The following is a 56,597-nucleotide window of genomic DNA, read 5'->3' on the forward strand; positions in this document are numbered from 1 at the left end:
ACGGCCGTTCGTGACGACGCTCGCGGGTGTAGCTCAGTAGTAGAGCGCCCTCTTTCCAAGGGGGAGGCGCAGTGTGCGATTCCTGTCACCCGCTCTGATCGTTCCGACGGTCGTCCCACTTCCGTGGACCGGCCGTTCGTGACGACGCTCGCGGGTGTAGCTCAGTAGTAGAGCGCCCTCTTTCCAAGGGGGAGGCGCAGTGTGCGATTCCTGTCACCCGCTCTCATCACGTACCGACCACTCCTGTGGTTCCGGTACAGTGGTGTTCGCACCGCCCGGTGAGAGCCGGTCGGCAGCATGCGGACGTAGCTCAGTTGGTAGAGCACCACCTTGCCAAGGTGGATGTCGCGAGTTCGAGTCTCGTCGTCCGCTCAGCGAACGAAGGCCCTGGTTATGACAACCAGGGCCTTCGTCGTATCCATGCGCTCGCGCCTTGCGGTGTCCGTCGCGCACGTGGTGCCGCGGGGCCACGATTCCATCGAGCTCGTCGTCGACGAGCGCTTGCCCCGCGCGCATGGTGTCGCGTCTGCGGGCACCCCACGTGTCCGCGCCCGCGCGCATGCGCCCCGCGGGCTGCCGATGACATTCGTCATCCGAGGTCATGACAGCTCGCACTGCCTCCGGTCCGGATCCGGGGGGAGCCTTGAGACATGGACATCGGGGACAGTGTGATCGAGGTCACGGGGCTGCGGCGGCGCTACGGCCCGGTCGGTGACAAGGGATTCGAGGCGGTGCGGGGGGTTTCCTTCACCGTGGGGCGGGGCGAGTTGTTCGCGCTGCTCGGCACCAACGGCGCGGGCAAGACCTCCACGGTCGAGCTCCTGGAGGGGCTGGCCCGGCCGAGCGGCGGGCAGGTGCGGGTGCTGGGCCACGATCCGTACGAGGAGCGTGGCGCGGTCCGGCCGCGGGTCGGGGTGATGCTCCAGGAGGGCGGCTTCCCCTCCGACCTGACGGTGACGGAGACCGTGCGGATGTGGGCGGGCTGCACCAGCGGGGCGCGGCCGGTCAGGGAGGCGCTCGGCCTGGTCGGGCTGGTGGAGCGCGGCGGCGTGCGGATCAAGCAGCTGTCCGGCGGCGAGCGGCGGCGGCTCGATCTCGCGCTGGCCCTGCTCGGCCGCCCCGAGGTCCTCTTCCTCGACGAGCCGACCACCGGTCTGGACCCCGAGGCCCGGCACACCACCTGGGAGTTGGTGCGCCGGCTGCGCGAGGAGGGCACGACCGTGCTGCTGACCACCCACTATCTGGAGGAGGCCGAGGCGCTGGCGGACCGGCTCGCGATCATGCGGGAGGGCCGGATCGTGGCGTCCGGGGCGCCCGGTGAGGTCATCGGCGCCTATCCGTCCCGGATTCGCTTCGCGATGCCGGTGGGCTGGTTCGTCGGCGATCTGCCGCCCCTGGCCGAGCTGGGTGTGACGCGGCACGAGGAGGCCGCGGGGCGGATAGAGCTCCAGACACGGGAGTTGCAGCGCACCCTGACCGGGCTGCTGGTCTGGGCGCGCGAGAAGGACATAGAGCTGGAAGGGCTGGACGCCCGGACGGCCTCGCTGGAAGAGGCGTTCCTGGCGATAGCGGGCAGGGGCTCGGCCGACGCGGGGGCCGAGGCGGAGTCGGGCACGGTCATCGGTGCGGGCGCCGGTGCGGGGAGGGGCGAGTGATGGCGGCATCGACAGCGACATCCACAGCGGCATCAAGGGCGGCGACCACGCCGGTTTCACGGGTGCTGGCGCTGGGCCGGGCGGAGCTGACCCTGCTCGGGCGGAGCAAGACCGCGCTGTACATGGGCCTGCTGATGCCCGCCGTCATGGTCTACGCGATGCACAACGCGATCGCGGGTGTCGATCTCGGCAAGACGGGCATGTCGGTCGCCGCGGTGTCGGTCACCGGGGGCTTCGGCTTCGTCCTGATCTTCGCCGTCTATCAGAACCTGGTCACCGCCTATGTCTCACGGCGTGAGGAACTGGTGCTCAAGCGGCTCCGTACGGGCGAGGCGAGTGACATGGAGATCCTCACGGGCACCGCGATACCGGCGGTGGTCATCGCGCTGGCCCAGTGCGTGCTGCTGGTGGTGGCCGGCGTCGCCTGGCTGAAGCTGGGCGCTGTTGCCAGGCCCGAACTGCTCCTGGCCGGGCTGGTGTCGGGCATCGCCCTGTGCATCACACTGGCGGCGGCCACGGCGGCCTGGGCCAAGTCAGTCGAGGGGGCGCAGTTCGTGACCACGCCCATGTTCCTGATCTCGATGGCGGGTTCGGGGCTGGTCTTCCCCTTGGAGACGATGCCGGACGCGATGGCGCAGGTATGCCGGCTGCTGCCGCTGACCCCGGCGATGGAGCTGATACGCGGCGGCTGGCTGGGCGGGCTGGACGCGGGCGGGGTGCTGCGGGCCCTGGTCACGGCTTTGGTCTGGATCGCGCTGGCCGTGTTTGCTGTACGGCGGTGGTTCCGGTGGGAGCCCCGGCGGTGAGCGGGCCGCGAAGGCGGGTCCCGCAGGAGTAGGAGGGGGACGGGCGCATGGGCATCTGGGCACGGGCGCGAGGCTGGCGGGGGCGTACCAGGGTCGCCAAGGTCGACAGCTTCACACGGTGGTTGCTGTACGTCCTGATATGCGCCTACCCCTTGTGCAACGGCGCGAAGGCGCTGTTCGGGAGCGAGCCGGTCCCGGCGCGGGTGCTGGGTGTCCTGAGCGTCGTCCAGGTGCTGCTGGGGGTCCGTGTCCTCCAGCGCTCGTTCGACCACTATCTGTGGAAGAAGGACGCACCTTGGTGGCCGCTGGCCGGGCAAGTGGCGCTGCTCCTCGGCACGCTGGGCGCCATCGTGGCCGCCATCCGGGCCGACAGCACGCCCCATCCCATGGTGTACGGCCTGCTGCTGATGCACGGCTGGCTGGCGACCTTCGGGCCGTACAGCCTGCTGGTCCGGTTCCGGCGCTATTCGGCGGTCTGCGGTGGTTGCGCGGTGCTGCCGGCGGCCGTGCTCGGTGCTCTCGGTGCGCCGTGGGGCGCGATGGCGGTGCTGGCCGCGTCGGTGTTCGGCCTGGGCATGTGGGTCGCCCTGTGCGTGCGGGCCTCCGGCTGGATGCTCTCGGTCATGTGGGAGCTGGACGAGGCGAAGAAGGCCCAGGCACAGCTGGCCGTCGCGGAGGAGCGGCTGCGGTTCGGGCGGGATCTGCACGACGTCCTGGGGCGCAATCTCGCGGTGATCGCGCTCAAGAGTGAACTCGCCGTGCAGCTGGCGCAGCGGGGTTCGCCGGCGGCGCTGGAGCAGATGACGGAGGTCCAGCGGCTGGCGCGGGATTCGCAGCGGGAGGTCCGCGAGGTGGTCCGTGGCTACCGCGAAGCGGATCTGCGCACGGAACTGGTGGGCGCCCGGGGCGTGTTGTCCGCCGCTGGCATCGACTGCCGCTTCGACGACGCGCCGGGCCGCGAGCTGCCGCCGCCGGTGCAGTCGGCCCTGGCCTGGGTGGTCCGGGAGGCCACGACGAATGTGCTGCGGCACGCGGACGCGGGGCGGTGCGCGGTACGGATGCGGATCGTCGACGACGCGGCGGTGCTCGTCATGGAGAACGACGGGGTGCGGGAGGAGGGCCCGGGGGCGGGCACCGGCCGGGGTTCGGGGCTGGCGGGGCTGCGGGAGCGGCTGGCCGCCCTGGGCGGCACGATCACCGCGGAGCGCCCGGGGGTGAGGATGTTCCGTGTGACGGCGGAGGTGCCGCTGACCGGCGGGGGGATGCCCGGGGGTGGCGACATGACGGGTGAGGGTGCGCCGGGAGCCGGCTCGTCCCCGGTGCCTGGTGAGCCGGGCCCCTCCGTCCCGTCGGAGGGCGGTCACATCTCGGAAGGCGGCGGTGGCTTCGCTTCGCGGGACGGGGGCGGGGACGGGGACGGCAGCGGTGGGCGGCCGGCGGTGGGCGCCGGTTCGCGGCTCGGAGGGGAAGCGTGACGGGCGGCATGGGGGCGAGTGCGATGGGCGGTGGGCCCGGAGTGAGGGACGTCAACGACGGGCCGCGCCCCGTACGGGTGATGCTGGCGGACGACGAGCATCTGATCCGGGGGGCGCTGGCGGCGCTGCTGGGGCTGGAGGACGATCTCCAGGTGGTCGCGGAGGCGGCTTCGGGGCCGGAGGCGTTGGCCATGGCCCGGACGCACCGGCCGGACGTGGCCGTACTGGATCTCCAAATGCCAGGGGCAGATGGTGTGATGGTGGCCACATCCCTGCGGGCCGAGCTGCCCGCTTGCCGCACCATGATCGTGACCGGTCACGGGCGCCCGGGGCATCTGAAGCGGGCGCTGGAGGCGGGGGTGCGGGGGTTCGTGCCGAAGACCGTCTCGGCGCGGCGGCTCGCCGAGATCATCCGGTCCGTGCACGGCGGAAGCCGTTATGTGGACCCGGAGTTGGCGGCGGACGCGATAAGCGCCGGCGACTCCCCGCTGACCGCGCGGGAGGCGGAACTGCTGGAGCTGGCCGAGGACGGGGCACCCGTCGCCGAGATCGCGGAGCGCGCCTCGCTGACGCCCGGGACGGTCCGGAACTACCTCTCGTCGGCCGTCGCGAAGCTCGGCGTCGAGAACCGTCACGCGGCCGCGCGCGTCGCACGTGCTCAGGGTTGGCTATAGTGGTGCACGCACCGCACGAGAGCGCGGCGCGAATGCGGACGTAGCTCAGTTGGTAGAGCACCACCTTGCCAAGGTGGATGTCGCGAGTTCGAGTCTCGTCGTCCGCTCAGCGAACGAAGGCCCCGGTCATGGCGACCGGGGCCTTCGTCGTATGCGCCCCGTCAGGACTGCGGTTGCGGCCCGCCCGTCCGGCCCGGTCATCCGGCCCCGTCATCCGGCGGGGAAGCGCAGGCGGAAGCGGGCGCCGCCCGTCTCCGCTCGTTCCGCCGTCAGCTCGGCGCCGTGCGCGCGGGCGATCTGACGGGCCATGGCGAGCCCGAGGCCGGAGCCGGGGAGGGCGCGGGCCTGCCGGGAGCGGTAGAAGCGGTCGAAGACGTAGGGCAGGTCCTCGGCGGCGATGCCGGGCCCGTGGTCGCGGACCGTGAGGTCGAGACCATGGGCCGTGCGCTCCAGCCGCACCTCGACCATCGCGCCGGCCGGGCTGAACTTGGCGGCGTTGTCGAGCAGGTTGGACAGCAGCCGCGCGAGGCGGGTCGGGATGCCGGGGACGGTCACGGCGCCGGCCGCGTCCAGGTCGGCGCTGAAGGGCGTGCCGGGCCAGTGGCCGCGCGCGGCAGCCACGCAGCGCGCGGCCAGCAGGTCCAGCCGGACCTGTTCGACGAGTTGCTGCGGCTCCTCGTCGCGGGCGAGCTCGATGAGGTCGTTGACCATGCCGGTGACCTCGCGGAGCTGGCGGCCCAGCGCCGCGGCGGCCCGGTCGCGCTGGGCGGGCGAGAGCCGGTCGGCGCGGGCGAGGAGCTCGGCGTTGGTGCGCAGCGCGGTCAGCGGGGTGCGCAGTTCGTGGGAGGCGTCGGCGACGAGGCGGCGCTGGGCGGCGACGGCCTCCTCCAGTTCGCCCAGCATGGTGTTGAAGCTGGTCGCCAGGCGGGTGATCTCGTCCTGGCGGCGCGCCTCGTAGGACGGCAGGACGATGCGGTGGGCGGGGTCGCGGGTGGCGGCGATGCGTTCGGCGGTGGCCGTGAGCCGGGTCACGGGCCGCAGGGACGTACGGGACGCGAAGTAGCCCAGCGCCGCGGCGAGCAGCACCCCGGCGCCGCCGACACCGGCGAGAAGCAGCCCCGCCTGCCGTACGCCCTGGTCGACGGTGTCGGAGCGGACCGCGACCTGGAGGGCCCGGTCGTCCTTGAGGTGCGTGGTGAACATCCGCATGTCGCGGCCGCCGAGGCTGATGTTGCTGTAGAACTCCCCGAGCCTGCCGGCCGCGACGCGGCGCGTGGCCCCCGTGACCGGCAGCACGAGGCCGCCCTGGCCCGGCGCGGCCGGGTCGGAGCGGACGATCTGGGCGCAGGCGGGGGCGGCGAGCCAGTCGCACTCGCCGAAGAGGACTCCGGTGCTCTCCCGGTTCTGCTGGTTCATGATCCCGGCCTGCTGCTTCAGCTGGAGGTCGAGCTGGCGCACGAGCTCGTAGCGGATCACGACATACGCGGCGGCGAGCACGCCGAGCGCGACGACCGCGACGGCAGCGGAGGTCACGAGCGCCAGCCGGGCGCGCAGGGGCCTGCGGCCGAGGAGCCGCGCGCGCAGCGCTCTCACCGCTCCGCCAGCCGGTAGCCGATGCCGTGCACCGTGTGGACGAGGCGGCAGGCGCCGCCCTCCTCCAGTTTCCGCCGGAGATAACCGACGTAGACGGCGAGGGAATTGGAATCCGGGCCGAAATCGGTGCCCCAGACCCTTTCCTGGATGACCTCACGGGGCAGCACCTGGCCCGGGTGCCGCATCAGCACTTCGAGGAGGGCGAATTCGGTGCGGGTGAATTCGAGCGGGATTCCGCCGCGCCTGCCGGTGCGGGTCTGCGGATCCACGACGAGGTCGGCGAACGTCAACTCACCGCTCTCCTCAGCGGGTTCGAGGGGAGCCGCGCGGCGGAGCAGGGCCCGGAGCCGGGCGAGGAGCTCGTCCAGGGCGAAGGGCTTGACGAGATAGTCGTCGGCCCCCGCGTCCAGGCCCGCGACCCGGTCGGAGACGGCGTCGCGCGCGGTGAGGACGAGCACGGGCGTACGGTCGCCGACACCGCGCAGCCTGCGGCACACCGCGAGGCCGTCGAGCACGGGCATGGCGAGGTCGAGGACGATGGCGGCGGGCGGTTCGGCGGCGATGGCGGACAGGGCCTCCAGGCCGTCCGCGGCGGAGCGCACCGTGTAGCCCTCCACGGTGAGGCCGTCCACGACGGCCGCTCTCACTTCGGGGTCGTCGTCGACGACGAGGACGCTCGTCTCGGCCATTTCGCCTCCGGCGGGGTGCGCGCGTATCGATCACCTACCTTGTCAGAGGGTGTCTGAGAGGGCTCTTAGGACAGCTCCGTCCGCGCCGCGAACGCGGGATGCGGCGGCCGGACTTACTGATGGTTTCAGAATGAGGTTCGGAGTCGTCTCAAGCAGATGATGTTGCAGGCGAGTTGGAGCATTCCGAGGTGGAGGTCGGCTCGTGTCTCGTAGCGGATGCGGAGTCGTTTGAACTGGTGGAGCCAGGCGAAGGTGCGCTCGACGACCCAGCGGGTCCTGCCCAGGCCGGAGCCGTGTGGGGTGCCGCGGTGAGCGATCCTCGGTGTGATCCCGCGGGCCCGGACGAGGCGCCGGTACTTGTCGAAGTCGTAGCCGCGGTCGGCGAACAGCTGCCGTGGCCGGTGGCGGGGCCGGCCGCGGAGGCCGCGGATGTGGGGTATGGCGGCCAGTAGAGGGATGAGCTGAGTGACATCGTGGCGGTTTCCGCCAGTCAGCGAGACGGCCAGTGGGGTGCCGTGCCGGTCGACGATCAGGTGGTGTTTGCTCCCGGGCCGGGCCCGGTCGACCGGCGAAGGTCCGGTGTGATCCCCCCTTTGAGGGCTCTGATGTGCGAGCTGTCGATGGCGGCGTCGTCCATGTCCAGCAGCCCGGCAGCCCGCAGCTCGGCCAGGAGAACATCGTGCAGCCGGGGCCACACACCTGCCTCGGTCCAGTACCGCAGACGCCGCCAGGCCGTCACCCCACTGCACCCAACCTGTTCCGAGGGAACATCTCTCCAGCTCACGCCCTTGCGCAGGACGTAGACGATGCCCCGCAGAGCGGCGCGGTCATCGACCGGCAGGCGGCCGGGATACCGATACCGCCGGGCCGGACGCGGAGGCAGCAACGGAGCTACCCGTTCCCACAGGTCATCAGGCACGAGATCAGCAGACACCCAACAGAGCCTGCCGAAACAACACCCAACCGCCAAGCCCCTACACCGAACTCATTCTGAAACGATCAGTTAAAAGCCTCTTAGAGCGCGTCCGCACGCTGCCGGTCATGGCAAACGCATGCGACACCCTTTCCGTCGTCGTCGGTGCCGGTGGGACCGGGGGCCACATCTATCCGGGGCTCGCCGTCGCGGACGCGATCAAGCGGGCCGTGCCGGACGCGGTCATCAGCTTTGTCGGGACCGAGCGAGGGCTGGAGACCCGGCTGATCCCCCGGGCCGGCTATCGGCTGCACACGGTCGACATGATCCCCTTCGACCGCTCGCTCGGCTCACGCCGCTTCCTGCTGCCCGCCGATCTGCTGCGCTCGGGCATGCAGGCGCGGCGCGTGATCGAGGAGCAGGGCGCGCATGTCGTCGTCGGCATGGGCGGCTATCCCAGCGCCCCCGCCGTGCTGGGCGCGCGGCTGGCGGGACGGCCCGCGCTCGTCCACGAGTCCAACGCGGTGCCGGGCCGCGCGAACCGGTTCGCCACCGCCCTGACACCGCATGTGGCCCTCGCCTTCGACCGGACCCGCGACCACCTCGCGGCCCGCGCGGGCACCCGTGCCGAGACGGTGGGCATGCCGCTGGTCGGCGCCCTCGCCGGGCTGGACCGTGCGGCGCTGCGCGAGCAGGCCCGGCGGGTCTTCGGAGTGCCCGCCGGGGCGCGGATGGTGCTGTTCAACGGCGGCAGCCTGGGCGCCGCGCGGCTGACCGAGGCAGCGGTGCGGCTGGCCGCGCGGTGGCGCGGACGGCCCGGCGTCCACCTCGTGATCAAGACCGGCCCGCAGGCCCTGGAGGCGACCCGGGCCCGGCTGGCCGCCGACGGCGGCGACCGCGTCGCCCTCGCCGTCGGCTACCTCGACCGGATGGACCTCGCCTATGCCGCCGCCGACCTCGTGGTGTGCCGCGCGGGTTCCGCGACCGTCGCGGAGCTCGCGACCGTACGGGTGCCCGCGGTGCTGGTCCCGTATCCCCACGCGCCCCACGACCACCAGACCCACAACGCCCGCGTGCTGTCCGACGCCGGGGCCGGGCTGCTGCTCCCGGACGCCGAGACGGACGGCGACCGGCTCGCGGAGCTGATCGAGCCGCTGCTCACGGACCCATCGCGGCTGGCCGCGATGAGCGCGGCGGCCGACCCGGGGACGCACGCCGTCGCCGCGGACCTGATGGCGGCCTGGGTGCTGCGTCTCGCCGGGCGCGCCCCCGCACCGCCCGCCGCCGGGGGCCATGCGGTCTTCCGGGCGGCGTGAAACCACGTGAATCCGTTTCCACGAAAGGAATTCCCCATGACCACGACCCTCGACGCGCAGAGCTGGCACGGCCGTACCGTCCTCGTCACCGGGGCCGAGGGGTTCATCGGTTCCACGCTCGTCGACCTGCTGGTGGAGCGCGGCGCGCGGGTCCGCGTGCTCGTGCACTACAAGCCGTACGCCGAGCGCGGCCACCTCGCCCGCTACCTCGGGCCCGGCTCCCCCGTGGAGACGCTGGCCGGTGACGTCCGCGACGCCGGGCGCGTCATGGACGCCGTCGCCGGGTGCGACACGGTCTTCCACCTGGCGGCGCTGATCGGCATCCCGTACAGCTACGCGTCCCCGGAGGCGTACGTCCAGACCAATGTGGCCGGTACGGAGAACGTCGCCGCCGCCTGCCGCCGGCATGGTGTGCGGCGGATGGTGCACACATCCACCAGTGAGGTGTACGGGACGGCGCTGACCGCCCCCATCAGCGAGGACCACCCGCTTCAGCCGCAGTCCCCGTACTCCGCGTCGAAGATCGGCGCGGACATGCTCGCGCTGTCCTACGCGCACTCCTTCGAGCTGCCGGTCACCGTCGTGCGGCCGTTCAACACGTACGGGCCCCGGCAGTCCGCGCGGGCCGTCATCCCCACGATCCTCGCGCAGCTGCACTCCGGTGCCGACGAGATCCGGCTCGGATCGACGTCCCCGACGCGGGACTTCACCTATGTGACGGACACGGCGGAGGGTTTCCTGGCCCTGGCCGACTGCGACCGCGCGATCGGGCACGCGGTCAACCTCGGGACGGGGCGCGAGATCTCCATCGGCGATCTCGCGGAGTCCTTGATCCGGGCGTCGGGACGCGACGCGAAGGTTGTCGTCGACGAGGCGCGGCTGCGGCCTTCGGGGAGCGAGGTGGAGCGGTTGCTGTCGGACAACTCCCGGGCGCGGGAGTGGGCGGGCTGGGTTCCTTCGGTGGACCTCGAGGAGGGGCTGGCCCGTACGTCGGACTGGGTCCGGGCCAATCTGCGGCTCTTCGCGGCGGATCGCTACCAGGTCTGAGGGCGGGGGATTTTCCCCCGCCCCGCCCCTACACCCAGTTCAGCCCCGTCAACCGCTCGTACGCCTCCACATACTTCGCCCGCGTCCGCTCCACGACCTCGGAAGGCAGCGGAGGCGGCGGCAGCTCGCCGTGGCGGTCCCAGCCCGACGCGTCGGACGTCAGCCAGTCGCGGACGAACTGCTTGTCGAAGGACGGCTGGGCGCGGCCGGGCTGCCATTCGTCGGCGGGCCAGAAGCGGGAGGAGTCGGGGGTGAGGACCTCGTCGGCGAGGACCAGTTCGCCGTTGTCGAAACCGAATTCGAACTTCGTGTCGGCGAGGATGATGCCGCGGTCCCGGGCGATGTCGCGGGCGCGGCCGTAGACGGCGAGCGTCGTCTGGCGCAGCTGCGCGGCGGTCTCCGCGCCGACCTGCCGGGCGACCTCCTCGTAGGAGACGTTCTCGTCGTGCTCGCCGACCTCCGCCTTCGTCGCGGGAGTGAAGATCGGGGACGGCAGCTCGGAGCCGTCGGTGAGCCCCTCGGGAAGGGCGAGCCCGCAGACGGTGCGGGTCTGCCGGTACTCGGTGAGGCCGGAGCCCGTCAGATAGCCGCGGGCCACGCACTCGACGGGGACCATGTCCAGGGACCGGCAGATCAGCGTCCGGCCCTCCCAGTCGGCGGGGGCGCCGGCGGGCAGCTCGGTGGACAGGACGTGGTGGGGCACGAGGTCGGTGAGCCGGTCGAACCACCACAGGGACAGCTGGGTGAGCACCCGGCCCTTGTCGGGGATCTCGGTGGGCAGCACCCAGTCGTAGGCCGACTGCCGGTCGGAGGCGACCATGACCAGCCGGCCGGCCCCGTCACGGTAGAGGTCGCGGACCTTGCCCGTGTGCAGGTGCACAAGGCCGGGCACCTCGACCGGTTCGGGCTTCTCTACGAATCCGGACACGCGTCCTCCTGGGGGTTTGTCCAAGCACCACGATTCTGCCGTACGGCCGGACGCGCGGTCCGACGAGGGTCAGCAGCGCTTGCAGATGCGATCGAGGAGGTTGGCCGTGGCCCGCTGGACGCGGGCGTCCACATGGCCGGGCCGGTCCAGCGCCGGGGACCAGGCGAAGGTGCCGGAGGCGAAGACCAGCGCGCCGCTGGGGGCGCGGTAGAGCGAGGTCTCCTGGTGCCGCACGGCGCCCTCGGCGTCCTCGTACGGCGAGTGGGCCAGCAGGATGCGGCGGGTGTGCTGCGGCAGGGCCGTACGGGGGAAATAGCGGTCGGCCTCGCCCGCGACCAGGCCCGGCAGCTCGTCGCCCTCGCCGGCGCCGGTGGCGTCCCACAGCCAGTGACCGGCGTTGCGGACGACCATGGGGGACGGCTCGGGCACCCGGCCTCCGTACTGGATGCCCAGCAGCTGCTGTTCGGCGGGCGAGGCGTCGCGCCAGAGGGCGGAGCGGCCGGGCCCGCGACGTTTTCGGCAGGTGAGGAGGCGGTCGGGGCCGGCCGGCGAGGGGGCCAGCTCGCACTGCCAGTACATGGTGTTCGCGGACAGGAACACCAGTGAGGTGCCGGAGTCGCGGGCCAGTTCGGCGGCGCGGCGCATGGCGGGCGACCAGTATTCGTCGTGGCCGGGGAAGACCAGGCCGCGGTAGCGGGAGGGGTCGACGCGGCCCGCGTGCAGATCGCGGGTGTCGGCGTAGGCGAGGTCGTAGCCGTAGCGCTCGGCCCAGCGGATGAAGTCGTAGGCGTGCCCCACGTGGAGCGGCAGGCCGGCGCCCGCGAAGGGGCGGTCGAAGGAGACCGTGGTGGCCGCCTCGTCCTCGCCGAGCAGCCGCCCCTCCTCGTCCCACGCGTGGTAGAGGCTCGCGCCCGTGCGGCCGTCCTCGGGGTAGAGGTTGTACGCCTGCCAGGTGATGTCGGGCAGCACGAGCAGCAGGTCGGCGGGGCGGCTGTCGCGGACCAGGAAGGGGATGTGGCTGCGGTGCCCGTCGGCGGTGGTCAGGACGGCCACATAGGCGCCGAGGCTCCAGTAGCCGGGGATCTGGAGCCGCCAGGACAGCCACCAGTGGTGGCAGGAGACCGTGCGGTCGACGGTGAGCGGCGGGGGCTGGACGATGCCCGACAGCCGGGGGCTGGTGGTGATCTTCGCGGCGCCGTCGCCCGCGTAGTGGCCAACGCGGTAGACGTCCACACTGAACGGCTGCGGCGGGTCCACCGTGATCCGGAAGTCCATGGCCTCGCCGGGGGCGACGGCACTGTTGGACGCGAAGCCCTTGATCTGCCGGCGCACGTCGTCGGCGGTGCGCGGCACGGGGACGCGCGAGGCGCGCCGCTGGTCGGGGACGTGGCTCTCGGCGTACCAGGCGAGCATCCGGCCCGACTCGTCGACGTAGGTCTCGCTGTCGCGCAGCCAGGGCAGCGGGCCCTGGCCGAAGGGGTCCGCGACGGCGTGTGCGAGCGCCCCCGACTCCCAGCGGCGGATCCGGTCCGTCCCCATCGCGCTCCCTCCCCGCGCTTCCGACGCGTGCGCGTTTCCGTCATCCGGCCCGGTGTGCCCCGGTGCGGCCGCACCCTTCCACCCCCAGCACACCACATGGCGCACCCGCCCCGTCACGGTCTGTCGCACTTTTCCGGCCGGGCGGCCCGGAGCGCGGGGATCCGGTCGCACCGGCGGGCGGGGGCGGCACGGGCCCTCACACCAGGCGGACCGGTTTCTCGGGTCGCACGCCGACCTCGCCCAGCCAGGCGCGCAGCGGTTCGGCGTCGCCGTCCTCGATCAGGCTCAGGACCGTGCGCGCCAGGTCGGCGCGGCGGGCGCCGCCGACGAGCAGGGCCGGGCCGTCCAGCCAGTCCAGGCCGGGGCGGGCCCCGGCGGTGTCGACGGCGGCACAGCACACCATGGCCGTCACATGGTCGGTGAGCAGCTCCCGGCCGCTGCGGGGCGGCTGGAGCGGGAACAGCGGGGTGAGGCCGTCGAGCCAGGGCTCGGCCGCCGAGCCGAACGCGGCGCGGTCCACGGAGCGCTCCTCCAGGGCGGCCTCCCGGGCCACCTCGGTGCTGAGCCGTGCCTCCAGCTCCTCCGCGACCCCGGTGGTCGCCGCTCCGGTGAGCCGCTCCAGGACCCGGGCCACGGTGGGCGCGGCGGCGGGGGCGAGATCCCGGCCGGGCAGAGCGGCCGGCCCGGCGGCACGGGCGGGCACGGCGTCCGGGACAGCCGGCCCGGTCACGGGATCCGGATACGGGACGGGGAGGTCGTCCAGGACGCGGTGCAGGCGGGCCGCCTCCAGCCGCCACTTACGGTCCACGACCTCCTCCGGATACTGGCTCCAGGCGACCGGGGACCAGTGGGGCCCCGCCATGGCGGGGCCGCCGTGGAAGAGGCGGGCGGCCAGCAGGGAGGCCGCCTCGTCCATCACGCCGGGCTCCTCCAGCAGATCGCACGCGGGGCGCTCGCCCAGCCGGGAGGTGAAGCCCTCGGCGAGGCGGTCGCGGCGGGAGAGCTCGGTGAGGGCGGAGACGACGCCGGCGTCGAGCCGGGAGGGCCAGCGGCCCATGCGCCAGGCGGGGAGCGCGACGCGGTTCAGCAGCCGGTCCCAGCCGGCGTAGGCGAGGCCCACCTGCTCCTGGGCGACGACCCGCAGGCCGTAGTCGACGGCCTGGGCGCGCTCCGAGGCGGCCGCCGCCACCCCGCGCTCCATCTCCGCGGCGTGGTTACGGCAGGAGCGCAGCAGCAGCCGGGCGACACCCCCGACGAAGGCGAGGGCCGGGCGCCCCGCGGCGACGGCCACGGCGGCGTCCAGGCCCCGGACGAAGCGGCGGGCCGCGGCTATGTCGGGGTGCGCGGACGGGCCGGTGCCCGCGACGACCGGGGCCAGCAGGGCGCGCAGCTCGGCGACGCGCATCCACCACAGGAAGGGCGAGCCGATCACCAGCACCGGGGCGGCACCCGTGCGCCGCGAGACGCGCGGGAGGCCGTGCGGGGGCCCGTGCGCGGGGTGCGTACGGTCCTCCAGCCAGCTGTCGCAGTCCGGGGTGAGGGCCATGGCGGAGGGCGCCGGGACATCCAGCCGCTCGGCGAGGTCGCGGACCATCCGATAGAGGTCGGGGGCCGTCTCCTCGGGGATCGGGACGGTGGGGCTCAGCGCGGGCCTGGCCCGGACGACCACGGTGCCGACGACGGCCGCCAGCACCAGGACCAGGACGGCCGTGCCGACGACGGCCCAGCGGGCCGTGCTCCAGCCGCCGCCGGCCGGGATGCGGCCCATGGCGACGCCCGCCAGCAGCACGACGGCCGCGGCGGCCGGCAGGAGGGCGACGGCCAGCGCCGTGCTGCGGATGCGCAGCACCGCCAGGGCTCGGGCGCGTGCGACCAGCACGCCTGCTTCCGGACCTGCCACGAGACCGATCACCCCCTGTTGCCTTGTCCGGGCTCCGCCGAGGAGTGCGACAGCGGACGCAACGCGGAGCGCGTTGCCTATCCCCCCACTGTGGCACCGGCCACTGACACCGCAATGCCGGTGGGCCAGTTGCCGGATGCACTTGGCTTGCGCCGCACCCTAGTTGGGGGCGCTGCGCGCGTCAGCCAGTTGGACAACTGGTCACCCGATGGAATGGCTTTGGTCAAAGCGGTGGCCGGGGGCGGACGGTGTGTGAACCCGGTGGCCCGCCCTTACCGCTCGGATGACCGCTCGGACACCCGCTTCGCGATGTCCGTGCGGTGGTGGGAGCCCGCCAGGCGGATCAGGCCGACGCCCTCGTAGGCGGCGGAGCGCGCCGCGGCCAGGTCCGGGCCCGTCGCCGTCACGGACAGGACGCGGCCGCCCGCGCTGACCACCGATCCGTCGGCGTCATGGGCCGTGCCCGCGTGGAGCACGTACGCGTTCTCCAGCGCCGCGACCTCCGGCAGCCCCTCGATCACATCGCCGGTGCGCGGGGTACCGGGGTAGTTGTGCGAAGCGACGACCACCGTGACGGCGGCGCCGTCGCTCCAGCGCAGCGGCGGCAGGGTCGCGAGGGCGCCGGTCGCGGCGGCGTGCAGCAGCCCGGCGAGCGGGGTCTTGAGGCGGGCGAGCACGACCTGTGTCTCGGGGTCGCCGAAGCGCGCGTTGAACTCGATCACGCGGACACCGCGCGAGGTGATCGCCAGCCCCGCGTAGAGCAGGCCCGAGAAGGGCGTACCCCGGCGGCGCAGCTCGTCGACGGTGGGCTGGAGGACGCTCTCCATGACCTCGTCGACCAGCTTGGGGTCGGCCCACGGGAGCGGGGAGTAGGCGCCCATGCCGCCGGTGTTCGGGCCCTCGTCGCCGTCGAGGGCGCGCTTGAAGTCCTGGGCGGGCTGGAGCGGAATGACAGTCTCGCCGTCGGTGACGGCGAAGAGGGAGACCTCGGGGCCGTCGAGGAACTCCTCGATGACCACCCGGCCGCAGGCGAGCGCGTGCTCACGGGCGGCGGCCAGGTCGGAGGTGACGACCACGCCCTTGCCCGCGGCCAGCCCGTCGTCCTTGACGACATAGGGCGCGCCGAAGGCGTCGAGGGCCGCGTCGATCTCGGCGGGGCTGGTGCAGACGTAGGCGCGGGCGGTCGGGACGTTCGCGGCGGCCATGACGTCCTTGGCGAACGCCTTGGACCCTTCCAGCCGCGCCGCTTCGGCCGACGGCCCGAAGACGGGGATGCCGCGCTCGCGGACGGCGTCGGCGACGCCCGCGACGAGCGGGGCCTCCGGGCCGACGACCACGAGCTCCGCCTCCAGGGAGGCGGCGAGGCCGGCGACGGCCGTGCCGTCGAGAGCGTCGACCGCGTGCACCTCGGCGACCTCGGCGATCCCGGCGTTGCCGGGGGCACAGTGCAGCGCGGTGACGTCGGGATCGATGGAGAGTGAGCGGCACAGGGCGTGTTCGCGGGCGCCGCCGCCGATGACGAGGACCTTCACACCGGTCACCCTATTGCCTCGTCGACTGATCGACTCCCGGGGCCGGTGCGTGACCGTACAGAAACGTCACTTCTCCGGCACGGCGGGGCGGCGCGACGACGGAGGTCCGACGACCCTGTCCTGTCCACCCACTCTTTCGGGTGAGTGTGTTTGGCGCCTATACCGGATTCCTCAGCAATTACGGACGGAAAAGCATGGATCTTGTGTCCAAGACCGTCCGTTCGGCGGTAGGAAGGTGGCTCGCGATCCGTAGCGGCAGAGGGAGTGCACGGGTGAGCCAGCCGGAGATGCAGCCCGAGGGGCTCCCCCGCGAGCAGGGTGGGAGGCAGCGGGGCGACCTGCGTGGCCGCGCCTTCCCACTCGGTGACTGGGGGGAGCCCGCGGAGCGTCTCGATGAGCTGTACCGATGGGTGGAGAACGGCGCGCTGTATCTGGTCGACTGGTATCTCGCGGACCGTGCCTGGAAACGCCGCTGGGCACGGGCGCTGCGCATCTGCGCCGCGGTCTGCGCGACGGTGGGCGGGGCGCTTCCGCTGCTCCAATTGACGAACGTGGTCCGCACCGGCGCCGCTTGGGGATTCCTCGCGCTGCTCGGTGCGGTGGCCTGTGTGGCCGGTGACCGGTATTTCGGTCTGACGTCGGGCTGGATGCGGGCCGTGGCGACGGCGCAGGCCGTGCAACGGCGGCTGGAGGCCCTGCAGTTCGACTGGGCCTCCGAGTGCGTACGCGAGGTGCTCGGCCCGACCGAGGGGACGGCCAGTGAGGCGGCGGAGCGCTGTCTTACGGTGCTGAGGCGCTTCTCGGAGGACGTCTCGGAGCTCGTACGGGCGGAGACGGCCGACTGGATGGTGGAGTTCCGGGCGGGCCCGACGCCGCTGGTGACGCAGTCACTGGTGTCGTGGGGGCCGCGCGGTGAGGGCGGCGGTCCGCTGCCGCGCTTCCCCCTGCCACCGGGCACCCGGCCGAACATGCCGAGGCAACGGCCGCCGGAATCACCACGCTGACCTGATACGGAAGAGCCCCGCGGCCGACCGCCGCGGGGCTCTTCATTTGCTTCCACCACTAACTGAAGACGATCATCGAGCCCTGGCCCAGGCTGCGGGTGGCCGCCGCGTGCAGCCCCAGCCAGACGTGGCGTTCCCGCGCGAACGGGCTGTCGTCCTGCGGGCCCGGCGCGGCCGGCTCCTCCAGCCCCGTCGGCCGCTCCGGCGCGGCGGGCGCGGCCGGGGGATTGGCCGGATCGATCCCCAAGGCCGGTGCCACGGTGTGCAGTTCCCGCAGCAGTCCCTGGCTGGAACCCAAGGGGCCGCCGCCTTCGAGCAGTTCGTCGTTCGACAGCGGGTGCGCGAAGTCCACCGGTACGTACGCCCCGGCGTGGTCGTAGTGCCAGACCAGGTGCGACTGCTGAGCCGTCGTCTCGAACATCTCCAGCAACTGCTCGTAGTCGCCGCCCAGTTCGTCCACGGGCGTCACCGCGAGGCCACACAGGTTCAGCAGGTGGGCACGGCGCAGGAAGTGCAGGGCGTCGTAGTCGAAGCCGGCGACGGGGGCCACGTCCCCCGCGAGCCCCGGCATGTACCCGAAAACGGGCACGGGTGGCAGTCCCGCCTCGTCGAGCGCCTTGTCATAGGCGGCGATCTCCTCGGCGAAGGGGTTGTCGGGGCTGTGGCACAGCACATCGACGAGCGGAACAAGCCAGAGGTCACAGGCCACGTGAGCTCACTCTCGTTGGGGTCGCGGGGCGGGGCGCTGCGCTGTGCGGGCGGTTCGGGGCGGTTCGGGGCTGTGCCGGATGTCGGGCCAGAGTAGTGCGGATGGGGCGGTTGTCATACTGGGCGGTCGCCGTTGTCGGGTGCGGGTCCGTTGTGGTGGGGGTGCGGGTGGCCTCAAGCGCCGGCCGGGCTGGTTTGTGGTGGGTGCCGGGGGGGCTGGGGCGGGAGCCCCGGTTCGGGACCGGGAGGGCTGGAAAGCCTCAGCGGCTCGCCACGTCCCAGACCCACACCCCGCCCCTCTTCACCGGGTCGCGGCCCGTCAGGGACGTCACCGCCTGACGCAGCGCCGCCCCGTTCACCCCCGGGTCCAGAATCAGCGCGTCCGCCTTCCAGAAGCGGAGATCGGCCCGGAATTCGCGGCGCTGCTGGTCCCCGATGGCGGGCAGCGTCCCCGTTTCGTGGACCTTGCGGAGGAGTTCGGACGTGGGGCGCGGCTCCGGGCCGTAGATGCCGGTGCGGTCGGGGCCCCAGGGGCCGTTGAAGTAGCCGCCGGGGAAGGGGAAGCCGAGGTCGGCGCGGACCTGCCAGTGCAGCGCGTCCGCGTCGGAGGGGCTCGGCACGGGGACGGGGACCAGCGAGCGGCCGGGGCGTACGTGCTCGCGCCACGTGCCGTCCGCGACGAACGCGGGGACCGGCGGCCGTTCGACCGTGCGGTACGGCGTGGGGACGAGCGGCAGGAGGGCCACGGCGAGGGCCGCCCAGCCCAGCAGCCGGTGCGAGCGTTCGCGTTCGCTGCGCATCCTGCGCACGGCCAGCCGGTCGCAGGCGAGGGCGAGGAGGATGCCCAGGGCGGGCACGCAGATCATCGCCACGCGGGACTCGATGACCGACTCGAAGAACGGCAGCTTGCCGACGAGCCGCCAGGGGCCGGGCAGCGTCCTGTCCGTACCGAGCAGCGGGATGTCGCGGCCGAGGGAGAGCACGGCGGCGGCGAGCGCGGTGAAGCCGAGGGCGCGGACGCGCGGCTGGTGCCACATCCGTACGACGAGGGCGACGGCCAGCACGACGAGGGGCCAGCCGAAGAAGGCGTTCTCCTCGGTCCGGTTGACGGACAGCGAGGCGGCGGTGCGCGCGTCGCCGCCCAGCGACCGGGTGGCGTACTCCAGCAGCGCCATCGGGTTGTTGCCGACGTCGCCGTGCAGCACGCTGTGGTAGCTCTGCGGGCCGAGGAACTGCCAGCCCACCGGGAAGGCGACCAGCGGTACGGCGACGAGGGCGGCGACACCGAGGCCGCGGAGCAGGCGCCCGGAGACGGCTCGGGCCGCGTCGGGGTCGGCGACCGCGTAGCCGAAGGCGAAGAGCACGAGGCCGGTCACGGCCAGCAGCAGCGCTTCCTCACCGAGGAAGATCTGATAGGCGAGGAACAGGCCGAGCAGCACCGCGTCACGCGTCGGCCGGGTGCCCTCGCACAGCCGCAGCATCCGGTCGACGATCAGCGGGATCATGAACAGGACGAGGAAGTTGGGGTGCGCGTTGCCGTGCGAGATCATGGGCGGCGCGAAGGCGCAGAACGCGCCGCCCAGCGCGGCCGCCCAGCGGGAGCGGACGAAGCGCCTGGCGATCAGCCAGTACCAGGAGCAGGCGGTGGCGGCCAGGCCGCCGGTCAGCACGATCGCCCAGGTGACGTGGGCGCCGAAGGCGAGCGTCACGGGCGCGAGCGGCACGGACAGCCCGAGCATGGCGGTGTTGGCCATGAGGTTCACGCCGAGCGGGAAGTTCTGCAGCTCGGTGAAGAGCGGGTTGTGGAGGTGGGCGACGTTGTCGGCGGTGACGGCGAAGAACCACTCCCACTGCGTCTGGTCGGAGCCGGAGTCCGCGAGGTAGCTGTGGCCGAGGCCGCCCCACAGCCCGCCGTAGAGCACGAAGGAGACGAGCAGGAAGAGCGCGGGCACGGCGAACCGCACGGGGTCGGCCGCGCGCCAGCGCAGGCGCACGAGGTCGGCGAGCACGACGGGGTACGCCAGCGGCCGGATCTTGGAGCCGGGCTGGTGGGACCAGCGGACGGGCACCTCGTCGACCTCCCAGCCCCGCTGGTGGAAGAAGCGCAGCAGCTCGACGTCGTAGCTCCAGCCGTCGAGCCGGGAGCTCGCGAAGGCGGTACGGGCCTTGTCGCCGTCGAAGAGCTTGAAGCCGCACTGGGTGTCCCGTATCCCCGGCACGGCGGCGGCCCGTATCAGCCGGGAGCCGGCCCGGCCCATGAGCTCGCGCGCCGCGTGCTGGCGGACGGCTATCCGGGAGCCGGGGAGCGCGCGGGAGCCGATGGCGGCGGTGGCGCCCGCGTCCAGGCTGCGGCCGAGGAGACCGAGCTCCTCGATGGGGGTGGCCAGGTCGGCGTCGGTGATCAGGACGCGGCGGCCGCGCGAGGCGAGCACGCCGGTGCGCACGGCGTGGCCCTTGCCGCGGTTCTCGGGGGTGCGCAGCAGGTGGATGCGGGGCTCGGTGGCGGCGGCGGCCTCGGTGATGTCGGCGGTGGCGTCCGTCGACCCGTCGTCGACGACGATCAGTTCCCAGCCGGCCACGTCGTCCGCGGCGGTGAGATGGGCACGGATCGCCTCCAGCGTGGGGCCGAGGCGGTCCTCCTCGTCGTACGCGGGGACGATCACCGTCAGGTCGACGACCGTGGCCCCGGGCCGGGAAGCGGCGGGGGCCGGTGGACGGGCGGACGGCTGGGAAGGCGGCATCACGAGGTTTGGACGTCCTCAGACATGTGCCGGTTGCGGGTTCGCGATTGATTTCATTCCTGATTCCGTCCCCTCAACCGATGGCCATGACCTGGCCTTCGACCCTATTCGGTCAGCCCGCTGATCAACGCCACGGAATGTTCGTTGTATGCCGCAATGATGCTTTCCGCGGTCGCCGCGTCCTGGGCCGCCACGGCCTCGACGAGCTCGCCGTGCCCGTGCCACAGGCGGCCGCGGAGGGTCGGCACGCGGCGCAGCAGCGGCACCGTGAAGATCCAGCTCTGCACCCGGACGCGATCGAAGAAGTCCGATATATAGGGGTTGCCCACCAGTCCGGCCAGCTCGCGCCAGAAGCGCAGGTCGTAGCCGATGAGGATGTCGAGGTCGCCCGCGAGCGCCGCCCGGCTCGCCTCCTCGGCCCGCCGCCGCACGGACGCGAGGGCCGCCGGGGTGGCCTCGCACAGCGCGCGCCCGGCGGAGCGCCGGAAGATGCCCTCGACGATCAGGGCGCGGGCCTCGACCATGCCGCGGAAATCGGCGTAGGTGAACTCGCGCACGCGGTAGCCCTTGTGCAGCTCCACATCGAGCAGCCCCTGCGAGCAGAGGTCGAGCAGCGCCTCGCGCACCGGGGTCGCCGAGACGCCGTACTGCTCGGCGATCTCCTTGACCGTGAACTGGCGGCCCGCCGGGAGCCGCGCCGCTATCACCTCGTCGCGCAGGGCGTCGGCGATCTGCGAGCGCAGCGTCGTCCGTCTGACAGCCTCGCTGCCGGGCATCGTCGTCCGTCTCCCCTTCCGTGACCGCGCGCCCGCATGCGAACGGCCCCCGACCAAGATAGGCGAGGGCCGTCGCGGTGCGTACGGGCGTGCGCGCGGGAAGGAAGAACGCTACCTCCCGCGTCAGGCGGTGTGCGCGTCGGCCACCGTGAGCGCGGCGTCGAGCAGGGCGAGCCCCTCCTTGGCCTCCGCCTCCGTGACGGTGCACGGCGGGACGACGTGGGTGCGGTTCATGTTCACGAAGGGCCACAGGCCGGACTTCTTGCAGGCCGCGGCGAAGGCGGCCATGGGGGCGTTCGCCTCGCCGGAGGCGTTGTAGGGCACCAGGGGCTCGCGGGTGGCGCGGTCCTTGACGAGTTCGAGCGCCCAGAAGGCGCCCAGGCCCCGGACCTCGCCGACGCTCGGGTGGCGCTCGGCGAGCTCGCGCAGGCCGGGGCCGAGCACGGTCTCGCCGAGGCGCGCGGCGTTCTCCACGATGCCCTCCTCGGCCATCGCGTTGATCGTCGCCACGGCCGACGCGCAGGCCAGTGGGTGGCCGGAATAGGTGAGTCCGCCGGGGTAGGGGCGCTGGTCGAAGGTGGCGGCGATCTCGGCGGAGATGGCGACGCCACCGAGCGGCACATAGCCGGAGTTGACGCCCTTGGCGAAGGTCAGCAGGTCGGGGGTGACGCCGAAGCGGTCGGCGGCGAACCAGTGGCCCGTACGCCCGAAACCGGCCATGACCTCGTCCAGCACGAAGACGATGCCGTGCCGGTCGCAGATCTCGCGCACGCCCGGGAGATAGCCGGGCGGCGGGACCATGATCCCGGCCGTGCCGGGCACGGTCTCCAGGACGATCGCGGCGATCGTCCGCGGCCCCTCGAACGCGAGAGTGTCCTCGAGGTGGCGCAGCGCGCGCTCGCACTCCTGCTCCTCGCTCTCCGCGTGGAAGGGCGAGCGGTAGAGGAAGGGCGCCCAGAAGTGCACGACGCCGGCCGAGGCGGTGTCGGAGGGCCAGCGGCGCGGGTCGCCGGTGAGGTTGATGGCCGCGGCGGTCGCGCCGTGGTACGAGCGGTAGGCACTGAGCACCTTGGGGCGGCCGGTGTGCAGGCGGGCCATGCGGACGGCGTTCTCGACGGCCTCGGCGCCGCCGTTGGTGAAGAAGATCTTGTCGAGGTCGCCGGGGGTGCGCTCGGCGATCAGCCGCGCCGCCTCGGACCGCACGTCCACGGCGAAGCCCGGCGCGATGGTGCACAGCTTCGCCGCCTGCTCCTGGATCGCGGCGACGACCTTGGGGTGCTGGTGACCGATGTTGGTGTTGACCAGCTGGGAGGAGAAGTCGAGGTAGCGGTTGCCGTCGTGGTCCCAGAAGTACGAGCCCTCGGCCCCGGCCACGGCCAGCGGGTCGATGAGGCCCTGCGCGGACCAGGAGTGGAAGACGTGCGCGCGGTCGGCGGCCTTGACGGCGGCGCCCCGGCGGGGGTCGGGCTGCGTGCTCACGGTCGTTACCTCGGATCGGTGGGATGCGGCGGTGGGGTGGTTCGGTGGGGTGCCTCGGTGGGGTGCGCGGAAACGTCAGCGTAGGGAGCGCGGCACCGCCGGGGTACCGGCACTGTGTATGGCGCTGGCCATGCCCGCCGACACAGTGCCGGGTGGCCGCGGACGGCGCCTCGAAAAATAGACACGGAGAAATTCACCGAAGTTCCCGCCGCGCGTGCTACGGTCATTTTCCGTTGCGGTTTTGGATCCGTTTTCCCCTGTGCGCCTGACGGTCTGTGACCTTCGGGCGCACTTGCATTATTCCGTTGCAGTACGGAATTTCGGCACCGCTCTCTTGTAGGAGATCTGTCTTGGCTACCGGCACCGTTAAGTGGTTCAACTCGGAAAAGGGCTTCGGCTTCATCGAGCAGGACGGCGGCGGCGCCGACGTCTTCGCCCACTACTCGAACATCGCGTCGCAGGGCTTCCGTGAGCTCCAGGAGGGCCAGAAGGTCTCCTTCGAGGTCACGCAGGGCCAGAAGGGCCCGCAGGCGGAGAACATCGTTCCCGCCTGACGCGCTCCTGCGCCGGAAAACGGCCGGGCCCCCGCACTGTGAAGAGTGCGGGGCCCGGCCGTTCGGCGTTCCGGCCGCGCTCGGCGCGAGCCTTCAGCGCGCGTCGTTCTTCAGGATCCCGGTGTCCAGGGTGATGTTCACCGGACCGGGCAGGGTGACCTCTTCGCCGAAGGGGGCCCGGTGGGTGTCCCCGTAGTAGCCGCGTTCCGGGTCGGGGTTGGCATGCATGTCCACGGTGCCGGCGTCGCGGTCGATCAGCAGATGGACGGCCCTGCTCAGACGGACACCGGCCCCCTTTCCGCACAGCTCCACCGAACGAGTGAGCGTGGGAACGCATGCCGGAAACGTACGGCGCCCCGGTGGTCGGTGACCACCGGGGCGCCGTCACGCGTCGCGTGCCGCTGACGGACTACGACAGGAACGAGTTGATCTCGATCGTCTCCGTGCGGCCCGGGCCGACGCCGATCGCGGAGATCGGGGCGCCGGACATCTCCTCCAGGGCCTTCACGTACGCCTGCGCGTTCTTCGGCAGGTCGGAGAAGGTCTTGGCCTTGGTGATGTCCTCGGACCAGCCCGGCAGCATCTCGTAGATCGGCTTCGCGTGGTGGAAGTCGCTCTGGCTGTAGGGCAGCTCCTCGACGCGCTTGCCGTCGATCTCGTACGCCACGCAGACCGGGATCTGCTCCCAGCCGGTGAGCACGTCGAGCTTGGTGAGGAAGAAGTCCGTCAGGCCGTTCACGCGGGTCGCGTAGCGGGCGATGACGGCGTCGAACCAGCCGCAGCGGCGGTCACGGCCGGTGGTCACACCGCGCTCGCCACCGATGGTGCGCAGCGCCTCGCCGTCCTTGTCGAACAGCTCGGTCGGGAACGGGCCGGCGCCCACGCGCGTCGTGTACGCCTTGAGGATGCCGATCACGCGGCTGATCTTCGTCGGGCCCACGCCGGCACCCGTGCAGGCGCCGCCCGCGGTCGGGTTGGACGAGGTGACGAAGGGGTACGTGCCGTGGTCCACGTCGAGCAGCGTGCCCTGGCCGCCCTCGAAGAGGACGACCTTGCCCTCGTCGATGGCGTTGTTGAGGACCAGCGTCGTGTCGGCCACGTACGGCTTGATCTGCTCGGCGTAGGTGAGCAGCTCCTCGACGATCGCGCCGGCCTCGATGGCGCGGCGGTTGTAGAGCTTCGCCAGGATCTGGTTCTTGAAGTCGAGAGCGGCCTCGACCTTCTGCGTCAGGATCGACTCGTCGTAGAGGTCCTGGACGCGGATGCCCACGCGGTTGATCTTGTCCGCGTAGGTCGGGCCGATGCCGCGGCCCGTGGTGCCGATCTTCCGCGAGCCGAGGAAGCGTTCCGTCACCTTGTCGACCGTGGTGTGGTACGGCGTGATCAGGTGCGCGTTACCGCTGACCAGCAGCTTGGACGTGTCGACGCCGCGCTCGTTGAGTCCGCTCAGCTCGGAGAGCAGGACCGCCGGGTCGACGACGACTCCGTTGCCGATCACCGGGGTACACCCCGGCGAGAGGATTCCGGAAGGGAGGAGATGCAGCGCGTATTTCTGGTCGCCGACGACCACCGTGTGGCCGGCGTTGTTGCCACCTTGGTAGCGCACCACATAGTCCACGGATCCACCGAGGAGGTCGGTGGCCTTTCCCTTGCCCTCGTCACCCCACTGAGCACCGAGCAGCACAAGTGCGGGCACAGGCGTACACCCCTTCCGGGCGGGGCATGTCCAACGTGCGTGGTGGAGTTCACCCGCTTGCTCAGGGCGTACACCACCGCTAGAGCCGTCGAACCGGTGCCCCGGATAGACGAAGCCCCTGGCGCAACAGCGACAGGGGCTCTTGCACCGAGAGATTACCTGAGGAAGGACCGAGGTGTCGGCTCCAGACTCCACCGAGCAGCCTCTGCTCGTGGTCATCGACCCGGTCGCCCGCCGCGTGGACGGCGAGTCCGTACGGATCGCGAGGGATGTCCTCTGCGGTGGCGCGGCGGCCAAAATCTGTTTCCCCGAGGGGCCGCAGGACGTCGAGCGCGCCCTGGCCCGCAGGGGCCGCAGACGGCCCGTCGTCATCGGCGACGACCGGGCGCTGCTGCGTGTCGTCCAGCTGCTGCACCAGCGCTGTGACCTGCCGGAAGTCCCTGTTTCCCTGGTTCCGGTCGGGGCGCTGCCCGCCGTGGCCCTGGCCCGCTCGCTGGGGGTGCCACTGGGCACGGTCGCGGCCTCCCGGGCCGTGCTGGACGGCGCCGAGCGGCGGCTGGACGCACTGGTCGACGACGCCGGCGGGATGGTCCTGGGCGAGCTGTGGATCCCGGGCCCGGGAGGTGGCCTGAACCCGCCGCCGAAGCCGGTGGAAAACGCTGAGCTGAACGGGTCGCCCGTGGCCCCCGTGCCGGCGGTCGCGGACGGCATAGCCGACGTGGCTGATGTCACTGAGGCCGCCGAGGGCGGCAGCGGTGATCATCAGTCGTGGTGGTCGCCGGCGGCGCGCACCGCGCGTTCGGCCCTGACGCTGCTGACGGGCCCGGCGGCCCGCCACCAGCTGCCGTCCTGCACGCGGCTGCGGGTGGAGGCGGACGGAGTGCTGCTGGTCGATCTGGACGAGCCGGTGGCGCGGGTCGCGGTCCGCGCGGTGGGCGGTCATGCGGAGGTGACCGTCCACGCGTACGGCGACGCGGGCGCTCCCGTGTCGGCCCTGGCCGAGCGGGTCTCGGTCTCGGGGCCTTCGTTCCGCTACCGCGCGGACAACGTCCTGGCGGGGCCGGTGCGCATGCGGACGTGGTCGGCGCGGGAGGGGGCGTGGGGGCTGGTGCTGCCGCGGGGGTGAGCGGTGGGGTGTGTCCGCCGCCCCGCCCCCTCCCGGCCGCGTCCGCGGGCTGAATCTCGCGGACCGTGGTCAGCGAGATTCAGCCCGTCCGGCGATCGAGGACGCTCCCGAGGCGCGGCGGGGGGCTGGGGGTCTCCCCCGGTTCCGGGCAGGGGCGGGGCTGGGGAAACAGCCCGCCGCAGGCGACCACGGAGGGTCATCCGCCCGGCGTCACCAGCCCCGCCTCGTACGCGAACACCGCCGCCTGCGTCCGGTCACGAAGACCGAGCTTCACCAGGATCCGGCTCACATGCGTCTTCACCGTGGACTCGGCCACGACCAGACCCGCCGCGATCTCGGAGTTGGAGCAGCCCTGGGCCACCAGGACCAGGACCTCCGTCTCCCGCTCGGTGAGGTCGCCGATCCGCTCCTGCGTGGGCACCTTCGGCGTGCCGAGCCGCGAGAACTCCTGGATGAGCCGTTTGGTGACCGTCGGGGCGAGGAGCGCCTCGCCGGATGCCACGATCCGCACGCCGTCCGCGAGCTGGCGGGCGGACGCGTCCTTGAGCAGGAAGCCGCTCGCCCCGGCCCGCAGCGCTTGGTAGACGTACTCGTCGAGGTCGAAGGTGGTCAGCACCAGCACCTTCGCGTCGGCGTCGGCCGCGACGATCTCCCGGGTCGCCTCCAGGCCGTTGAGGACGGGCATCCGGATGTCCATCAGGACGACGTCGGGGCGCAGCTCGGCGACCCGCTCCACGGCCTGCCTGCCGTCCAGCGCCTCACCGACGACCTCGATGTCGGGCTGGGCGTTCAGCAGGACGGAGAACCCCTCGCGGACCATCATCTGGTCGTCGACGATCAGCACGCGGATGGTCATGCGGCGGTCTCCCCCAGGGCCACGGGCAGGAACGCGACGACCTCGTAGCCGCCCTCCGGCGTGGCCTCCGCGGTCATCTCACCACCGAGCATCGTGACCCGCTCCCGCATGCCGAGCACGCCGTGCCCGGCGCCGGGCGAGGGCTTGGCCAGGCGGTCCGCCGGGCCGTTGGCGACGCGCAGGCCGAGCCCGCCGAGCACGTGACTGACCTCCACGCGGACGTGGGCGCCAGGCGCGTGCCGCAGCGCGTTGCTCAGCGCCTCCTGCACGATGCGGTAAGCCGACAGCTCCACGCCCTGCGGCAGCGGCCGCACGGCGCCCGTGGTGATGTGCTCGACGGCGGGCCCGGCCGCGCGGACGTTGTCGATCAGCGCGCCGATGTCGGCGAGGGTGGGCTGCGGCGCCTCGGGCCCGGCGAAGGCGTCGGGGTTCTCCGACCGTACGACGCCGAGGACGCGGCGCAGCTCGGTCAGGGCCGCCACGGCGTTCTCCCGGATCGTCTGGAAGGCGGCGGCGAGCTCCGGTGGGGTGTCCTGGACGCGGTACGGGGCGGCCTCGGCCTGGATCGCGACGACCGACATGTGGTGGGCGACGACGTCGTGCAGTTCGCGGGCGATCGTGGTGCGCTCCTCCAGGACCGTGCGCCGGGACCGCTCGACCTCGGTGACGGCCGCCTGCGCGGCGACCTGCTGCTTGGACTCGCGCAGGCCGCGTACGGCCAGGACGACGAAGAGCACGATCCCGGAGAGGGCCATCGTCTCGAACAGGTCGGAGACGAAAAGGCCGCCGCTGTACGGCCGGAAGGTCCTGACGAACAGCTCGACGAAGACCCCCAGCGCGCCCGTGAGCAGCCACATCTCGGCCGCCACGCGGGGCCGGGTCCGCAGGGCCACGAGCAGCATGACGCAGAGGTGGGAGAAGAAGCCGCCGGTGGACGAGGGCCCGAGGCCGTAGCCGCTCAGGAACACCCCCGGGAACACGAGCGCGCCCATCGACAGCCACCAGGCGCCGACGGGCCGGAAGAGCGTCGTGATGATCGGCACGCCGATGATCAGCGATGCGAACAGCCCGTAGACGCCGCCCCAGTGCGTGGCGGCCGCGGACATGACGACGAAGGCGAAGCCGGCGACGGCTGCGTGCGGGAACCACCGGGCGTAGCGCGCGGCGCGGTCCGGCACCCTGCGGACGAGCCAGTGGTCGGCGCGCAGCGGGGGCAGCGGCCGGAAGGCGAAGGCGTCGGTGAAGAGGTCCTCGCGAAGCCCGCCGATGGCGCTCTTCGCCAGGCGCGTCTCGCTGCGCAGACTGGGCTCATAGGTGTCGGTCACACCATCAAAGGTAGGCAAAGGCGCGGGTGTGCCGCGTCCGTACGAATGGGGATCTCCGGGGGTCCGTCTCAAGGACTACGCGCGGCTCCGCCTGGGGTGAAACCCGTGGCCGGGGGCTCGCGGCCCGGCCCGGTCAGGGCCCGTCGATCGCCGCGAGAACCTCGTCACACGCCGCCGCTCCCGGTGTCACCACCGCGTAGTGCCCGGCCCCCGGCAGGAGCCGGAGACCGACCGGGCCGCCCACCGCCGCCGCGTACCTCCGGGAGAAGTCCGCCGGCACCTCCTCGTCCGCCTCGCCGTGCACCAGCACCGTCGGCACCGGGGGCCGCCCGAGCCGCACCGGGTCCGCCTCCGGGCGGTCCTCGCCGCCCAGCAGTTCATCGGCCGCCCCACAGCTCAGGCGGAGGACTCGCGCCCGCCCGAGGTCCGTGACCGCCGCCACGGCGACGACACGGACCACCGTGCCCGGCGCCGTGCTCGCCGCCCACAGCGCGAGGTGGCCGCCTGCCGAGTGCCCGACGAGGACGTGCCGGCCGCCCGGCACATCGCGGGCGAGCACCGTGGACACGTCGTCGAAGGTCTCCGGCCAGCCGCCGCCCCCGCCCACCCGGCGGTACTCCGCGAGGGCGACCTCCGCCCCGCGCGCCGCCAGCGCCGCGGCCAGGGGCGCGAGGTGGCGCCGGTCGTACGCCTCCCGCCAGAAACCGCCGTGCAGGAGGGTCACGCGGGTGCCGGACGGCTCGGCCGGCCGGTAGAAGTCGATCACCTGGCTGGGGTGGTCGCCGTACGCGACGGTTTCGTCGGGCGGGACGTACTCCAGGGCCAGCAGCGCGTGCGCCTCGGCCGCCTCGGTCATGGGGCCGCCACCTCCGCCAGCACCCGCGCGGCGCGCTCGGCGTCCGCGAAGGACGTGTACAGCGGGGTGAAGCCGAAGCGCAGGACGTCCGGGGGCCGGAAGTCCCCGACGACTCCCCGGCGTATGAGCTCCTCCATCACCGCGCCGGCGCCGGAACAGCGCAGCGCCACCTGGCTGCCGCGCTCCGCGTGCGCGGCGGGCGTGACGCTCTCGACGCGGCCCTGGGTGACGTACTCCCCGACGCAGCGCAGGAAGAAGTCCGTCAGGGCGAGGCTCTTGGCCCGGACGTCCGCGAGCGCCACGCCGTCCCACACGTCGAGCGCGGTGTCGAGCGCGAGGAGGGAGAGGATCTCCGGCGTGCCGACCCGGCCGCGCGCCGCGCCCTCGGCGGGGGCGTAGGCGGGGGACATCGCGAAGGGGTCGGCGTGGGAATTCCAGCCGGGCAGCGGCGAGTCGAAGCGGGGCTGGAGCTCGCGGCGGACGTACAGACAAGCGGGCGAGCCGGGGCCGCCGTTGAGGTATTTGTATGTGCAGCCCACCGCGAAGTCCACGCCCCAGGCGTCGAGTTCGACCGGCACGGCGCCCGCGCTGTGGCACAGGTCCGCCACGAGGCGGGCCCCCGCCGCGTGCGCGGCGGCGGTCAGGGCGGGCAGGTCGTGAAGGCGGCCCGTGCGGTAGTCGACGTGATTGACCAGCACGGCGGCGGTGCGCGGCCCGGCCGCCTTGCCCAGCTCCGCCGTGGGCACGGCCCGGACGCGGCAGCCCGTCATCCGGGCGGCGGACTCCGCGACATAGCCGTCGGTGGGGAACGTGGCCGCGTCGACGAGCACTTCGTCACGGCCCGGCGCCTGCTCCCGGGCGATGCGGACGGCCGCCACGACCGCCTTGAAGACATTCACGCTCGTGGAGTCGCCGACCACGACCTGGCCGGGCGCGGCCCCGACGAGTGCGCCGATCCGGTCGCCGACCCGCTCGGGCGCGGACCACCAGCCGGACTCGGTCCAGGACCGGATCCCCAGCTGCCCCCACTCCCGCCCGATGACGTCCGCGATCCGGGCGGACACCGCGCCGGGCAGGGCGCCCAGGGAATTGCCGTCGAGATACACGACCTCGTCGACGAGCGCGAACTCGCTGCGCTTGGCGCGCAGTACATCTGCGGCGTCGAGCTCGGCGGCCTCCCGGCCGAGTGCTCCGCTCATGCCCGCTCCCTTCGCGTCAGACATGGCTGCGCGCCGTCCACAGCTCGGGGAAGACGTTCTTCGCGGCCCGCTTCTCCAGCCAGGCCACTCCCGAGGAGCCGCCCGTGCCGGCCTTCGCGCCCATCGCCCGGCGGGTGGCCACGAGATGGTCGTTGCGCCAGCGCCAGACCAGCTCGGCGACCTCGGTCAGGCTCTCGCCCAGACGGCACTCGTCGCCGTGCCGCGGGCCCTCGTAGATCCGCTGCCAGACCCGCTCGACACCCGGATCGGGGGCATACCGCTCGGAGACGTCACGGTCGAGCACGGACCGGGGTATCTCATGGCCGAGCCGAGCCAGATAGCGCAGCACCTCGTCGTACAGACTCGGCTCGTGCAGCGCCTTCTCCAGCTCCGCGCCGTCACGGGGGGCGCCGCGATAGGGCGTCAGCATGGCCGCGGACTTCTCGCCGAGCAGGAACTCCAGGCGGCGGTATGTGGCGGACTGGAACCCTGACGCGTCGCCGAGCGCGCCCCGGTACGCGTTGAATTGACCGGGCGTCAGGTGTGCGATGGGCTTCCAGGAGGCGTTGAGCGACTCCAGCTCGTAGGCCGACCTCTTGAGCGCGGCCAGGGCGGCCTCCAGGTCGTCCCGCCGGAGGGCGTGCCGGGCCGTGCGCCACTCGTGCACGAGGACGGTGAACCACAGCTCCATCACCTGGGTGGTGACCAGGAAGGCCATCTCCCCGGGGTCGTCGGAGAGCGGCTCCTGGAGCCTGCTGAGCACCGAGGCCCGGACATAGTCCTCGTACGGCGTGGTGCCCTCGAAGTCGAGATGCGGGGAGGCCGGACCGGCGGCCTCCGGGCTGGGCGGACAGGGTGACTGCGGCTGCGACATCGCGCTCTCCTCGGCATGACGTGCTCCCGGGTAGCGGTCCGCCCCTTCCCGTCGGCATCGGAGCCCCGGTCCCCTGCCACGCATCATCCGTCCCTGCCGCCGCCCGCGGCAAGGGCTGTGGATAACCCTGCGGACGACCCGCCGACCGGCTCGCTGCCCCCGCCGACCGGCCCGCCGACAGCCGGAACGCCCCGCGTGGAGCGGGGCGTTCCGGTCGGTTCCGCCTGGTGGCGCCAGGGGTGCGAAGGCGGCGCCGGATCAGCCCAGCGTGCTGGCGGCCGTCGGGGAGCTGTCGCGCAGGAACGCCGAGCAGCGCTCGTACTCCTCCTGCTCCCCGATCGCCTGCGCGGCCCGCGCGAGCGCGTGCAGGGCGCGCAGGAAGCCGCGGTTCGGCTCGTGCTCGAACGGCACCGGGCCGTGGCCCTTCCAGCCGCTGCGGCGCAGGGCGTCGAGCCCGCGGTGGTAGCCGGTGCGCGCGTAGGCGTAGGACTCGACGACCCGGCCACCCTCGAACGCCTCGTCGGCGAGCTGCGCCCACGCGAGCGAGGACGCCGGGTATTTGGCCGCCACCTCGGCCGGGGCGGCACCGGAGGCGAGCAGCTCGCGCGGCTCGGGGTCGTCGGGGAGGTGGGTCGGGGGCGGTCCCCCGAGCAGGTTCTCATGAATGGACATGGGCTCCAGTCTGCCTTGTCGCTGCGCTGGCTGGGCGGGTGTGGGTGGGTGCGGATTCGTTGCCTTGCGCGGGTTCCGTTGCCTCCCCAGACTCCGTCCTGGTGTGCCCCCAGCGGCGGGAGCGCCCTTCGGGCGGCGGCCTCAAGCGCCGGCCGGGCTTGGGTGGTGGTGGGTGCCGGGGGCGGGTCTTCCGGGCTGGGGACCTGGAACGCGGTGCGGTTGCCGTTTCTCGTGTTGAGTGCCGTGACGTCGCACCGCGTTCCAGAACCCCACCCTCCAGCCCCACCCCCTCTCACCGGAGGACGACAGCGGGTTGTGGGGGCACGCCCGTCTTTTCTCTTCAGCCCGTCCGGCGATTGAGGACAACGCGCGAAGCGTGTTGCTGGGGTCAGGGGCGCAGCCCCAGTTCCGGGGTGCGCCACCTTGCGGGGGTCTGGGGGCTTACCCCCCCCACGCGGCGGACCCGCACGTCAGACGCAGCCGGGAAGGGGCGGGCAGGGGAAAAGCCCGCCGCAGGCGCCCACCCCGCCCGCCGCGGTGGCCCACCCCGAAGATCTACTCCGCATCCCCCGGATCCAGCGGCGGCGCCGAAACCCCGCAGTGATACGCCGTCTCCGGCCGACACCGGCCGCCCGGAGACCGCACCGTCGACCAGCCGAGGAGCGCCCCCACCACGAGCGCCCCCGCGCACAGAAGCATCGAGCGGTGGAACGCCCCCGTGAACGCGCCGGGATCGCGGTACGTCTCCGGGCCCATGCCCGCGAGCAGCGGCAGCGCGGCCACGGCGATCAGGCCCGCCGCGCGGGCCGCCGCGTTGTTGATGCCGCTGGCGAGCCCCGCGCGGCCGACGTCCACGGAGGCCAGGACCGTCGAGGTGAGCGGGGCGACGAGCGCCACCATGCCCATGCCGAGCACGACGAGGGCGGGCAGGACGTCCCGCCAGTACACCGCGCCCGCTCCGACCCGGGTCATCAGCAGCATCCCCGCCGCGCACAGCAGCGGTCCGACCGTCAGCGGGATCCGCGGGCCGATGCCCTGCGCGACGCGGCCGGAGCGCGCGGACAGCAGCAGCATCAGCACCGTCGTGGGCAGCAGCGCGGTGCCCGCCTCCAGCGCCGACCAGCCGACCACGATCTGGAGCTGGAGCACCGACAGGAAGAAGAAGCCGCTGAAGGCGGCGTAGACGCAGACGGTGACGGCGTTGACCGAGGTGAACATCCGGTTCGCGAAGATCACGGGCGGCAGCATCGGCTCGGCCCGCCGCTTCTCCACCTGCCAGAACGCCACGCCCAGCAGCACCCCGCCGACCGCCGGCCCGATCACCCAGGGCGACGCGCCCTTTCCGGGGGCGGCGATCAGGGCGTACGTCACCGCGCCGAGCGCCAGCGCCCCCAGCGTCGCGCCCAGGACGTCGAACCGCCCGTGTGCCCTCGGGTCGCGGGTCTCCGGCACGTGCCGGAGGGCCACCGGCACGCACACGGCCGCCAGGGGCAGGTTGATCAGGAACACCCAGCGCCAGCCCGGCCCGTCCACCAGCCAGCCGCCCACGAAGGGCCCGACCGCCGACGCCACCCCGCCGAGCCCGGACCACGCCCCCACCGCCCCGGCCCGGTCGTCCGGGTGGAAGACCGCCTGGATCAGGGCGAGCGAACCGGGCGTGAGCAGCGCCCCGCCGATGCCCTGCAACGCCCGCGCGGCGATGAGCACCCCGGCGTCCGGCGCCATCCCGCACAGCAGCGACGCGAGCGCGAACCACACGACGCCCACCACGAACACCCGCCGCCGCCCGAACCGGTCCCCCAGCGCCCCGCCCAGCAGGATCAGCCCGGCGAGGGTGAGCATGTACGCGTTGACGGTCCACTGGAGCACGGCCAGGTCGGCGTTGAGGTCGGCGCCGATGTGAGGCAGCGCCACATTGACGACCGTGCTGTCGAGCATCGCCATCCCGGAGCCGAGCACGGCCGTCAGCAGCACGGCCCGCCCGGTGCCCGTGCCCAGCCGGACGCCGCCGGGCTCCTTCGACGACGGCCGCGTGCCGGAGGGATTCACCGCACCGGGCGCCTCCCGCGAAGGGTCGCTCATACCGCAAATCATCCCCGTGCGGCGCGTGGCCGGCCAGCGCAACAGCCGAAAGGGCCCGGCCCCCACCGCACGAGTGGAGGCCGGGCCCTTGAGCGCGGTGCGGGTTACTTCAGCTTCGTGCCCGTGGCGCGCAGGTCCGCGCACGCCTTGGTGACGCGCTGGGCCATGCCCGCCTCGGCCAGCTTGCCCCAGGTGCGCGGGTCGTACGTCTTCTTCTCGCCGACCTCGCCGTCGACCTTCAGGACGCCGTCGTAGTTCTTGAACATGTGGGCCGCGACCGGACGGGTGAAGGCGTACTGCGTGTCCGTGTCGAGGTTCATCTTCACGACGCCGTTCTCCAGCGCGGTGCGGATCTCCTGCTCCGTGGAGCCGGAACCACCGTGGAAGACGAAGTCGAAGGGGCTGGCCTTGCCGTACTTGGCGGCCACACCCTCCTGGAGGTCCTTCAGCAGCTCGGGGCGGAGGACGACGTTGCCCGGCTTGTAGACGCCGTGGACGTTGCCGAAGGAGGCGGCCAGCAGGTAGCGGCCCTTCTCGCCCAGGCCCAGGGCCTCGGCGGTGCGCAGCGCGTCGTCGACGGTGGTGTACAGCTCGTCGTTGATCTCGTGGCTGACGCCGTCCTCCTCGCCACCGGTCGGGGTGATCTCGACCTCAAGGATGATCTTGGCGGCGGCGGCCTTGGCCAGCAGCTCCTGGCCGATGGCCAGGTTGTCGGCGAGGGACTCGGCGGAACCGTCCCACATGTGCGACTGGAACAGCGGGTTCTGGCCGGCCGCGACGCGCTCGGCGGAGATGTCCAGCAGCGGGCGGACATAGCCGTCCAGCTTGTCCTTCGGGCAGTGGTCGGTGTGCAGCGCGATGTTCACCGGGTACTTCTTGGCGACGACGTGCGCGAACTCGGCGAGCGCGACGGCGCCCGAGACCATGTCCTTGCTGTACTGGCCGCCCAGGAACTCCGCACCACCGGTGGAGATCTGGATGATGCCGTCGCTCTCCGCCTCGGCGAAACCGCGCAGCGCGGCGTGCAGCGTCTGCGTCGAGGTCACATTGATGGCCGGGTAGGCGAACTTGCCTGCCTTCGCCCGGTCGAGCATCTCGTTGTAGACCTCGGGGGTTGCGATGGGCATCTGTCCGCTCCTTGTGATGTGCGGGTGGGCGAGGGGGCCCTGACCTAGGGGGCGACGTTCATCGTCGCTCCCATCTTCCCAGACTCGCCGAATTGCTCCACATGGGTCCTCGGCCGGGGAAGCCCGAAGGGCGGGCTGGTTTCACGTGAAACCCGCCCGCCCTTCGGGGACGCTTTGACAAAACCGCAGGTCAGGACAGACCGAGGTCGCCCAGGGAGTAGCCCGTCACATAGCGCAGGCCCACGCTCTCGATGGCGGAAGCGGCACCGCGGTCGACGATCGTCGCCACGGCGACGACCTCCGCGCCCGCCTCGCGCGCCGCCTCGACGGCGGTCAGCGGCGAGCCGCCGGTGGTCGAGGTGTCCTCGACCACCAGGACGCGGCGGCCCTTGATGTCCGGGCCCTCGATGCGACGCTGCATGCCGTGCGTCTTCTGCGCCTTGCGCACGACGAACGCGTCGAGCTTGCGGCCACGCGCGGCGGCGGCGTGCAGCATCGAGGTGGCGACCGGGTCGGCGCCGAGGGTGAGGCCGCCGACGGCGTCGTACTCCAGGTCGGCCGTGGCATCCAGCATCACCTGGCCGACCAGGGGAGCCGCCTCGGCGTCCAGGGTGATCCGGCGCAGGTCGATGTAGTAGTCGGCCTCCTTGCCGGAGGAGAGGGTCACCTTGCCGTGGACCACGGCCTTGTCCTTGATCTGCTGCAGCAGGGCGTCACGCGCTTCGCTCATACCGACGAGCTTAGGCCGTGTCCGGCGGACCTCGTCCCGGTGCGGGCCGTCCGCCGTCCGCGGCCGGAACGCCCTGCGGGCGCGTCCTCGAGCGGCGGACGGGCTTGATGTGGCTGACCTGGGTGCGTATTCCCGCGGTTCCGCCGGACACGGATCATGCCAGCGTCCGCCACGTCCATGTCGTGGAGATCTCCAGGGGGTCGATCGGAGTGACGAGGCGCGGCAGGGTGTTGAGGCCGTTCGGGGGGCCGGACTGCGGTTCGACGCAGACCGCCTCCTTCTCCTCGTCGTAGATCACGACCCACTCGGCCCGGCTGGCCACCTTCAGCTCCAGCAGACCGGGCCAGGTGAGGGTGACGTCCACGCCGTCCGGCATGCCGAAGCAGTCGTCCCAGGGGCCGGGCTTCGGCGCGATGCGGCGGCCCGTCGGCAGATGGTCGTCGCCACGCTCCTCCTGCCACTCCGCGTCGAACGCGAGCTCCGCCGCACCGCCGGAGCCGAGGTCGCGCAGGAACCACGGGTGCCAGCCGGCCTGCGCCGGAAAGGAGTTGTCGTACGTCTCGACGCCCATGGTCAGCGTGAGGGAGTCCGCCGCCAGCTCCACCAGCTGGGTGACCCGGCCGGAGTACGGCCACGGCTCGGCGAGGTCGTATGTGAACGCGGCGGAGGTGTCGTCCGCGCGCACCGTGCTCCAGGCGGTGTCGCGGCCGGTGCCATGGATCGCGTGCGGGGGATGGTTGACGGGCATCTGGTGGCGCTCGCCGCCGTTGCGGAACTGCCCCAGCTCGATGCGGCCGCACCAGGGGACCATGGGGAAGGCGCCGTATTTGGCACCCTGCCGCAGGAGTTCGGTGCCGCGGATACGCAGGCTGGTGAGCCTGCACCCGTTCCGGGGGTCCACGGTCAGCTCGGCGTCGCCCGCCTTCAGGTGGACCTGATTCGTCTTGTCGGTGCTCACGATGCGACCTTATGGGCCGGACACCGGGATTCGGGGCGCCGCCCCGAACCCGGACCCTCGATCGCCGGTCCGGGCTCTCCGCCGGGCAGCCCGGCTCCGGGCCGCGCGGCTCAGCGCCTGCGGCGGAGCGCCCGGCTCACCACGACCGCCGAGGCCAGGGCCACCGCCGCCGCGGGCGCCGCCCAGCGCAGCGCGGCCGCCGTCGCCGAGGCCGCCTCCGGGGCCGGGACGGGCGCGTAACGGCCGCGCGGCGGCGCGTGGTCGACCTCTTCCGCGCTGCGCCCGATCATCGTGCGGCGCGCGTGCGCGGCCTCCGCGGGCGGCTCGTCGTCGACGTCGTCCTCGTCGTCCTCGTCGTCCTCGTCGAGTTCGTCGTCCGCCGAAGAATCGAGGGACGGCGGCGGGACCTCCGTGTCGAAGACGCTGCCGCCCTCCAGCCGGGGGCCCTCGCCCGCGGCGCCCGCCTCCTCCTCCGCGTCCTCCCGCAGCTCCTCCACGAGCGCGGCGGCGAAACGGTCGAGCAGGCGGCGGGCCGTGGCCTCCACGGCCTTCTCGTCGAACTCCGCCAGCCGGCCGGTGCTGCCGACCGTTCCCGTGCAGGTCAGCCGGGAGCCCTCGGCGGTGGGCGCCAGCACGCCGCGCAGCGCGAGCGTCACCGTCCCGGAGCCGCGCACCTCGCTGCCCTCGCCCGACAGCTCGTAGGAGCCGTCGCGCTCGGTCAGGTGCAGCGAGCCCCGGTAGGTGATGGTCGAGCCACCTATGCGCAGTCGGAGGCGTCCGGCCACGAGCGCGCCGGAGGCATCCGCGACGTCCTGCTGGAGGCCGGGGACGCAGCGCACCACGCGGGCGGGGTCGGCGAGGACCCGGCGGACGGAGTCGACGGAAAACGGAACGAACACCTCATGCTCCATAGCAAGCGAGCCTACCCATCAGGCCCCTCACCAGTGCCTCTCAGGCCGAACTTTCCGTCGCGCCCCGCCCGCGGAACCCCGAAGGGCGAATGTCAGTCGCCGACCGTGAAGCGCTCGCCCACGTGCTTCGGACGCTCGATCTCGTCCACGAGCGCGACCGCGTAGTCCTCGGCGGAGATGCGGCTCTTGCCGTCGGCACCGATGACGAGGTCCTCCAGGGCCGTGCGGTACGTGCCCGTGCGCTCGCCCGGCTCGATCGTCCCGGCGGGGCTGATGTTGGTCCAGCGGACGTCGTCGACGGTGCGGTAGTAGTCCAGCGCGTCACCGTGCGCGTGCATGATCTGGAGCAGGAACTCGGGGAGCCCCTCGGTGTCCCAGACCTGCTTGCCCTCGGGCGTGCGCAGCGAACCGGCGCCGCCGACCGCGATGATGCGCGGGGCGGCGTCACCGAGCGTACGGACGCCCGCCACCAGCGACTTGGCCGCCGGCTCGATGGTCGCGATGTGGCCGGGTCCGTCGCCGCCGCCGACCGCGCTGACGACGACCTCCTGGCCCTCGGCGACGGCGGCCACCGACTTCGGGTCGAGGACGTCACCGGTGACGACGGTCAGGCCGGGCGCCTCGGAGAGCTTCGCGGGGTCACGGACGACGGCGGTGACCTGGTGACCGCGGTCGAGCGCCTCGCGCAGGACGCGGCTGCCGATGGTGCCGTTGGCGCCGAAGAGAGCGATCTTTGCCATGGGGGGCTCCTCAGGGAGAGAAAGGATGGGAAAAGGAGGGGAAGGGGGAGAGGGAGTCAGTGCTGGTCGAGGGCCCGGGTGAGGGCCGCCGCGGACGAGGTCGGCCCGCCGAGGCGCCGTACGCCGCCGGGGGTGTGCAGCAGCAGCGTGGGGAAGCTGTCGACGCCCAGGCGGCGCACCTCGCGGAAGTCCGCCTCCGCCTCGCGGCGGGCGTCCGGGTCCGCGGCGGCGGCCACGACGGCCTCGCCGTCGACGCCGTCGAGCCCGGCGGCGACCACGCGCAGGGTGTCCGGGTCGGAGAGGCTCAGCCCGTCGACGTACCAGGCTCGTTGCAGAGCACCGGCGAACTCCAGTGTCCTCTCGGGCGCCTGTCGGCGCAGCGCGACCAGGGCCGTCGCGGCGTCGGCCGAGTCGAGCACGGCGGTGCCGTCGGCGAACGCCTTGGCGTAGCCGGGGCCGAAGACGGCGCCGGTCAGCTCGCCGATGCGGGCGTCGGCCTGCGGGATGTAGGAGTACGCGGAGACGGGCTGCGCCCGGGGGCCGGTGAAGAGGCCGCCGCTGCGCACGGTCAGCTCGACGCGCCCGGCGTTCGCCGCGGCGAATTCCCGGACGGCGGGTCCGAAGCCGTAGCACCAGCCGCAGTAGGCGTCGAATGCGTAAGTGAGCTTGTGCCGTGCCATGTCTTTCCCTGAAACGGGCAGCCTGTCCCGGCCGGGACGACTGCTGTGGGCCACGCACTCCTTGTGGTGCGTTACGACCAAGCTATGGCCGTTTCCAGGGGCCGACCAGGTACGCTCAGGTCTCCTCATGGTGAAAAAGCGACATGCCCGCCAGGAAGAGATCGTCGAGCTCACCTACCGGGCCCCGCCGGGCACGCCCGAGGGGGTCGAGGTGATGACGCTCGCCCAGCTGCGCGCCCGCTCGCCCGAGGGCCTGCTCGCCAAGCCGCAGCGGCTGGACTTCCACCAGATCATCGCCGTCCGCTCCGGGGCCGCGGGACACACCGTCGACTTCACCGGTTACTCCCTGGAGGAGGGGTCGGTGCTGTGGGTGCGGCCCGGACAGGTGCAGCAGTACGGCGCGGTGGAGGGCATCGACGGCGCGGTCGTCCTGGTGCAGCCCGGCTTCCTCTCCCCCGGCACGGCCGTCGCGGCGGTGGCCGACGATCCCTTCCGGCCGGTGCTGTGGCAGCCGGTCGGGCAGGACCGGGAGGCCGTCTTCTGCGCGGTGCACCACCTGGAGGCCGATTTCCGCACCAGTCGCGGACTGCCCGCCGATGTGCACTCCGCCGTGCTTCGGCACCTGCTGTCCGTGCTGGTGCTGCGCCTCGCGCACCTCACGGCCCCGGTCGGCAGCAGCGTGCCCGCGCCGGGGGACGCCTTCGTGCGCTTCCGGGCGGCCGTCGAGCGGGACTTCGCGACCAGCCACCGGGTCGCCGACTACGCCCGCACGCTCGGCTACTCCCCTCGCACCCTCTCGCGCGCGGCCCTCACGGGCGCGGGGGTGGGCGCCAAGGAGTTCATCGACCGCCGGGTGATGCTGGAGGCCAAGCGGCTGCTCGCACACAGCGAGCTGCCCGCCGCCCGGATCGCCGAGCGGATCGGCTTCGACGACGCGGCGAACTTCTCCAAGTTCTTCCACCATCGCGCCGGTTGCTCCCCGGGCGCCTTCCGCGCCACGTTCCGCCGGCAGCCGGACGTCACTCCCCATAGCGCGGGTGCATGAGGGTCGACGGCAGCAGCCCGGGCTCACGGCTGCGCTCGGCGGCGCGGGCGGCCGCGGCCAGCTCGCCGGGCGTCAGTGACTGCAAGCAGGGGCGCACCGGCGGGAGTTGCAGGGATATGGACTCCCGGGACGCGAGGACGAAGCTCCAGTCGTCCCCCTCCCCCGCGCGCTCGACGGCCCGCCGCCCGGCCGTGCGCTCGGGCCCGCCGGGCGCGCTACCCACCCGGTAGGCCCGGGTGCGCAGGCCCAGCGAGCGGATCGTGGCCTCCACCGTCCAGAAGACGCGCGGGCGGGCGTCGACCGTGCCGGCGTGCACGGCGAGCCGCCCACCGGGCGCCAGGCGGCGCTCCGCCAGGCCGTAGAACTCCTGCGAATACAGCTTGGTGCTGGGGGTGATGCCCGGGTCGGGCAGATCGCAGATCACCACGTCGTACGGAGGGCCGTCGGCGGGGCGGCCGCGCAGCCAGTCGAAGGCGTCGCCGACGACCGTGCGCACCCGCGGATCCCGGAAGGCGTCGTGGTTGAGCGCGGTCAGATCGCGGTCGGTGCGGGCCAACCGCAGCAGGGCCCGGTCGAGTTCGACGACGGTGACCGAGGCGACGTCCCCGTAGCGCAGCACTTCGCGCAGGGCGAGGCCGTCGCCACCGCCGAGCACCAGGACCCTGCGGTGCGGCCCGGACATCGCGGGGTGGACCAGCGCCTCGTGATAGCGGAACTCGTCGTCCCCGCTGACCTTCAGCCGTCCGTCGAGGAAGATCGAGAGCGGCTTCCCGCTGCCGCCTCCGCCGGTGAGCACGACCTCCTGCACATCCGACTGCACGGCCACCCGCACATCCGAGCCGTAGACCGCCTGGCGCGCGGCCCGCTCGAAGGGGCCGGTGAGGACCGTGCCCGCGGCCAGCAGCGCCAGCACCAGCGCGTTGGCGGCGAGGAGCGCCCAGCGCGAGCGCACGCTCAGATCGCCGCGGAAGAGCCAGAGCACCAGCGCCCCGCCCGCCGCCGCGTTGACCGCGCCGGTGAACAGCGCGCCCGTCAACTGCCCGAGCACGGGCAGCAGCAGAAAGGGGAAGGCGAGCCCGCCGACCAGGGCGCCCACATAGTCGGCGGCGAAGAGGTCGGCGACCGCGCCGCCCGCGTCCTGCCGCCGGATGCGCTGGATGAGGGTCATCAGCAGCGGCACCTCGGCACCGATCAGCACCCCGATGGTCAGGGAGAACGCCACCAGGGCCGGCCGTGCCTGGCCGAACCAGGCGAAGCAGGCGTAGAGCGCCATGGCCGACAGGCCGCCGGCCAGCGCCAGCACCGCCTCGACGGCGGCGAACCCCAGGGCCGCCCTGGCTCTCAGCCTCTTGGCGAGCAGCGAGCCGATGCCCATCGCGAAGACCATCACCGACAGCACGACCGACGCCTGGGTGACGGAATCGCCGATCAGATACGAGGCCAGGGCGACCAGCTCCAGCTCGTACACCAGCCCGCAGGCGGCGCAGATGAAGACGGTGGTCAGGACCACCAAGCGGCCGAGCCCGGCCGGTACGGGCAGCCGCGCCGGTGCCGGGCGGTAGATCATGATGGGAACGCTACGTCACGATCCGACAACCTTTTGTCACCCACAAGGGTTTATTACAGGTGTTCCATGGCGCGTTTCCGGGCGCCTCGCGGGGTCGCTCAGAGGGCCGCGGCGGCCCGCGCGGCCACTCTCGTGCGGGTGGCGACCAGCCGCCCCTCCTGCGGATACGCGTGCCAGGTGCGCCAGCTGACCTGACCCTCGCGCCGCTGCGCGAGCAGCGCGGTGAAGGCGTGCGGGCTCCCCGGGAACGTGCCGGCCAGTCCGTACGGATGCTCGGCGACCAGCGCCAGCAGCTCCTGCGCCCGGCCCGCGAAGGAGCCGTGCGACAGGGTCTCTATCCGGGCCGCGAACTCGTACTCCCAGGCGCCGACGCGGCGGGCCACGCCCAGCGGCAGCGGGGTGGCGCTGCCCGGCAGGCAGGCCACGGTCTCCGAGCAGACGCCGCCCTCCTCCTCCAGCAGCACCTGGTGGGAGGCGCCGAGCAGGCGCAGTTGGACGAGGGAGTCGGCGAGCCGCAGGTCGAGGACGGCCAGGGCGGGGAGAGGGGCCTTCCCCAGACACCAGGCGAGGTCGGCGGCACGGGTGTCGGTGTAGGTGGTCTTGAGGGTGGTGAGCATGGGTCGGCTCCGCAAGCACGCAGTGGAGGGTGGGCCGGCCCGCCGAGGAGGACCAGAGTCTTCGAGTGCGCCGGCTCATGCCCACATATGAGTGTTCCGTGGGGTCCGATGACAGTGATTCCGAGGATTCCGTGAGGAGTCGTCTCCGACACGTGTCTCTGAATGAGAGGGAATCATGAATTGACCGGTGCTCACAGCGTTTTTACCCATCTCATCGTGCTTTCCATCCACGCGAGGGCCAGGCAGTTCAACTGTTCAGAATCATTGCGCACGACAGGCCCCCGACAAGCGGCTGGACGCATATGCGATCAGACCTGAGCCATCTGCAAATCCCCTGCTCAAACAGCCTTTCCGGGCACTGTCGACGACATGGACACGGGTTCTTCACCAATGCGGAACGAGAAATGCACGACGCTGGAGGGCGCATTGGGGCGCGTCACGAAGGCGGGCGTGCGAATGCCCACCACCCCGGCGCGCGGCGGGAGTTCACAAGGAAATCGCACGCCGTCCGGACGCGTCCACGCGCGGACGCCCGGCGGCCGTGCCGGGCGCCCTTCCGCGCGCACCGCGGTGACGCGCGCGGCACTCGGCGGCCCGCGTCCCCGACGGACGGCGCGCACCTCCCTTGGCCCGCCCCTCTGCACACCCGCGCCCCCGTCCCGCGCAGACACTCCGCCGTGCCCGCCGAGCGGGTGGAAGGCGCACCGCTAACGGGCGTTCCGTGTCGCGCGCGTGACGCGCGAGACGCATGGTCGGTATGCCGAACCGCCACCCGTCCGTACCCGTGCCCCGGCCCCCGCACCGCCCCCGCGGCGGACACCGGGCCGCGCCCGCACCGGAGGTGCCCCCGTGTCAGCCGACACCGCCGTGCCCGTACGCGCGCCGGAACCGCACCCCGCGGCCCCGAGTGCCCGTGCCCGCCGCCTCGACCGGGTGCGCGACGCCCTGCGCAGGGCCGGCCCCGCGCTCGCGCTCTACGCCGCCGTCCGGCTCACCGGGATGTCGGTCATGGCGGGCTGGGCCTGGTGGATCGGACGCCATCCGCGCACGCTGCTCGGCCACTCCTGGGACGGCATCTGGTACGCCGACATCGCCCGGCACGGCTACGGCCTGATCATCCCCTCGCCCACCACCCGCGGGGTGGTCTTCAACGACCTGGCGTTCTTCCCGCTGTTCCCCGGTCTGGTGCGCGCGGTGATGACCGTGCTGCCGTTCACCGCGGTCACCGCGGGGCTGCTCGTCGCCTGGTTCTCGGCCGGCGCGGCCGCCTGGGGCATCTACGCGATCGGCGAGCGGCTGCACGGCCGCAAAGTGGCCACCGCGCTCGTCGTCCTGTGGGGGCTGCTGCCGCACGCGATCGTGCAGACCATGGCCTACACCGAGCCGCTGATGACCGCCCTCGCCGCCTGGGCGCTCTACGCGGCGATCACCGGGCGGCGGCTGTGGGCCGGGGCGCTCGCGCTGCTCGCGGGGCTTTCGCGGCCCAACGCCGTCGCGGTGGCCGCGGCCGTCTGCGTCGGCGCCGCCCTCACCCTGGCCCGGGACCGGCCCGCCCGTACGGACTGGCGGGTCTGGGCGGGCGCGGCGCTCGCGCCGCTCGGCTGGACCGCCTATGTGCTGTGGGCCGGTTTCCGCTCCGGCGGCGGGGTGCTCGGCTATTTCGACGTGCAGCGGCTGTGGGGGTCGCGGTTCGACTTCGGGCGGGACGCGTTCCGGTTCATCCGGCACCTCTTCATCGGCCGGGACGCCATGGCCTACTACGTCACCCTGGCGATCCTGGGCGTCGCGCTGGTCGCGCTCGTCCTGCTCTTCCTCGACCGGCCGCCCGCGGTGCTGGCGGTCTACGCGCTGGTGCTCGTCATCATCGCGGTCGGCGGCTCCAGCTATTTCGCGTCCAAGCCGCGCTTCCTGCTGCCGGCCTTCCCGCTGCTGCTACCGGCGGCCCTGGCGATGGCGAGAGCCCGGCAGCGCACCGTCGTCGTGACGGTCGGCGCGCTGGCCGGGCTCTCGTTCCTCTACGGGACCTACCTGCTGACGGTCGCCCGCATGCCGATGTAAGACCGGCGGCACACGGGCTCTGCCGATTGCCGGCCGCGGGTCGTTTCGTCCCGCGAGCGGGCTGAGCTCAGCCGCTCACAGCCCACCCGTCGAAGCCGAAATCCTCAGGCTTCCTCGTCCGGCTTGTCGTCGCCCGCCTCGGCGTCGGCCTCCAGGCCGAGCTGCTCGATGAGCCACTTGTCGAACTCGATCGAGGCGCGCACCCAGCTGACCGTGCTGGAGACGAAGTGCTCCAGGGAGACGCCGACGCCGATCAGCATCTGCGCCTCACCGATCAGACGGACGGTGCCGTCGTCGTTGGTGTGGGTGTAGACCTTCGGCCACAGGGTCCGGCGGTTCCAGTCGTCGACGACCTCGAGGAGCTGTGCCTTCTCCTCGATGCCGTGCGGACGGTCGTAGAACGTCCGCACGGAGAAGACCTGCTGCTCGTCCTCGCCGCGGAACATGAAGTACGTACGGAACTGCTCCCACGGTGCGGCGAGGTCTCCCTCGTCGTCCACGACGTACTTCAGCTCCATCTGCTCGAGGAGCTGCTTGACCAGGTCCTGGTCGGGGATGACGGGGCCGGCCGGGCCCGTCTCCTGCGGTTCGGGCTGGCCCCCGAAATTCGGAATCGAGGACGGGTCGATGCTCACCGTGAATTTCCCTTCGTACGGTTCCCGCCATCCTCCCCCATGCCGGGCGGGGGCTGGCAACCCCCGCCCCTCGGGATCACGCCGCCGATGACGAACCCGCGAGCGCTTCCCGCCGCTCCGGCTCCACCGTCAGGCCGTCCCCGGCCGGATCGACGTCCACCTTTACAGTGTCGCCCTCCCGGATCCCACCGGCCAGGATCGCCCGCGCGAGGCGGTCGCCGATGGCCGTCTGCACCAGGCGGCGCAGCGGGCGCGCGCCGTAGGTGAGGTCGGGCGTGGCCCCGTCCGGGGCGTCCGGGCTCTGGCCGAGGGTGGCCAGCCAGCGCAGGGCGGGCTCGGTGACGTCGAGGGTGAGGCGGCGGTCGGCGAGGCGCCGCTGGAGGTGGGCGATCTGGATCCCGGCGATCCGCTCCAGCTGGCCCACGCCCAGGGCGTGGAAGACCACCAGATCGTCGAGGCGGTTGAGGAATTCGGGCCGGAAGGAGGCGCGGACGGTCTCCAGCACCTTGTCCTTCTTCTGGTCCTCCTTGAGCAGCGGATCCACCAGATAGGTGGAACCGAGGTTGGAGGTCAGGATCAGGATGGTGTTGCGGAAGTCGACCGTGCGCCCCTGGCCGTCGGTCAGCCGTCCGTCGTCGAGAACCTGGAGCAGGATGTCGAAGACCTCGTGGTGGGCCTTCTCGACCTCGTCCAGGAGCACGACGGTGTAGGGGCGGCGGCGGACGGCCTCGGTGAGCTGGCCGCCCTCCTCGTAGCCGACGTAGCCGGGCGGGGCGCCGACGAGGCGGGCCACCGAGTGCTTCTCGCTGTACTCGCTCATGTCGATGCGGACCATGGCCCGCTCGTCGTCGAAGAGGAAGTCCGCGAGCGCCTTGGCCAGCTCGGTCTTGCCGACGCCCGTCGGGCCGAGGAAGAGGAAGGAGCCGGTGGGCCGGTCGGGGTCGGCGATGCCCGCGCGGGAGCGGCGCACGGCGTCGGAGACGGCGGTGACGGCCTCCTCCTGGCCGATGAGCCGCTTGCCGAGCTCCTCCTCCATGCGCAGCAGCTTCTGCGTCTCGCCCTCCAGCAGGCGGCCGGCCGGGATGCCGGTCCAGGAGGCCACGACGTCGGCGATGTCGTCCGGGCCGACCTCCTCCTTGACCATGAGGTCGCGGGTGGCGGCCTCCTGCTCGGCCTCGGCCTCCGCCTCCGCGGCGGCCGCGAGCTCGCGCTCCAGGCCGGGGATCTCGCCGTAGAGCAGCTTGGAGGCGGTGTCGAAGTCGCCGTCGCGCTGGGCGCGCTCGGCCTGGCCGCGCAGATCGTCGAGGCGCTCCTTGAGCTCACCCACCCGGTTGAGGGACTGCTTCTCCTTCTCCCAGCGGGCGGTCAGACCGCGCAGCTCCTCCTCCTTGTCGGCGAGGTCGCGGCGCAGCTTCTCCAGGCGCTGCTTGCTGGCCTCGTCCACCTCCTTGGAGAGCGCGAGCTCCTCCATCTTGAGCCGGTCGACGGCGCGCTGGAGCTCGTCGATCTCCACGGGGGAGGAGTCGATCTCCATGCGCAGCCGGGAGGCCGCCTCGTCCACCAGGTCGATGGCCTTGTCGGGCAGGAAGCGGGAGGTGATGTAGCGGTCGGAGAGGGTGGCGGCGGCGACCAGGGCGGAGTCGGCGATCTGGACCTTGTGATGCGCCTCGTAGCGGCCCTTGAGGCCACGCAGGATGGCGATGGAGTCCTCCACGGAGGGCTCGGCGACCAGCACCTGCTGGAAGCGGCGCTCCAGCGCGGGGTCCTTCTCGATCCGCTCGCGGTACTCGTCCAGCGTCGTCGCGCCGACCATGCGCAGCTCGCCGCGGGCCAGCATCGGCTTGAGCATGTTGCCCGCGTCCATGGCGGAGTCGCCCCCGGCGCCCGCGCCGACGACCGTGTGCAGCTCGTCGATGAACGTGATGATCTGGCCCTCGCTGGACCTGATCTCGGCGAGGACGGTCTTGAGCCGCTCCTCGAACTCACCGCGGTACTTCGCGCCCGCGACCATCGCGCCGAGGTCGAGCGAGACGAGCCGCTTGTTGCGCAGCGACTCCGGGACATCGCCCTTGACTATCCGCTGCGCCAGCCCCTCCACGACGGCGGTCTTGCCGACGCCCGGCTCACCGATGAGGACCGGGTTGTTCTTCGTACGCCGGGAGAGCACCTGCACCACGCGGCGGATCTCGGCGTCCCGGCCGATGACCGGGTCGAGCCTGCCCTCACGGGCCGCGGCGGTGAGGTCCTGGCCGAACTTCTCCAGCGCCTTGTACGTGCCCTCCGGATCCGGCGAGGTCACGCGCTGCCCGCCGCGGGCCGCCTCGAAGGCCGCCAGCAGCTTCTTCGCGGACGCGCCCTGCCGCTCCAGCAGCTCACCGGTGCGGCCGCCCTTGGCGGCGAGCCCGATGAGCAGGTGCTCGGTGGAGATGTAGGTGTCGCCCAGCTCGCGGGCGCGCTGCGAGGCGTCCGCGATGACGGCCAGCAGCTCGCGGTTGGGCTGCGGCGGCGCGACCGTCGACCCCTGCACGCTCGGCAGCCCGCCCAGCTCCCGCTCGGCGCCCGACCGCAGCGCCGCGGCATCGGCCTCGACGGCGGCGAGCAGGTCCATCACATTCTCGTTGTCCTGGCCGGCGAGGAGGGCGAGCAGCAGGTGCGCGGGCGTCATGTCGGCGTGCCCCGCCGACACGGCCCGCTCACCGGCGCCGCTCAGCGCCTCACGGCTCTTGTTCGTCAGCTCCGCATCCACGACTGTGCACTCCTCCTCTGTGCCGCTCCGATGGCTGTCCTGCTGAAGCCAACGTGCGATAACTTGAGCCTAGTCCACTCAACATTGGATTGGCCAGCAGGTCCGCCCGGTTCCATGCTCCGCCTGTGGACTGCCGTCCGCACGCGCGTGCCCGGCACGTTCCTTCGAGTGACATCGCCACGATCACCGCCCACCCCGCCGGTCCGCGGGCAACACTGGCCTTCAACCGCATTGGGGGTGCAGCATGACTGCTATGGCATACGAGCCGACGGCTACGCAGGAAGAACTCCTCCTGGAGAGCTTTCTGGCCCTGGAGACCCCTGAAGGCTTCAAGGCCGAGCTCATCGAGGGGGAGATTGTCGTGTCACCGGCACCGGATGGCGAGCACGAGGACTACCTGAGCACAGTCATCCGTCAGGTGCTGCGCATGTCACGCACCGACATGGACTGCTCCGGCAACAAGGGCCTGCTCATGCCCAGCGGAGGGCGGTGCCCGAAGAACCACGTGATCCCCGACGCCACATTCGCCCCGCGCGAGCTGCGTCTCTTCCGCGGCGCTCCCTCGTGGATGCCCTGCGACGGTGTGGCCATGGTCGTCGAGGTCACCAGCAACAAACCGGCCGGCGACCGCATCACCAAGCGCCACTGCTACGCCCGTGGCGGGATCCCGCTCTACGTCCTCGTCGACCGTGAGCAGGGCACCGTCACGCTGCACAGCGACCCCGACCCCGCGATCGACGACTACGCGGAGGTCCACTCCACGGCCTTCGGCAAGCCGCTTCCCCTCCCCGAGCCGTTCGCCTTCGACCTGGAGACGTCCGACTTCGCCTGAGCGGGCCACGACTACGCTTCCGGCATGGCTCACGATCTGCGCAACCTCTCCCCCGCCTATGTCGAGTTCTGGCGGGAGCGGCACATCTGCACCCTGACCACCACCCGCCCCGACGGCAGCCCGCACCTCGTGCCCGTGGGGGTCACCTTCGATCCCGAGGCCGGGATCGCCCGGGTCATCACCAACAAGGACAGCCGCAAGATCGCGAACATTCTGGCCGCCGGAGCGGACGGCGCCCGGGTCGCGGTGTGCCAGATAGGCGAGCGGCGCTGGGCCACCCTGGAGGGCGTCGCCGTCGTGCGCACCGAGCCGGAGGCCGTCGCGGACGCCGTCGCGCGCTACGCCGAGCGGTACGGCCGGACGCCCGCGCCCAACCCCGACCGCGTCCTCGTCGAGATCACCGTCACCAAGGCGCTGGGGCTGGCCTGAACCGACCCCGGTTGGCCCTGTGCTGATGCCGCGCGGCGCGGGCGCTCGTACCGTCGGGATGACGGCCGTCTCGACGGCAAGACCCGACGGCAAGAGGAGTACCCACGTCATGAGCGGCGCCGAGAGCGCGGATCACGTCAGCGTCCACCTGACCGGCTGCGGACACCAGGACGCGGGCGCGGTGTTCCGCGCCCTGGAGGCCGCGTTCCCCGAGGGCGCCGGGCCCCCGCGCAGCGAGACGAAGGCGGCGGGCCCCGAGCACCCCATGGTGTGGTGCATGGTCGTCGACGCCCGCACCCGCCGCACGCCCGCGAAGGGCGCGCCGGTGCCGCTGTCCGGCCCGGTCGACGTCGATCTCTTCGGCGCCGCGGACCCCGTGCGCCAGGTCGGCGAGGAACTGGCCACGGCCTTCACCGTGGAGAGCCGCGGCACGGTCCCGGGCGAGCACGAGCTGGAGGTCCGCCTCCGCCTCACCGGCTGAAAAACCCGGAGGGGCCCGGAGAGCGACACGCTCTCCGGGCCCCTCCGGACCGGCTCAGCCCTGGTCGCGCCTGGGGCGCCAGACCACGAGCGCGCTCGTCTGCTGCACGTCCTGATACGGGACCAGGTCGCGGCGGTACGAAGCGTGCACCGCGGCCTCTCGCTGCTGCATGGCCGTGGCGGCGCCCTCGACCGCACCCTGGAGCTCCGCGATGCGCGCCTTGAGCGCGGACACCTGGTTCTCCAGCTCGATGATGCGCTTGATGCCGGCGAGGTTGATGCCCTCGTCCTGGCTCAGCTGCTGGACCTGCCGCAGCAGCTCGATGTCGCGCGCCGAATAGCGCCGGCCGCGCCCGGCCGTGCGGTCCGGGGAGACCAGGCCGAGCCGGTCGTACTGCCGCAGCGTCTGCGGGTGCAGGCCCGACAGCTGCGCGGCCACGGAGATGACATAGACCGGCGACTCGTCGGTCAGCTGGAAAGGCTGTGCTGGTTCGAAACGCCGTCGTCGGCCGTCCATCTCATGCTCCCTTCGCGGCCTGGAACAGCTCGGCCCTAGGGTCCTGGCCCGCCGTCGCCTCGCGGTACGCCTGGAGGGCATCCCGCGCCTTGTCGTCGAGCTCCTTCGGCACGGCCACCTCGACGGTGACGAGGAGGTCGCCGCGGGTGCCGTCCTTGCGCACCGCGCCCTTGCCCCGGGCGCGCATCGTACGGCCGTTGGGCGTGCCCGCCGGCAGCTTGAGGGTGACCGGGGGGCCGCCGAGCGTCGGCACCTTCACCTCGCCGCCCAGCGCCGCCTCCGCGAAGGAGACCGGCACGGTGACGGTGAGGTTGTCGTCCTTGCGCCCGAAGACCGGGTGGGCATCGACGTGGACGACGACATACAGATCGCCGTTCGGCCCGCCGCGCTCGCCCGGGGCGCCCTTGCCGCGCAGCCGGATCCGCTGGCCGTCGGAGACGCCCGGCGGGATGCGGACCTGCATGGTGCGCGAGGACGTGGCCCGGCCGCTGCCCTTGCAGACGTCGCAGGGGTTCTCGGGGATCAGCCCGCGGCCCTTGCAGTCGGGACAGGGGTCGGTCAGCGAGAAGCCGCCGCCCGAGCCGTGCGACACCTGACCGGTGCCGACGCAGGTCGGGCAGACCCGCGGCGTGCCGTTCTTGTCGCCCGTGCCGGAGCACGTCTTGCACGCCGCCGAGGAGGACATCCGCAGCGGGACCGTGGCCCCGTCGACCGCCTCGGTGAAGCTGAGCGACACCTCGGACTCGATGTCCTGGCCCCGCCGCGGCTGCGTACGCGTGCCGCCGCCGCGGTTGAACAGGCCGCCGAAGACGTCGCCGAGACCGCCGCCGAACCCGCCGGCGCCCGCCCCGCCCTGGGCGCCCCCGAAGAGGTCGCCCAGGTCGAAGTTGAAGGAGCCGCCGCCCGCGCCACCCGGCCCGGGACGGAAGCCGCCGCTGCCGAAGAGGGCGCGTGCCTCGTCGTACTCCTTGCGGCGCTTGGGGTCGGCGAGGACGTCATTCGCCTCGGAGATCTCCTTGAAGCGCTCCTCGGCCTTGGTGTCGCCCTTGTTGGCGTCCGGGTGGTTCTCGCGTGCGAGCTTCCGGTACGCCTTCTTGATCTCGGCCTCGGTGGCGTCCTTGGGCACGCCGAGGACCTTGTAGTAGTCCTTCTCGACGAAGTCCTTGGTGCTCATCCCCGGCGTCCCTCCTTCCGGTCACTGCGGTCGGTCATAGCGTCAGCCCTGGTCCGGGCCACCGCTCTCGTCGGCCTCGTCGCCCTCGCCGTCGCCCTTCTGCGCGCCCGGCTGGGGCTCGGCGACCGCGACCCGCGCGGGGCGGATCGTCCGCTCGCCGATCCGATACCCCGGCTGCAGAATCTGCACGCACGTGGTCTCGGTGACGTCCGGCGCGTAGCTGTGCATCAGCGCCTCGTGCACCAGCGGGTCGAAGGGCTCGCCCTCCTTGCCGAACTGCTGCAGGCCCATCTTGGCGACGACCGTCTCCAGCGACTCGGCGACGGACTTGAAGCCGCCGACCAGCTCGCCGTGATCACGGGCGCGCCCGATGTCGTCGAGCGTGGGGAGGAGCTCGGACAGGAGGTTCGCGACGGCGATCTCCTTGACCGTGACCCGGTCCCGCTCCACACGGCGACGGTAGTTCTGGTACTCGGCCTGGAGCCGCTGGAGGTCAGCCGTGCGCTCACTGAGCGCGGACTGGGCCTGGTCCAGCTGCGCCTGGAGCCCTACCTCGACCAGTTCTTCCCCGGCCGGGGCCGGGCCCGCCTGGTCGGCGGACCCGGCGCCCTGCGCCGCGTCTTCGGGGGTGGCGTCGGAGGGGACTTCAGGCTTCTCGTCGAAACCCGGGGTCTCCTCGGTCACGCCGACGCACCGCCCTTGGGCTTCTCGTCGTCGACGATCTCGGCGTCCACGACGTCGTCCTCGGGCTTGGCCTGGCCGGCACCGGCAGCGCCCTCGGCACCGGCGGCGCCCTGGGCGGCCTGCGCGTCGGCGTACATCGCCTGGCCGAGCTTCTGGCTGACCGCGGCGACCTTCTCGGTCGCGGTGCGGATCTCGGCCGTGTCCTCGCCCTTGAGCTTCTCCTTCAGCTCACCGACAGCGGTCTCGACCTCGGTCTTGACCTCGGCCGGGACCTTGTCCTCGTTGTCCTTGAGGAACTTCTCGGTCTGGTAGACGAGCTGCTCGCCCTGGTTGCGGGTCTCGGCGGCCTCGCGGCGGCGGTGGTCCTCCTCCGCGTACTGCTCGGCCTCCTGGCGCATGCGGTCGACCTCGTCCTTGGCGAGCGAGGAGCCGCCGGTGACGGTCATCTTCTGCTCCTTGCCCGTGCCCAGGTCCTTCGCGGTCACGTGCATGATGCCGTTGGCGTCGATGTCGAAGGAGACCTCGATCTGCGGCACGCCACGCGGGGCCGGCGGCAGGCCGGTCAGCTCGAACATGCCGAGCTTCTTGTTGTACGCCGCGATCTCGCGCTCGCCCTGGTAGACCTGGATCTGCACGGACGGCTGGTTGTCCTCGGCCGTCGTGAAGATCTCGGAGCGCTTCGTCGGGATCGTGGTGTTGCGCTCGATCAGCTTGGTCATGATGCCGCCCTTAGTCTCGATACCGAGGGACAGCGGGGTGACGTCGAGCAGCAGGACGTCCTTGACCTCACCCTTGAGGACACCGGCCTGGAGCGAGGCGCCGATGGCGACGACCTCGTCCGGGTTCACACCCTTGTTGGCCTCCTTGCCGCCGGTCAGCTCCTTGACGAGCTCGGCGACGGCGGGCATACGGGTGGAACCGCCGACCAGGACCACGTGGTCGATCTCGGACAGGTTGATGCCCGCGTCCTTGATGACGTTGTGGAACGGCGTCTTGCAGCGCTCCAGCAGGTCCGCGGTCAGCTGCTGGAACTGGGCGCGCGTGAGCTTCTCGTCCAGGTGCAGCGGGCCCTCGGCGGACGCCGTGATGTAGGGCAGGTTGATCGTGGTCTCGGTGGACGAGGACAGCTCGATCTTCGCCTTCTCAGCGGCCTCGCGGAGGCGCTGGAGGGCCATCTTGTCCTTGGACAGGTCGACGCCGTGGCCGTTCTGGAACTGCTTGACCAGGTAGTCGACGACGCGCTGGTCCCAGTCGTCACCACCGAGGTGGTTGTCACCGTTGGTCGCCTTGACCTCGACGACGCCGTCGCCGATCTCGAGCAGCGAGACGTCGAAGGTGCCGCCACCGAGGTCGAAGACCAGAATGGTCTGGTCGTCCTTGTCGAGGCCGTACGCCAGGGCGGCCGCGGTCGGCTCGTTGACGATGCGCAGGACGTTGAGGCCCGCGATCTCACCGGCCTCCTTGGTGGCCTGGCGCTCGGAGTCGTTGAAGTACGCCGGGACGGTGATGACCGCGTCGACGACCTTCTCGCCCAGGTATGCCTCGGCATCCCGCTTGAGCTTCTGCAGGATGAAGGCGCTCATCTGCTGCGGGTTGAAGTCCTTGCCGTCGATGTTGATCTTCCAGTCGGTGCCCATGTGGCGCTTGACCGACCGGATGGTCCTGTCGACGTTGGTGACGGCCTGGCGCTTGGCGACCTCGCCGACCAGGACCTCACCGTTCTTCGCGAAGGCGACGACGGACGGCGTGGTCCTGGCGCCCTCGGCGTTGGTGATGACGGTGGGCTCACCGCCTTCGAGAACACTGACGACGGAGTTCGTCGTACCCAGGTCGATGCCGACCGCACGTGCCATGTCGATTCCTCCAGCTGACTTGAGTGGAACAGACTCAAGCGTGCAACACGGATCCCGCGCTGTCAACGGAGGTGAGTCGAGGCCGCTCAACTCTTATGCGGGCCTTATGCGCAGGACAGGTCCGGGGAAGGGGCGAGGAGGGGTGCCCGAGCGACACAGATCACCGGCGGTGCGCCTATATCGGGGGCGCGGGAGTGAGTAGTCTCGTACGGACTGGATAAGTTACCCATTAGTAATCCCGCTCGCGCAGGTCCGAGGAGCCCCTCCATGCAACTCGCCGCGATCATCGTGTCGCTGGTAACCATCGCGGTCGGCGTCGCGCTGCTCGGCCGTGCCGTCCTGCAGATCTACCGCCAGATGCGGCTCGGTCAGCCCATCCCCGCCGGCACCCGCACCGACGAGCCCGTGCGGCGCACGGTCACGGTGGCCAAGGAGTTCCTCGGCCACACCCGGATGAACCGCTGGGGCGTGGTCGGCGTCGCGCACTGGGGCGTGGCCCTGGGCTTCTTCTCGTTGCTGATCACGATCGTCAACGCCATCGGCCAGCTCTTCAAGGCCGAATGGCTGCTGCCGGTCATCGGCGACTGGCTGCCGTACGAGCTCTGGGTCGAGTTCTTCGCCCTGGTGACGACGCTCGGCATCCTCACCCTGATCGTCATCCGGCAGCTGAGCAAGCCGGGCAAGGCGGGCCGCAAGTCCCGCTTCGCGGGCTCCAACTTCGGCCAGGCGTACTTCGTCGAGGCCGTCATCCTGATCGTCGGCGCCTGCATCATGACGCTGCGCGGCCTGGAGGGCGCCCTCCACGGCGTCGACCACTACGAGGCCGGGTACTTCGCCTCGTACCCGCTGGTCGCGGCCTTCAGGGGGCTCAGCCTCGAGACGCTGCAGAACGTCACCTACCTGGTGGCGATGATCAAGATCGCGACGTCCTTCATCTGGATGATCACGATCTCCCTCAAGACCGACATGGGCGTCGCCTGGCACCGCTTCCTCGCCTTCCCCAACATCTGGTTCAAGCGCGAGTCCGACGGCGGCGTCGCCCTGGGCGCGCTCCAGCCGATGGTCAGCGAGGGCAAGCCGATCAACTTCGAGGACCCGGGCGAGGACGACCAGTTCGGCGTCTCCCAGATCGAGCACTTCTCCTGGAAGGGCCTCCTCGACTTCGACACCTGCACCGAGTGCGGCCGCTGCCAGTCGCAGTGCCCCGCCTGGAACACCGGCAAGCCGCTCTCCCCGAAGCTGCTGATCATGTCGCTGCGCGACCACGCGCACGCCAAGGCCCCCTACCTCCTGGCCGGCGGCGGCAAGGACATGGAGGGCACCGAGAAGGCCAGTGCCGAGCAGCTGAAGGACGTCCCCGCGGCGGCCCTGGCCGAGGCGGAGCGGCCGCTGATCGGGACGCTGGAGGAGAACGGCGTCATCGACCCCGACGTGCTGTGGTCGTGCACCACCTGCGGCGCCTGCGTCGAGCAGTGCCCCGTCGACATCGAGCACGTCGACCACATCGTCGACATGCGCCGCTACCAGGTCATGATCGAGTCCTCCTTCCCCTCCGAGGCGGGCACGATGCTCAAGAACCTCGAGAAGAAGGGCAACCCCTGGGGCCTGGCCAAGAAGCAGCGCCTGCAGTGGACCAAGGAGGTCGACTTCGAGGTTCCCGTCGTCGGCAAGGACATCGAGGACCTCACCGAGGTCGACTACCTCTACTGGGTGGGCTGCGCCGGCGCCCTGGAGGACCGGGCGAAGAAGACCACCAAGGCGTTCGCCGAGCTCCTGCACATCGCCGGTGTGAAGTTCGCCATCATGGGCGGCGACGAGAACTGCACCGGTGACTCCGCCCGCCGCCTGGGCAACGAATTCCTCTTCCAGCAGCTCGGCCAGCAGAACGTCGAGATGCTCAACATGGCGTTCGGCGAGTCCGCCGAAGGTGAGGACGGGGCGGAAGGCGTCAAGGTCGAGAAGGCGAAGAAGAGGATCGTCGCGACCTGCCCGCACTGCTTCAACACCATCGCCAACGAATACCCGCAGCTCGGCGGCGACTACGAGGTCATCCACCACACCCAGCTGCTCCAGCACCTCGTCGACGAGGGCAAGCTGATCCCCGTCACCCCGGTCGAGGGCCTGATCACGTATCACGACCCCTGCTACCTGGGCCGCCACAACAAGGTCTACACCCCGCCGCGCGAGATCATCGCGAAGGTGCCGGGCCTGCGCAACGAGGAGATGCACCGCCACAAGGAGCGCGGTTTCTGCTGCGGCGCCGGCGGCGCGCGCATGTGGATGGAGGAGCGCATCGGCAAGCGCATCAACAACGAGCGCGTGGACGAGGCCCTGTCCCTCAACCCGGACATCGTCTCGACCGCCTGCCCCTTCTGCCTCGTCATGCTGACCGACTCGGTCAACGGCAAGAAGAACGAGGGCAAGGCCAAGGAATCCATCCAGGTCGTCGACGTCTCCCAGCTCCTCCTCGAATCGGTCAAGACACCGGTCGAGCCCGAGGACGACGGGGAAACCGCCGACGCACCCGAGCCCGAACCGGTGAAGTAGCCGCTGGCAGGCATCGCGCATTCCTGACGAAGGCCGGTCCCCGCGTGACATCGCGGGGACCGGCCTTCGTCGTCCGGCGTGACGCGTTGCCCTTTTGTCGGCGCTGCCGCTTCACACCTCGCCAGGCCCTGAGTTTTCCCCTAAGGGATGTCACAGGACGGCAGCAATGGCGGGGCCGATTCCCCGCCCCCGGCTCCGCACTTCCCAGGAGCGGGTACGTTCGAAGCGTGGCTGGATTCAGGATGGGACGCG

General features: G+C 72.1%; 50 protein-coding genes and 4 tRNA genes (1 of these 54 running past the window's edge). 20 read left to right on the forward strand and 34 right to left on the reverse strand.

Annotation, left to right across the window (positions count from 1 at the left end; all coding sequences use genetic code 11):
* Positions 1-22: 22 nt before the first annotated feature.
* The 8 genes from ACH427_RS12980 (at position 23) to ACH427_RS13015 (ending at position 4,717) form a co-directional block, all read left to right on the forward strand.
* Positions 23-94, forward strand: a tRNA-Gly gene (locus ACH427_RS12980).
* Positions 95-150: 56 nt separating this feature from the next.
* Positions 151-222, forward strand: a tRNA-Gly gene (locus tag ACH427_RS12985).
* A 77-nt stretch (positions 223-299) separates the two neighbouring features.
* Positions 300-372, forward strand: a tRNA-Gly gene (locus tag ACH427_RS12990).
* 278 nt (positions 373-650) lie between these two features.
* Complete coding sequence (locus tag ACH427_RS12995; RefSeq protein WP_398869503.1) at positions 651-1,655, forward strand: ABC transporter ATP-binding protein; 1,005 nt, start codon at positions 651-653, stop codon at positions 1,653-1,655.
* Complete coding sequence (locus ACH427_RS13000; RefSeq protein WP_398869504.1) at positions 1,655-2,461, forward strand: ABC transporter permease; 807 nt, start codon at positions 1,655-1,657, stop codon at positions 2,459-2,461. Before ACH427_RS12995 ends, ACH427_RS13000 begins: the two co-directional genes overlap by 1 nt.
* Positions 2,462-2,508: 47 nt before the next feature.
* Positions 2,509-3,936 carry a sensor histidine kinase gene (locus tag ACH427_RS13005; RefSeq protein ID WP_398869505.1) on the forward strand — a complete coding sequence of 476 codons (1,428 nt, stop codon included), beginning with the start codon at positions 2,509-2,511 and terminating at the stop codon, positions 3,934-3,936.
* 23 nt (positions 3,937-3,959) lie between these two features.
* Positions 3,960-4,610 carry a response regulator transcription factor gene (locus ACH427_RS13010; protein ID WP_398869727.1) on the forward strand — a complete coding sequence of 217 codons (651 nt, stop codon included), beginning with the start codon at positions 3,960-3,962 and terminating at the stop codon, positions 4,608-4,610.
* 34 nt (positions 4,611-4,644) lie between these two features.
* Positions 4,645-4,717 (forward strand) — tRNA-Gly (locus tag ACH427_RS13015).
* A 103-nt stretch (positions 4,718-4,820) separates the two neighbouring features.
* Here ACH427_RS13015 and ACH427_RS13020 read toward each other — a convergent pair.
* The 3 genes from ACH427_RS13020 to ACH427_RS13030 form a co-directional block, all read right to left on the reverse strand.
* Complete coding sequence (locus tag ACH427_RS13020; protein ID WP_398869506.1) at positions 4,821-6,203, reverse strand: ATP-binding protein; 1,383 nt, start codon at positions 6,201-6,203, stop codon at positions 4,821-4,823.
* On the reverse strand, positions 6,200-6,892 hold the full coding sequence (locus ACH427_RS13025; protein ID WP_398869507.1) for a response regulator transcription factor: 693 nt from the start codon (positions 6,890-6,892) through the stop codon (positions 6,200-6,202). Before ACH427_RS13025 ends, ACH427_RS13020 begins: the two co-directional genes overlap by 4 nt.
* 125 nt (positions 6,893-7,017) lie before the next feature.
* Positions 7,018-7,826, reverse strand: a protein-coding gene (locus ACH427_RS13030) for an IS5 family transposase (RefSeq protein WP_398869508.1) whose coding sequence is annotated in 2 segments (ribosomal slippage) — positions 7,018-7,487 and positions 7,487-7,826 — 810 coding nt in all. Because the reading frame shifts where the segments join, the coding sequence is not laid out codon by codon here.
* Between the two features lie 107 nt (positions 7,827-7,933).
* Between ACH427_RS13030 and ACH427_RS13035 the strand changes: the two genes are divergently transcribed.
* Positions 7,934-9,121 carry a UDP-N-acetylglucosamine--N-acetylmuramyl-(pentapeptide) pyrophosphoryl-undecaprenol N-acetylglucosamine transferase gene (locus tag ACH427_RS13035; RefSeq protein WP_398869509.1) on the forward strand — a complete coding sequence of 396 codons (1,188 nt, stop codon included), beginning with the start codon at positions 7,934-7,936 and terminating at the stop codon, positions 9,119-9,121.
* Positions 9,122-9,157: 36 nt separating this feature from the next.
* A complete protein-coding gene (locus ACH427_RS13040; protein WP_398869510.1) occupies positions 9,158-10,168 on the forward strand; it encodes an SDR family NAD(P)-dependent oxidoreductase in 1,011 nt (336 codons plus the stop codon).
* Positions 10,169-10,196: 28 nt separating this feature from the next.
* On the opposite strand, the gene ACH427_RS13045 is transcribed toward ACH427_RS13040, so the two are convergent.
* From ACH427_RS13045 to purD, 4 genes are all read right to left on the reverse strand, one after another.
* Positions 10,197-11,096, reverse strand: coding sequence for a phosphoribosylaminoimidazolesuccinocarboxamide synthase (locus ACH427_RS13045; RefSeq protein ID WP_398869511.1), 900 nt, complete (start codon positions 11,094-11,096; stop codon positions 10,197-10,199).
* Positions 11,097-11,165: 69 nt separating this feature from the next.
* Entirely contained in the window at positions 11,166-12,635 is a 1,470-nt protein-coding gene (locus ACH427_RS13050; RefSeq protein WP_398869512.1) for a N,N-dimethylformamidase beta subunit family domain-containing protein, read from the reverse strand.
* A gap of 196 nt (positions 12,636-12,831) precedes the next feature.
* On the reverse strand, positions 12,832-14,514 hold the full coding sequence (locus tag ACH427_RS13055) for a hypothetical protein (protein WP_398869513.1): 1,683 nt from the start codon (positions 14,512-14,514) through the stop codon (positions 12,832-12,834).
* A gap of 293 nt (positions 14,515-14,807) precedes the next feature.
* The gene (gene purD / locus ACH427_RS13060; protein WP_398869514.1) at positions 14,808-16,067 is read right to left on the reverse strand and encodes a phosphoribosylamine--glycine ligase; all 1,260 of its coding nucleotides are present in this window, start codon (positions 16,065-16,067) and stop codon (positions 14,808-14,810) included.
* A gap of 272 nt (positions 16,068-16,339) precedes the next feature.
* Here purD and ACH427_RS13065 point away from each other — a divergent pair, with 272 nt between their 5' ends.
* Positions 16,340-17,071, forward strand: coding sequence for an SLATT domain-containing protein (locus ACH427_RS13065; protein WP_398869516.1), 732 nt, complete (start codon positions 16,340-16,342; stop codon positions 17,069-17,071).
* A gap of 58 nt (positions 17,072-17,129) precedes the next feature.
* Here ACH427_RS13065 and ACH427_RS13070 read toward each other — a convergent pair whose 3' ends face one another.
* The 4 genes from ACH427_RS13070 to ACH427_RS13085 all read right to left on the reverse strand — a co-directional run bounded on the left by ACH427_RS13070 (position 17,130) and on the right by ACH427_RS13085 (position 22,775).
* On the reverse strand, positions 17,130-17,780 hold the full coding sequence (locus tag ACH427_RS13070) for a hypothetical protein (protein ID WP_398869517.1): 651 nt from the start codon (positions 17,778-17,780) through the stop codon (positions 17,130-17,132).
* A gap of 259 nt (positions 17,781-18,039) precedes the next feature.
* Positions 18,040-20,520 carry a glycosyltransferase gene (locus ACH427_RS13075; RefSeq protein ID WP_398869518.1) on the reverse strand — a complete coding sequence of 827 codons (2,481 nt, stop codon included), beginning with the start codon at positions 20,518-20,520 and terminating at the stop codon, positions 18,040-18,042.
* A gap of 104 nt (positions 20,521-20,624) precedes the next feature.
* Positions 20,625-21,296 carry a GntR family transcriptional regulator gene (locus ACH427_RS13080; protein WP_398869519.1) on the reverse strand — a complete coding sequence of 224 codons (672 nt, stop codon included), beginning with the start codon at positions 21,294-21,296 and terminating at the stop codon, positions 20,625-20,627.
* Positions 21,297-21,419: 123 nt separating this feature from the next.
* Positions 21,420-22,775, reverse strand: a complete 1,356-nt coding sequence (locus ACH427_RS13085; protein ID WP_398869520.1) for an aspartate aminotransferase family protein — start codon at positions 22,773-22,775, stop codon at positions 21,420-21,422.
* A gap of 350 nt (positions 22,776-23,125) precedes the next feature.
* Here ACH427_RS13085 and ACH427_RS13090 point away from each other — a divergent pair, with 350 nt between their 5' ends.
* The gene (locus ACH427_RS13090; protein WP_398869521.1) at positions 23,126-23,329 is read left to right on the forward strand and encodes a cold-shock protein; all 204 of its coding nucleotides are present in this window, start codon (positions 23,126-23,128) and stop codon (positions 23,327-23,329) included.
* Positions 23,330-23,422: 93 nt separating this feature from the next.
* Here the strand turns inward: ACH427_RS13090 and ACH427_RS13095 are convergent, their stop codons facing one another.
* Complete coding sequence (locus ACH427_RS13095; RefSeq protein ID WP_398869522.1) at positions 23,423-23,641, reverse strand: hypothetical protein; 219 nt, start codon at positions 23,639-23,641, stop codon at positions 23,423-23,425.
* Positions 23,642-23,738: 97 nt separating this feature from the next.
* A complete protein-coding gene (locus ACH427_RS13100) occupies positions 23,739-25,025 on the reverse strand; it encodes an adenylosuccinate synthase (protein ID WP_398869523.1) in 1,287 nt (428 codons plus the stop codon).
* 175 nt (positions 25,026-25,200) lie between these two features.
* Here ACH427_RS13100 and ACH427_RS13105 point away from each other — a divergent pair, with 175 nt between their 5' ends.
* The gene (locus tag ACH427_RS13105) at positions 25,201-26,151 is read left to right on the forward strand and encodes a diacylglycerol kinase (RefSeq protein WP_398869524.1); all 951 of its coding nucleotides are present in this window, start codon (positions 25,201-25,203) and stop codon (positions 26,149-26,151) included.
* Between the two features lie 196 nt (positions 26,152-26,347).
* Here ACH427_RS13105 and ACH427_RS13110 read toward each other — a convergent pair whose 3' ends face one another.
* From ACH427_RS13110 to ACH427_RS13170, 13 genes are all read right to left on the reverse strand, one after another.
* Positions 26,348-27,007, reverse strand: a complete 660-nt coding sequence (locus ACH427_RS13110; RefSeq protein WP_398869525.1) for a response regulator — start codon at positions 27,005-27,007, stop codon at positions 26,348-26,350.
* On the reverse strand, positions 27,004-28,332 hold the full coding sequence (locus ACH427_RS13115; protein WP_398869526.1) for a sensor histidine kinase: 1,329 nt from the start codon (positions 28,330-28,332) through the stop codon (positions 27,004-27,006). Before ACH427_RS13115 ends, ACH427_RS13110 begins: the two co-directional genes overlap by 4 nt.
* 133 nt (positions 28,333-28,465) lie before the next feature.
* Entirely contained in the window at positions 28,466-29,188 is a 723-nt protein-coding gene (locus tag ACH427_RS13120; RefSeq protein WP_398869527.1) for an alpha/beta hydrolase, read from the reverse strand.
* Positions 29,185-30,411 (reverse strand): kynureninase, encoded by a 1,227-nt coding sequence (gene kynU, locus ACH427_RS13125; protein ID WP_398869528.1) that lies wholly within the window; start codon positions 30,409-30,411, stop codon positions 29,185-29,187. The genes ACH427_RS13120 and kynU overlap by 4 nt, the downstream gene beginning before the upstream one ends.
* A complete protein-coding gene (locus ACH427_RS13130) occupies positions 30,404-31,261 on the reverse strand; it encodes a tryptophan 2,3-dioxygenase family protein (protein ID WP_398869529.1) in 858 nt (285 codons plus the stop codon). The genes kynU and ACH427_RS13130 overlap by 8 nt, the downstream gene beginning before the upstream one ends.
* A 258-nt stretch (positions 31,262-31,519) precedes the next feature.
* Positions 31,520-31,933, reverse strand: coding sequence for a DUF3151 domain-containing protein (locus ACH427_RS13135; protein ID WP_398869530.1), 414 nt, complete (start codon positions 31,931-31,933; stop codon positions 31,520-31,522).
* A gap of 555 nt (positions 31,934-32,488) precedes the next feature.
* Entirely contained in the window at positions 32,489-34,015 is a 1,527-nt protein-coding gene (locus ACH427_RS13140; RefSeq protein ID WP_398869531.1) for a DHA2 family efflux MFS transporter permease subunit, read from the reverse strand.
* A gap of 104 nt (positions 34,016-34,119) precedes the next feature.
* On the reverse strand, positions 34,120-35,142 hold the full coding sequence (gene fbaA / locus ACH427_RS13145) for a class II fructose-bisphosphate aldolase (protein WP_398869532.1): 1,023 nt from the start codon (positions 35,140-35,142) through the stop codon (positions 34,120-34,122).
* 190 nt (positions 35,143-35,332) lie between these two features.
* Positions 35,333-35,872 (reverse strand): orotate phosphoribosyltransferase, encoded by a 540-nt coding sequence (pyrE, locus tag ACH427_RS13150; protein WP_398869533.1) that lies wholly within the window; start codon positions 35,870-35,872, stop codon positions 35,333-35,335.
* 154 nt (positions 35,873-36,026) lie between these two features.
* A complete protein-coding gene (locus ACH427_RS13155) occupies positions 36,027-36,830 on the reverse strand; it encodes an aldose 1-epimerase (protein WP_398869534.1) in 804 nt (267 codons plus the stop codon).
* A 110-nt stretch (positions 36,831-36,940) separates the two neighbouring features.
* On the reverse strand, positions 36,941-37,741 hold the full coding sequence (locus ACH427_RS13160) for an SRPBCC domain-containing protein (protein WP_398869535.1): 801 nt from the start codon (positions 37,739-37,741) through the stop codon (positions 36,941-36,943).
* Positions 37,742-37,833: 92 nt separating this feature from the next.
* Positions 37,834-38,481, reverse strand: coding sequence for an NAD(P)-dependent oxidoreductase (locus ACH427_RS13165; RefSeq protein WP_398869536.1), 648 nt, complete (start codon positions 38,479-38,481; stop codon positions 37,834-37,836).
* A gap of 56 nt (positions 38,482-38,537) precedes the next feature.
* The gene (locus tag ACH427_RS13170) at positions 38,538-39,161 is read right to left on the reverse strand and encodes a DsbA family protein (RefSeq protein WP_398869537.1); all 624 of its coding nucleotides are present in this window, start codon (positions 39,159-39,161) and stop codon (positions 38,538-38,540) included.
* Positions 39,162-39,288: 127 nt separating this feature from the next.
* Here ACH427_RS13170 and ACH427_RS13175 point away from each other — a divergent pair, with 127 nt between their 5' ends.
* The gene (locus ACH427_RS13175) at positions 39,289-40,206 is read left to right on the forward strand and encodes a helix-turn-helix domain-containing protein (RefSeq protein WP_398869539.1); all 918 of its coding nucleotides are present in this window, start codon (positions 39,289-39,291) and stop codon (positions 40,204-40,206) included.
* Here the strand turns inward: ACH427_RS13175 and ACH427_RS13180 are convergent.
* Together ACH427_RS13180 and ACH427_RS13185 are read right to left on the reverse strand one after the other, a co-directional pair.
* Positions 40,181-41,773 (reverse strand): polyamine aminopropyltransferase, encoded by a 1,593-nt coding sequence (locus ACH427_RS13180; protein ID WP_398869540.1) that lies wholly within the window; start codon positions 41,771-41,773, stop codon positions 40,181-40,183. The genes ACH427_RS13175 and ACH427_RS13180 overlap by 26 nt on opposite strands.
* A 98-nt stretch (positions 41,774-41,871) precedes the next feature.
* Entirely contained in the window at positions 41,872-42,390 is a 519-nt protein-coding gene (locus ACH427_RS13185; RefSeq protein ID WP_398869541.1) for a DUF2617 family protein, read from the reverse strand.
* Between the two features lie 849 nt (positions 42,391-43,239).
* Between ACH427_RS13185 and ACH427_RS13190 the strand changes: the two genes are divergently transcribed.
* The gene (locus tag ACH427_RS13190; protein ID WP_398869542.1) at positions 43,240-44,448 is read left to right on the forward strand and encodes a hypothetical protein; all 1,209 of its coding nucleotides are present in this window, start codon (positions 43,240-43,242) and stop codon (positions 44,446-44,448) included.
* Between the two features lie 104 nt (positions 44,449-44,552).
* Here the strand turns inward: ACH427_RS13190 and ACH427_RS13195 are convergent, their stop codons facing one another.
* Together ACH427_RS13195 and clpB are read right to left on the reverse strand one after the other, a co-directional pair.
* Positions 44,553-45,083, reverse strand: coding sequence for a YbjN domain-containing protein (locus tag ACH427_RS13195; RefSeq protein ID WP_398869544.1), 531 nt, complete (start codon positions 45,081-45,083; stop codon positions 44,553-44,555).
* Positions 45,084-45,159: 76 nt separating this feature from the next.
* Positions 45,160-47,829 (reverse strand): ATP-dependent chaperone ClpB, encoded by a 2,670-nt coding sequence (clpB, locus tag ACH427_RS13200; RefSeq protein ID WP_398869545.1) that lies wholly within the window; start codon positions 47,827-47,829, stop codon positions 45,160-45,162.
* A 244-nt stretch (positions 47,830-48,073) separates the two neighbouring features.
* Between clpB and ACH427_RS13205 the strand changes: the two genes are divergently transcribed.
* The 3 genes from ACH427_RS13205 to ACH427_RS13215 all read left to right on the forward strand — a co-directional run bounded on the left by ACH427_RS13205 (position 48,074) and on the right by ACH427_RS13215 (position 49,571).
* Positions 48,074-48,661, forward strand: coding sequence for a Uma2 family endonuclease (locus ACH427_RS13205; protein WP_398869546.1), 588 nt, complete (start codon positions 48,074-48,076; stop codon positions 48,659-48,661).
* Between the two features lie 24 nt (positions 48,662-48,685).
* Positions 48,686-49,090 carry a pyridoxamine 5'-phosphate oxidase family protein gene (locus ACH427_RS13210; RefSeq protein ID WP_398869547.1) on the forward strand — a complete coding sequence of 135 codons (405 nt, stop codon included), beginning with the start codon at positions 48,686-48,688 and terminating at the stop codon, positions 49,088-49,090.
* 109 nt (positions 49,091-49,199) lie between these two features.
* Positions 49,200-49,571, forward strand: a complete 372-nt coding sequence (locus ACH427_RS13215) for a hypothetical protein (RefSeq protein ID WP_398869548.1) — start codon at positions 49,200-49,202, stop codon at positions 49,569-49,571.
* Between the two features lie 54 nt (positions 49,572-49,625).
* Here the strand turns inward: ACH427_RS13215 and ACH427_RS13220 are convergent, their stop codons facing one another.
* The 4 genes from ACH427_RS13220 to dnaK are packed head-to-tail and all read right to left on the reverse strand — an operon-like array spanning position 49,626 to position 53,798.
* Complete coding sequence (locus ACH427_RS13220; protein ID WP_361521335.1) at positions 49,626-50,087, reverse strand: heat shock protein transcriptional repressor HspR; 462 nt, start codon at positions 50,085-50,087, stop codon at positions 49,626-49,628.
* Between the two features lies 1 nt (position 50,088).
* A complete protein-coding gene (gene dnaJ / locus ACH427_RS13225; protein WP_398869550.1) occupies positions 50,089-51,261 on the reverse strand; it encodes a molecular chaperone DnaJ in 1,173 nt (390 codons plus the stop codon).
* Positions 51,262-51,303: 42 nt separating this feature from the next.
* A complete protein-coding gene (gene grpE, locus ACH427_RS13230; protein ID WP_398869551.1) occupies positions 51,304-51,945 on the reverse strand; it encodes a nucleotide exchange factor GrpE in 642 nt (213 codons plus the stop codon).
* Complete coding sequence (gene dnaK / locus ACH427_RS13235; protein ID WP_398869552.1) at positions 51,942-53,798, reverse strand: molecular chaperone DnaK; 1,857 nt, start codon at positions 53,796-53,798, stop codon at positions 51,942-51,944. The genes grpE and dnaK overlap by 4 nt, the downstream gene beginning before the upstream one ends.
* A gap of 267 nt (positions 53,799-54,065) precedes the next feature.
* Between dnaK and ACH427_RS13240 the strand changes: the two genes are divergently transcribed.
* Positions 54,066-56,345: a (Fe-S)-binding protein gene (locus ACH427_RS13240; RefSeq protein WP_398869553.1), complete on the forward strand. Its 2,280-nt coding sequence runs from the start codon at positions 54,066-54,068 to the stop codon at positions 56,343-56,345.
* A 242-nt stretch (positions 56,346-56,587) separates the two neighbouring features.
* On the forward strand, positions 56,588-56,597 hold the start of the coding sequence (locus tag ACH427_RS13245) for a Yip1 family protein (protein WP_398869728.1). The gene runs 989 nt beyond the window's last position; 10 of the gene's 999 nt are visible here — the first part of the coding sequence; the start codon lies at positions 56,588-56,590; its stop codon lies off the right edge, out of view.

This window comes from Streptomyces sp. NPDC020379 (assembly GCF_044387105.1).
Classification (GTDB): Bacteria; Actinomycetota; Actinomycetes; order Streptomycetales; family Streptomycetaceae; genus Streptomyces.

What these genes read in the sequence shown, in the direction of transcription:
- ACH427_RS12995 (WP_398869503.1), top strand. Translation starts at nt 651, where the DNA reads ATGGACATCGGGGACAGTGTGATCGAGGTCACGGGGCTGCGGCGGCGC.
- ACH427_RS13000 (WP_398869504.1), top strand. Translation starts at nt 1,655, where the DNA reads ATGGCGGCATCGACAGCGACATCCACAGCGGCATCAAGGGCGGCGACC.
- ACH427_RS13005 (WP_398869505.1), top strand. Translation starts at nt 2,509, where the DNA reads ATGGGCATCTGGGCACGGGCGCGAGGCTGGCGGGGGCGTACCAGGGTC.
- ACH427_RS13010 (WP_398869727.1), top strand. Translation starts at nt 3,960, where the DNA reads ATGGGCGGTGGGCCCGGAGTGAGGGACGTCAACGACGGGCCGCGCCCC.
- ACH427_RS13025 (WP_398869507.1), bottom strand. Translation starts at nt 6,892, where the DNA reads ATGGCCGAGACGAGCGTCCTCGTCGTCGACGACGACCCCGAAGTGAGA.
- ACH427_RS13035 (WP_398869509.1), top strand. Translation starts at nt 7,934, where the DNA reads ATGGCAAACGCATGCGACACCCTTTCCGTCGTCGTCGGTGCCGGTGGG.
- ACH427_RS13040 (WP_398869510.1), top strand. Translation starts at nt 9,158, where the DNA reads ATGACCACGACCCTCGACGCGCAGAGCTGGCACGGCCGTACCGTCCTC.
- ACH427_RS13050 (WP_398869512.1), bottom strand. Translation starts at nt 12,635, where the DNA reads ATGGGGACGGACCGGATCCGCCGCTGGGAGTCGGGGGCGCTCGCACAC.
- ACH427_RS13075 (WP_398869518.1), bottom strand. Translation starts at nt 20,520, where the DNA reads ATGCCGCCTTCCCAGCCGTCCGCCCGTCCACCGGCCCCCGCCGCTTCC.
- ACH427_RS13080 (WP_398869519.1), bottom strand. Translation starts at nt 21,296, where the DNA reads ATGCCCGGCAGCGAGGCTGTCAGACGGACGACGCTGCGCTCGCAGATC.
- ACH427_RS13110 (WP_398869525.1), bottom strand. Translation starts at nt 27,007, where the DNA reads ATGACCATCCGCGTGCTGATCGTCGACGACCAGATGATGGTCCGCGAG.
- ACH427_RS13120 (WP_398869527.1), bottom strand. Translation starts at nt 29,188, where the DNA reads ATGACCGAGGCGGCCGAGGCGCACGCGCTGCTGGCCCTGGAGTACGTC.
- kynU (WP_398869528.1), bottom strand. Translation starts at nt 30,411, where the DNA reads ATGTCTGACGCGAAGGGAGCGGGCATGAGCGGAGCACTCGGCCGGGAG.
- ACH427_RS13130 (WP_398869529.1), bottom strand. Translation starts at nt 31,261, where the DNA reads ATGTCGCAGCCGCAGTCACCCTGTCCGCCCAGCCCGGAGGCCGCCGGT.
- ACH427_RS13135 (WP_398869530.1), bottom strand. Translation starts at nt 31,933, where the DNA reads ATGTCCATTCATGAGAACCTGCTCGGGGGACCGCCCCCGACCCACCTC.
- ACH427_RS13140 (WP_398869531.1), bottom strand. Translation starts at nt 34,015, where the DNA reads ATGAGCGACCCTTCGCGGGAGGCGCCCGGTGCGGTGAATCCCTCCGGC.
- fbaA (WP_398869532.1), bottom strand. Translation starts at nt 35,142, where the DNA reads ATGCCCATCGCAACCCCCGAGGTCTACAACGAGATGCTCGACCGGGCG.
- pyrE (WP_398869533.1), bottom strand. Translation starts at nt 35,872, where the DNA reads ATGAGCGAAGCGCGTGACGCCCTGCTGCAGCAGATCAAGGACAAGGCC.
- ACH427_RS13160 (WP_398869535.1), bottom strand. Translation starts at nt 37,741, where the DNA reads ATGGAGCATGAGGTGTTCGTTCCGTTTTCCGTCGACTCCGTCCGCCGG.
- ACH427_RS13165 (WP_398869536.1), bottom strand. Translation starts at nt 38,481, where the DNA reads ATGGCAAAGATCGCTCTCTTCGGCGCCAACGGCACCATCGGCAGCCGC.
- ACH427_RS13170 (WP_398869537.1), bottom strand. Translation starts at nt 39,161, where the DNA reads ATGGCACGGCACAAGCTCACTTACGCATTCGACGCCTACTGCGGCTGG.
- ACH427_RS13175 (WP_398869539.1), top strand. Translation starts at nt 39,289, where the DNA reads ATGGTGAAAAAGCGACATGCCCGCCAGGAAGAGATCGTCGAGCTCACC.
- ACH427_RS13180 (WP_398869540.1), bottom strand. Translation starts at nt 41,773, where the DNA reads ATGATCTACCGCCCGGCACCGGCGCGGCTGCCCGTACCGGCCGGGCTC.
- ACH427_RS13185 (WP_398869541.1), bottom strand. Translation starts at nt 42,390, where the DNA reads ATGCTCACCACCCTCAAGACCACCTACACCGACACCCGTGCCGCCGAC.
- ACH427_RS13205 (WP_398869546.1), top strand. Translation starts at nt 48,074, where the DNA reads ATGACTGCTATGGCATACGAGCCGACGGCTACGCAGGAAGAACTCCTC.
- ACH427_RS13210 (WP_398869547.1), top strand. Translation starts at nt 48,686, where the DNA reads ATGGCTCACGATCTGCGCAACCTCTCCCCCGCCTATGTCGAGTTCTGG.
- ACH427_RS13215 (WP_398869548.1), top strand. Translation starts at nt 49,200, where the DNA reads ATGAGCGGCGCCGAGAGCGCGGATCACGTCAGCGTCCACCTGACCGGC.
- ACH427_RS13220 (WP_361521335.1), bottom strand. Translation starts at nt 50,087, where the DNA reads ATGGACGGCCGACGACGGCGTTTCGAACCAGCACAGCCTTTCCAGCTG.
- dnaJ (WP_398869550.1), bottom strand. Translation starts at nt 51,261, where the DNA reads ATGAGCACCAAGGACTTCGTCGAGAAGGACTACTACAAGGTCCTCGGC.
- dnaK (WP_398869552.1), bottom strand. Translation starts at nt 53,798, where the DNA reads ATGGCACGTGCGGTCGGCATCGACCTGGGTACGACGAACTCCGTCGTC.
- ACH427_RS13240 (WP_398869553.1), top strand. Translation starts at nt 54,066, where the DNA reads ATGCAACTCGCCGCGATCATCGTGTCGCTGGTAACCATCGCGGTCGGC.